This is a genomic window from Sediminicoccus sp. KRV36 (assembly GCF_023243115.1).
In the GTDB taxonomy this organism is placed as follows: Bacteria; Pseudomonadota; Alphaproteobacteria; order Acetobacterales; family Acetobacteraceae; genus Roseococcus.
Genome location: NZ_CP085081.1, coordinates 4,656,191 through 4,712,539, shown reverse-complemented (window position 1 = coordinate 4,712,539; position 56,349 = coordinate 4,656,191). Strand labels below are relative to the sequence as shown.

The window sequence follows — 56,349 nt, the reverse complement described above, 5'->3', positions numbered from 1 at the left end:
TCGCCCGGCGCATGGGGTGCGGCGGCCGGAAGCTCCGATTCCTCATCCTCCATATGGGAAGGGGTGGCGATGCCCGGCGCCAAGATCGTGGCGGCGGGGATGCGGGCCCAGGCCGGCAGCGAGGCGGCGGCCTCGGCCATGGGCCGCGGCTCGGGCCGGCGCGGATCGCTCTGGGCCGAGGCCAGGCACAGCAGCGGCCCGGCGGCGAAGCCGGCGGCATCGCCGCCCCAGTCGCCCGGCGTGAAATCCTGCGCGCTCGCCCCTTCCAGCCGCGCGAAGCCGGCCGCGATCTTCTCATACCAGCAGCCCGCGGCGGGTGCCTTGCTGCCATGCCAGCCGCAAATCAGCAGCCGGTCCTCGGCCCGGGTCAGCGCCACGTAGAGCAGGCGATTGGTTTCCTCGGCCTCACGCTCGGCCTGCTGCGCATCCGCATCGGCATAGGCGGGCGCCAGGAAGCCCGTCTTGCGCGGCGCCCAGAGCGGAAGCTCCTCCTCCGTCCAGCGCAGCCCGGCGGATTGCGCCGGGGTCGCGGTGGTGTCGGGCAGGATGACGATGGGCGATTGCAGGCCCTTGGCGCCATGCACCGTCATCACCCGCACCATGTCGGCGCTGGTCTCGGCCTCGCGCTTCACCGTGGCGCTGGAACGCCGCAGCCAGTGCAGGAAGCCCTGGAGCGAGGCCGCATGCGCACGCTCATGCGCCATGGCGGCCGTCAGCAATTCATCCAGCGGGTCCGCCGCGTCGGGGCCGAGGCGCGCCAGCAGCCGGGCGCGGCCGCCACGTTCGCCGAGGATCTCGGCGATCAGCGCATGGGCGGGCACATGGTCGGCGCGGGCGGTCAGCGCGGCAAAGAGATCGGCGGCGCGGCCGAGGAGTGTTTCCGCCCCACGCTCGGCCATCAGGCGCGCATGCAGCGTACCGGGTCGGTCATGCGCCAGGGCGAAAAGCGCCTCCTCATCCAGCCCGAAGATCGGCGATTTCAGCGCGGCGGCGAGTTGCAGCTCATCCTGCGGCAGCAGGATGGCGTCCAGTGTCGCCAGCACATCCTGCACGGCGATCTGCTCGATCAGCACCATGCGGTCCACGCCGCCCACCGGCACGCCGCGTTCCTTCAAGGCGCGCACCAGCTGGCCGAGGAAGGCGTTGCGCCGGCGCACCAGCACCAGGATATCCCCGGCGCGGATCGGGCGGCCACGCGTGGGGTCTTCCTCGCAGCGCGCATCGAGCCGCCCATGCGCGATCATGTGCTGGATCTTCGCGGCCAGTGCGGCGGCCAGGCGCGCATCGGCGCCGGCTTCGGCCATGGGGGTTTCGGGCACGGCCCAGGCGGGCGGGTCCTCGGGCTTCTCCTGAGATTGCAGCGGCCAGAGCTCGACCAGGCCGGCCGCCCCCGCGCGATCGGGCAGATGGCGCAGGCTTTGCCCCTCGGCCACCACGCCCTGCCGGGCCGGCCCCTCGGCGAAGACCGCATCCACCAGGGCCAGGATGGGTGGCGCCGAGCGGAAGGACACCTCCAGCGGCACGGCGCGGAATTCCTGGCCGGCGGCGGCGATGGCGCGGCGGAACTCCCGCTCGGCGCGGGGCAGGCCGCCGGCATCGGCGCCCTGGAATCCGTAGATGGATTGCTTCACATCACCCACCGCGAAAATGGTACGCGGCGGCGCATTTTCGCGCGTGCCCTGGCCGGCGAAGAACTCCCCGGTCAGGGCGCGGGCAATGCCCCATTGTTCGGGGTTGCTGTCCTGCGCTTCGTCCAGCAGGACGTGATCGAGGCCGCCATCCAGCTTGAACAGCACCCAGGCCGCACCGGGGTTTTCCAGCAGCTTCTTCGCCGCCTGGATCAGGTCGTCATAATCAAGCCGGCCCATGCGCTGCTTGGCGGCGGCGAAGCGGCGCAGCACGGGGATGCCCAGCACCAGCGCGGCCTCGGTGGCGCGCAGCAAAGCGAGCGCCTCGGCCTGGGCGCGGGCGGCGAGGAGGCGCTCGCCCTCCTGGTCGCAAATGGTCTGGATGAAGCCCTGGTTCGCCCCGGTCTGCCGGGTGGCGAAATTCTTGCGGAGGGTGCCTTTCTCGGTGAGGAAGGCGGCCTCCCAATCCTCCAGCCGCGCGTCACGCCCGGCCTCGTCCAGCGCGAGCCAGTCGCGCATCGCCTGGCCGCGCGGGGCGTCGGTTTTCTCGCTGCCCAGCAAAAGCATGGCGGCCGCGCGGGCCAGCTCCTTTGCCGCAGGCGGGTTGGCGGCATCGCGCCGCAGCTCGGCCTCATCCGCCTGCGGGTCCAGCCCGAGGCGCTGCGCGATCTCGGCCAGCAGCATGGGCAGGCCGCCCAGGGCGGCAAGCCCGGCCTGGAGCATCGGCTCAGCCCGGCGCAGCTGGCCCATCAGCGTGCCCAGCCCGGCCGCGTTGCTGAGCGCGGCCAGGCGCTCCAGCGCCGGGCTGACCAACAGCTCCACCTCCCGCGCGGCGGCAAGTTCGGCGGTGGCGTCCAGCTCCTCCAGCACGGCGAAACCGGGCGGCAGGCCGGCTTCGAGCGGGAAGCCGCGCAGCAGGGATTGCGCGAAGCCGTGCAGGGTGGCGATCCGCATGCCGCCGGGCAATTCCAGCACGGCGGCGAAGCCGGCCCGGGCGCGGGCGATTTCCGCGGCCCCGGGCGCATGGCCGAGCAGGGCCCGCAGCTCCGCCTCCAGCGCGGGCTGCGCGGCCACGGCCCAATGCCCCAGCCGGGCATTCAGCCGCGTCGCCATCTCGGCCGCCGCCGCCTTGGTGAAGGTGAGGCAGAGCAGCCGCTCGGGCCGTGCCCCGCCCAGCATCAGGCGCAGCAGGCGGTCCGTCAGCAGCTTGGTCTTGCCCGAACCTGCCGAGGCGGTGACGAAGGCCGAGACCACGGGATCGGACGCGCGGGATTGGCTTGCCTGCGCAATGTCACGCGGCCGCTCCAGCCCCTTCGGATCATCGGCGTTGCTGCGCGGCCGATTCAGACCCTTCGGGTCATCGGCGTTGCTGCGCGACCGATTCAGCCCCTTCGGGTCATCGGCGTTGCTGTGCGGCCGATTCAGCCCCTTCGGGTCATCGGGCGCGGTCATGCCTCGCCCTCCGCCTCGGCCGACCATTCGGCCATGCGCGCGAGATGCTGATAATCCAACCCGGCGCGGCGGCGGGGATGTGGATGCGCGGGAAAGGCGCCATCGCCCAGCAGGAAGCGATCCGCGAGGCGATGCAGCGCGGCTTCCGCCTCGGCGATGGCGGCCGGGATGTCGAGGGCGAGGGCACGCACCTCGCCCGGCTGATCCGCGCCCGTCAGGCGCCAATACTCCAGCGCGGCGACCGGCCCGGGCGGCACGCCCTGGAAGCCGCCCTGCTCGGCCAGCCAGGCTTCCAGCGGCAATTGCGGCGCGGTGCCGGCCTCCACATCCCGCTTCGAGGGGACGGTACCGGTCTTGTAGTCCAGGATGCGCAGCGTGCCGTCCAGACGCCGATCCACGCGATCTGCCCGCGCCTGCAGCGTGATGCTGCCGCCCGGGCGCTTCACCGTGACGCTCGCCTTCAATTCGGGCCAGGTGGCCAGCAGCCCATTCCGCTGCTGCGCCTCCAGCCCGCGGATGAAGCCGCCGATCCGCGCCAGGCGCGGCGCCCAGAGGGCGGCCACCGCCGGGCGCAACGCGGCCTCATCCAGCGCGCGCCGCGCGGCCGCGTCCCAAAGCGGCCGCGCGGCATCCTCGCCCGGCCAGGCCTGCGGGAGGGCGTTGAGAAAGCGATGAATCGCGGCATGGATCAGGTTGCCGTAATCCGGTGCGCCCGGCTCCTGCTCCAGCGGATCGAGGCGGCGGAGCTTCAGGATGCGCTGGGCGTAGAAGGCATAGGGGTCGGCGATCAGGGTCGCGACATCGCTGACCGTGATGCGCTCGGGCCGGGCATCGCGCGGGGGGCGGGGCGCGGGGCGGGCGCAGGGGCGGATTTCGGCCGGCAGGTCCAGCAGCCGCGCCCATTCGGCGCAGGGCTCGGCCGTCAGGGCCAGGCCGTTCTGGCCTCGCAGAAAAACATCCAGCCGCGTCAGCCAGCGCGCCGGCACGGCGGGGCTGCCGCCGCGCCGCGCGGCGCGGGACAGCACCGCCCGGCATGAGGCGGAAGCCGTCAGCAAGAAATCCGCCGCCACCCGGCCAATGCGCAATTCCGGCGAGGGCAGGCCGAATTCCCGCCGCATGGGCCGGCTCATCCAGGGGCCGGGGTCGCTCGCCTGGGGCCAGATGGTTTCATCCAGCGCGCCCAGCACCACCAGGTCGAAATCCAGCAGCCGGGCTTCCAGCAGTCCAAGGATTTCCACCTGGGGATGCGTCGCATCGCTGCGCCCGCGGGAGATGCGCGCGGCCCGCGTGCTGCCCTGGGCGAGGGCTGCGTCAAACAATCCCGGCCAATCCGCCGGCGACAGGGCCGGAAACTCCGCCATGGCCGGGGCGAGGGCGGCCAGGTGCCGCGCCAGGGCCTCGCCCTCCGCCTGGGCATAAAGCCGCAGGCCGCCGGGCAGGGCGGGCGTGCTGGCGAGTGCCTCGGCAGCGGCCAGATGCTCGGCCAGCAGGTCAGCCGCCGGGCGCAGCGGGCTGCGCGGCAGGGCGGTGAAGGGGCCGAGCGCCGCCTCCAGCGCATCGAGCAAGGCGGCCAGGCGCGGTTCGGCATCCCTGAGCCCGGCCAGCGCCGCGCGCAGCCCGGCAAGGCCCGGGCCGGGCGAAGGCCCACGCAGGATGGCGCGTTCCAGCGCCTGGGTGGCGGAGAGCCAATCGCCCCGCTCCATCCCCCCCGCACAAAGCGGGTGCTTGAGCACGGAGAGCAGCGCCACCGGCCCGCATTCCCCCGCCGCGAGCTGCGCGATCAGGCGCAGGAAAGCGCCGGGTGGCGTGTCGGACAGCGGCTGGCCCGCGCTGTCATCGGCCAGGATGCCGTGGCGCGGCAATTCGGCGGCGACGCGGCGCGCGAGGTCCCGATCCGGCGTTACCAGCGCGGCCCGCGCGCCGGGGGTTTCCAGCGCGCCCCGCAAGGTGAGCGCGATGGCGGCTGCCTCATGCTGCGCGTCACCCGCCTCGATGCGGCTGAGCCCGGCCAGTGGCGCGGCCCAGGCGTCGGGGTTTTGCCCAGTCTGGTTTTGCCCAGGTGGGCTTTGCCAAGGCGCCAGATGCCCGGCGGGCAGCAGGGCGGTGCCCAGCAGCGCCGCCAATCGGCCAGGGGGAGCCTCCACCCAGGGCAAGGCATCGGCCATGGTGGCGCCCATGCGGTCCAGCATGGCGCGCTGGCCGGCATAGGGGTGGGTGGGCGCCTCGCGCAGCGCCTCCCAGGGCAGGGCGGCCGTCGCCGCATCCTCGCCGGGCAGCACGACGAAACCCTGTGGCAGCCGTGTCGCGATGACGCGCAGCAGGTCGGCCGCGGCGGGCACGGTGCCGCCCATGCCGATGCCGGCGGCGATCACGCCGCTGTCAGGGGGCGCATCCTCCCAGGCCACACGCTGCGCGCGCAGCGCCAGCACGCGCCGCACGCCGAGATCGAGCAGCCCCTGATCGGTCAGCCAGCCCTGCCATTCGATGACGATGGCGCGCAGGAAGGTGGTGGTGATCTGCCAATGCACCGCGAGCGATTCCGGCGCCAGCGCCTCCAGCCGCTCCAGCCAGCGATGGCCGAGCAGGGCCGGGTCATCCGGCAGGGTTTCGGCCTCCTCCAGGGCGATTTCGTCGAGCAGCCTGCCCAGCTCCTGGCCCAGCGCCCAGGCGTGTTCGGCGCTGGCGGGGCCGCCACGCTCCCGCGGGAGCTTGCTGGCCAGGCCCGCCAGCACGGCCTGGCGGCGCAGCGCATCCACCGCCGGCGGCAGGCGCAGCAGGGCGGGCAGCGCCAGCTCGTCGGCATCCTCGGTCGAGAGGCCGGCCAAAGCGCGCATGCGGGGCAGCAGCAGCGCGGGTGCCGCGGATTCGCGCAGGAAGGCGGTTTGCAGGGCGCGGGCGGCACGGCGGGTGGGCAGCAGGATGGTGGCGGCGGCCAATTCCCCCCCGGTGCCCAGCCGCGCCAGCACACCCCGCGCCAGCGCCGGCAGGAAGGCCTGGTCGGGGCTGATGGCAAACAGCTTCACAGCCAGTGGCCGCGCATCCGGCCGAGCAGGCGCCGCTCGGTTCGTGCCAGATCGCCCGGTGTCGAGAGATGGAACCAGGCGCCATCATGCACGAGGCCGAACAGGCGGCCCTGGCCGATGGCGCGGTCATAGCAGCGATTGAGGCTGAACCGCCCCTCCGCCTCGGGCGCGACCAGGGCTGGCGCCATGATCTGGACGCCGCCGAACACATAGGGCGCGATCTGGCCCGGACCGGGGCGGCGCAAGCGCCCCGTGGCATCGAGGAAGAAATCGCCACGCCCGACTTCGCCCTCGATCTGGGTGGTGCGGATCAGCAGCAGCAAGGCATCCATTTGTGCCGGGTCGAAATGCCGCGCGAGCAGGGTCAGGGCCGGGGTGGGACCATCCAGCCAATAGGCGTCGCCATTCACCACGGCGAAGGGCGCCTCGCCCAGGCGGGGCAGGGCACGGCGGATGCCGCCGCCGGTCTCCAGCAATTCGGGCTCCAGCTGCAGGCGCAGCCGGGGCGGCGTGCCCTCCCGCGCGGCCAGCGCCGCTGCCACCTTTTCGGCGCACCAATGGGCGTTGACGACCACCTCCTCGACGCCGGCCAGCGCCAGCCGGTCCAGCGCGTGGTCCAGCAGCGAGCGGCCAAGCAGCGGCAGCAGCGGCTTCGCCGTCTCTGCCGTCAGGGGCCGCATGCGGCTACCGAGGCCGGCGGCGAGGAGCATGCCCTTTTGCATCACGGGTTCTGCCGCCGCCCGGCGGGCAGATGCGCATCGAGGAAGCGTGCCAGGGGCATGGCGGCCGGATGTTCCAGCGCGCGGCCCAGCAGCGCCCAGCAGCGCGGCCCGTGCCGCAGATAGTGCGGCTTGCCGTCGCGCCGATCCAGCCGCACCCACAGGGCCGCCACGCGCAAATGCCGTTGTGCCGCATGCACCGCCATGGCCGCGCGAAAGCCTTCGGCATCCAGCCCCGGGCGCTGCGCGAGATAGGCGCTGACCACCGCCTCCCGCAGGGCGGGGTCCACGTCACGCCGCGCATCCTCCACCAGGGAGACGAGGTCATAGGCGGGGTGGCCGGTGGCCGCATCCTGGAAATCGATCACCGCCATGCCGCGCGGCGTGGGGATCAGATTGGCCGGAAAATAATCCCGGTGGACAAAGCCTTCCCCCGCGAAAGGGGCGAGCATGGCGGCAAGCGCACTGCCCAGCCCCTGGCGGATTTCGGGGCCGCAGGGCGTGCCGAAGGTGGCGGGCCACCACCAGTCGCAGAATGTCGCCTCGGTGGCGCGGATCATGGCCGCGGCATCCCAGGCGGGCAGCCCTGCGGGCGGTGGCGCCGCGTGCAGTGCCACGAGGCTGCGCGCGGCGTCGAAATAGAGCGGCGCCGCCTCGGCCCCCGCATCCAGCGCGTCGGCCATGCTGGCCCTGCCCAGATCCTGCACCAGGGCGGTGTGAGTAGCGGCCTCCACGCCGATCACCCCCGGCGCCGGCACGCCGAGCGATTCCAGATGCCGCGCCACCCGCAGGAACGCATCGAGATATTCGGCCGAGGGCGTCCGCATGAGAAGCGCCGGGCGTGGCCCCCCGCTGAGCCGGATATAGTGCTTGCTGGCATCAGCCTGGAGGATGTCCTGCCGGGCCGTGGCATAGCCATGGGCATCGAGCAGCGTCACAGGCGCCCCTCCCAGCCGGACAGGCGCGCCTGCCGGGCCTCCTCCGAAGCGCCGGGGAGCAGTTCCACGTGAAGCGCCCCCTGCGGGACGAGCGGCCCGAGCCGCTCCGGCCATTCCACCAGGATGATCCCCGCCCGCGCCTCATCCCAGCCCAGCTCGATCAGCCCGGCCGGCCCGCCCAGCCGGTACAGGTCGAAATGATGCGCTGCGATGCCGCCCGGCAGGTCATAGGATTGCACGAGGGTGAAGGTGGGGCTGGGCACTTCCAGCGCCGGATCGCCGGTCGCGGCGCGCAGGAAGGCGCGGGCCAGGGCGGATTTTCCCGCACCGAGCGGCCCTTGCAGCAGCAGCGCATCACCCGCGCGCGCCAGCCCGGCCAGGCGCGTGGCCAGCGCCTCGGTGGCGGTCAGGGTGTCGAGCGTGATGTTCATGCTCTTCCATCTTGCAGGGCGGCGGCGAGTCCCGCAAAGCGGGCGGAAGGCGGGTGCGGCCCGCGCATCTTTCGCCACCGCCGCCGCTGGAAGAATCCGCGGCCCGCGCGCATCTTCCCCCCATGCCCGACGATACGCCCCCCGACCCTGGTTTCGAAGCGCGCCGCATCATCCGCGCCGCAACGGCCGCGACCCTCGCCACCCAGCAGGAAGGCCAGCCCTTCGCCAGCCTGGTGACGCCCGGCTGCACACCTGGCCTCGCCCCGCTGCTGTGGCTGTCCTCCCTCTCGGAGCATACGCGGCATCTGCAGCGGGAGCCGCGCTGCGCGCTGCTCTTCACCGCCCCCGCCGAGACGCTGAACCCACAAACCGCGCCGCGCGTGACGCTGACCGGGATCGCCGAGCAGATCACCGATGCCGCGCTGAAGGCGCGCTGGCTGGCGCGCCACCCCTATGCCGCGCTCTACGCTGATTTCGGCGATTTCGCGCTGTGGCGGGTGACGCCGATGGGCGCGCTGATGGTGGGTGGCTTCGCCCGCGCCACGCGCCTCAAGATGGCGCAGCTCCTGCCGGAGCCGGAGGCCGTGGCGGCCATCGCCGAAGCCGAGGCCGGCATCATCGAACATGTGAATACGGACCATGCCGATGCCGTGGCGGTCATCGCCACAGCGCTGCTCGGGGGCGCGCCGGGCGCATGGCTGCTGACTGCGGTGGATGTCGATGGGCTGGAGCTGAGCTGTGGCGAAACGGTGCTGCGCCTGGGTTTCGCAGCCCCCGCCCGGGATGCCGATTCCGTGCGTGCCGAATTGATCCGGACAGCCCGTCGGGCCAGGGCGATTATTGCTGCAACGCAGCAATAACGAATTTCCGCAAAGCCACGGAAATTCGCGCTTTACTGGCATTGACCGGCGCCGTCCGATCGCCGTAATTCCGCCGCGACTGTCATCGAAATGCCCCCAGTGACACTGCACGACCGGGACAGGTGAAACGGTCACGGCTTTGAGCTCGTAAACGGGGAACTCCGCATGACCGCATCCGCCCTCGCCGGCACTGGCGTTGCCTCCAGCAACCCGGTTCACGCCAATCTGACGGCGCCGCTGCTGGTGCAGCACGCCCTGGCGCGTGGGGAAGGCCGGCTCTCGGCGGATGGCGCCTTCATCGCCATCACGGGCGTGCATACGGGCCGTTCCGTGCAGGACAAGTTCGTGGTGGATGATCCCGCCGTCACCCAGGACATCTGGTGGGGCAAGATCAACAAGAAGATGGAGGCCGCGAAGTTCCAGGGCCTCGCCACCAAGGTGCGCGGCTGGCTGGCCGAGCGCCCGGTGCTGTTCACGCAGGATCTCTATGCGGGTGCGGACCCCGCGCATCGCATCCGCGTGCGCCTGGTGACGACCAATGCCTGGCACGCGATGTTCGCGCGCAACATGTTCATCCGCCCGCCCGTGGCGGAGCTCGCTGGCTTCACGCCCGACTTCACCATCCTGCACGCCCCGGAATATGAGGCGGACCCAGCCGTGGATGGCTGCCGCACCAGCACCTGCATCGCGCTGAGCTTCGCGCAGAAGACCATCCTGATCGCCGGCACCAGCTATGCCGGCGAAATCAAGAAGAGCATCTTCACCGTGATGAACTGGTTGCTGCCGGCGGCCGGCGTGCTGCCGATGCATTGCAGCGCCAATGTGGGCGCCGCGGGCGATGTGGCGCTGTTCTTCGGCCTCTCCGGCACCGGCAAGACGACGCTGAGCAGCGACCCGGAACGCAGCCTGATCGGCGATGACGAGCATGGCTGGTCGGACCAGGGCGTCTTCAACTTCGAGGGCGGCTGCTACGCCAAGGTCATCAAGCTGAGCCGCGAGGCCGAGCCGCAGATCTGGGATGCGTCGCACCGCTTCGGCGCCGTGCTGGAGAATGTGGTGGCCGATGAGCGTGGCGTGCTCGACCTCGAGGATAACCGCTATACGGAGAATACGCGCTCCTGCTACCCGATCGAATTCATCCCGAATGTGACGATCACGGGCAAGGCGGGCCTGCCGAAGAATGTGGTGATGCTGACGGCCGATGCCTTCGGCGTGCTGCCGCCCATCTCCAAGCTCTCGCCCGCCCAGGCGATGTACCACTTCCTGTCAGGCTATACGGCGCGCGTCGCCGGCACCGAGAAGGGTATGGGCAAGGAGCCGCAGGCGACCTTCAGCACCTGCTTCGGCGCACCCTTCCTGCCGCGCCATCCGGAAGTCTATGGCCGCATGCTGAACGATCTGATCGCGAAGCATGGCGCCGATTGCTGGCTGGTGAACACCGGCTGGACCGGCGGCGCCTATGGCACCGGCAGCCGCATGAGCATCCAGCACACACGCGCCTTGCTGCGCGCCGCGCTGGATGGTTCCCTCGCCAAGGTCGAGTTCGAGCAGGATCCGTTCTTTGGCCTGATGATCCCCAAGAGCGTTCCCGGCATCCCCGCGCATGTGCTGAACCCGCGCGAGAGCTGGGCCGACAAGGCCGCCTATGACGCCACGGCGAAGAACCTGGTCAGCCTGTTCGAGCAGAATTTCGAGACCTTCGCCGGTGCGGTCGATGCCAGCGTGAAGGCCGCCGCGATCAAGGCGGCGGCATAACCCGCGCCAGCTGACGGAAGGGAGGGGCAGGAACCCCAGCTTCCTGCCGGGAGCTCGAAGGGCAGCGCCCTTCGATCCTTCTGCCAGGCCCTGCCCCTGTTACGCCTGGCACGCCTCAAACCCGCGCCGCAGCTGCGGCCGGTTCAGATCCCGCCCGATGAAGACGATCTTGGACTTGCGCGGATCGCCGTCCTTCCAGGGCCCGATGTAATCGCCATCGGCGATCATGTGCACGGCCTGGAAGGCGAAGCGGCGATCCTCGTCCGGATAGGCGAGGATACCCTTGGTGCGCAGCAGGTCCTGCCCCTTGGCGGCCAGCAGATCGGTCATCCAGGTATTGAATTTTTCCGGGTCAATCGGGCGGCTCACCTCGAAGGCGACGGAGTTCACCTCGCTGTCATGCTCGTGGTGATCCTCGCCGGAGAGGAAGTCCGGCTCCCGCACCAGGATGCGCTCCAGGTTGAAGGCGTCACGGCCGATCACGCTGGAAATTGGCGCGTCGGATTTCGTGCTGCGGATCAGCTCCACCATCGGGTTGATGGCGCGGATGCGGCGCTCCACTTCCACCGCCTCCGCTTCGCTCACCAAATCCATCTTGTTGAGCAGGATGAGGTCGGCGAAGGCGATCTGCTCCTCGGCTTCCTTGGTGTCATCCAGGCGGGCGAGCAGGTGCTTGGCGTCCACGACGGTGACAATCGCGTCCAGCTTGGTGGCGCGCTTCACATCCTCATCCACGAAGAAGGTCTGCGCCACCGGGGCGGGGTCCGCGAGGCCGGTGGTTTCGACGATGATGCCGTCGAACTTCTCGCGCCGCTTCATGAGGGAGGAGAGGATGCGGATCAGGTCGCCGCGCACGGTGCAGCAGATGCAGCCGTTGTTCATCTCGAACACCTCCTCATCGGCATCCACGACGAGGTCATTATCCACGCCCAATTCGCCGAATTCGTTGATGATCACAGCGAATTTCTTGCCGTGGTTCTCGGTGAGGATGCGATTGAGCAGCGTAGTCTTGCCGGCGCCGAGATAGCCGGTGAGGACGGTGACAGGGACGGGCGCGATGGTTTCGCTCATCGGGGGGAACTCCAGGAGGATGATTTGGCGGCAATATGGTGCAGGGGCGCGAAAGGGCAAAGTGCCGCTTGCCCGGGATTGCGTCGGACGCATACCATCCGCAATGACCCTGACGGATCTGTTGTGGCTTTCGACCGCCGCCTATGCGCTGCATGTCATCGAGGAATTCGTGCTGAATTGGCGCGACTGGGCGCGGAATGTGCTGGGGCTGCCGGTGGAATGGCCGAGCTTCTACGTGGTGAACGCGGCCGTGGGCGTGCTGGGGGTCACGGCGGCCATGATCGCGCAGGAGCTGCCGGCGGTGGCCTTGAGCCTGCCGGCCCTCATGTTCATCAACGCCACCTTTTTTCACGTGCTGCCGGTGATCCGCTTCGGAGGGCGTTTCTCACCCGGGCTGATCTCGGCGTTGCTGCTGTTCTACCCGCTGGCGATCGCCTGCTACGCGGTGGCAGAGGTGTCCTGGGCCGGGGTGGCGCTTTCCGTGCTGATCGGCGCCGGGTTGATGGCGTGGCCCGTCGCGCTGCTGAAAATCAGGGACAAGCCATATTTCCGGCAGGACCGCTGATGTCTGCGAGATGCGGGGGCGCCGGAGTTTGACGGGCTCGGCCGCGCCCTGACCTGAGCCGCGCCCCATCCCGGCGCCGATCAGCACGGGCCCATCAGGCTGAACAAATCACGTCGGACGCAGGGCAGCCGCTCGAAAACCCCAGTCGAAGCCGGCCCGAGGGAGGCGGGATGGCGCCGGCAAGACCGCCGGCGCCATCAAGGATCACGCGGCTTCCTTGTGGATCGCATCACCGAGCGTCGTGAAGATGCGGTCCACATGATGCTTCTCGATGATGAGCGGCGGGCTGAGCGCCACGATATCGCCCGTCACGCGCACCAGCAGGCCGTCATCGAAGCAGCGGCGGAACACCCGCATGGCGCGCTCACCCGGCTTGCCGGCCAGCGATGAAAGCTCGATCCCGGCGATGAGGCCATGGTTGCGGATATCAATCACATTGGGCGCGCTGCGCATGGAATGCGCCGCCTCCTCCCAATAGCCTTCGATCGCGCGGACCCGGCCAGGCAGATCCTCGCGCACATGGATGTCAATCGCGGCCAGGGCGGCGGCGGCGGCCAGCGGATGGCCGGAATAGGTGTAGCCGTGGAAGAATTCGATCCCCGCGGCCGTGCCCTGGATGATGGTCTCGTAGATCTCGTTCTTCACCGCGACGGCGCCCATGGGCACGGCGGCATTGGTCAGCCCCTTGGCCATGGTCATGATGTCGGGCGTGACACCCAGGCGTTCGGAGCCGAAATGCGTGCCGATGCGGCCGAAGCCGGTGATGACCTCGTCATAGATCAGCAGGATGCCGTGCTTGTCGCACAGGTCCCGCAGGCGCTGCAGGTAGCCCACGGGCGGCACCAGCACGCCGGTGGAGCCGGCCAGTGGCTCGACCATCACCGCCGCGATGGTATCGCCATGCAGGGCGACCAGGCGTTCCAGATCATCGGCCAGATGCGCGCCATGCTGCGGCAATCCGCGCGAGAAGGCGTTCTGCTCCGGCAGGTGGGTGTGCGGCAAATGGTCCACATAGGGCAGCATGGCGCCGAACTGCTTGCGGTTGGTGCCGATGCCGCCCACCGACATGCCGCCAAAGCCCACGCCGTGATAGCCGCGCTCACGCCCCACCAGGCGCACCCGCTGGGCCTGGCCGCGGGCGCGCTGATAGGCGAGGGCGATCTTCAGCGCCGTATCGGCGCTCTCGCTGCCGGAATTGGTGAAGAAGACGCGGTCCAGCCCCTCGGGCGTCAGCTCTGCCACGCGCGCCGCCGCCTCGAAGGCGATGGGGTGGCCGAGCTGGAAGGTGGGGGCGAAGTCGAGGATGGCAGCCTGCTTCTGGATGGCTTCCACGATCTCGCGGCGGCCATGCCCGGCATTGCAGCACCAGAGGCCGGCGGTGCCGTCCAGCACCTCCCGGCCCTCGGGGGTGAAATAGAGCATGCCCTCGGCGCGCGCGAGCAGGCGCGGCTTGTCCTTGAAATACTTGTTGTCCGAGTACGGCATCCAGAAGGCGTCGAGGTTGTTCGGACGGGGAATCGAGAGTTCGTTCATGGCATCGGGCTCCAGGCTCGCGCGCAAGCTTAGACCTGTGCGGCGGGCTGCGCTATGCTCCAGCACCGATCACGCAAGGACGCCGGATTCGTGCTCTCGACCTCGCCACAATTCAAGGAAAACGCCAGCAAGGCCATGGCGGATGCCGGGCTGCAAAAGGCGCTGGGGACCGCGAAGGGCGCTTTCCTGCAACGCCGGGCGGCGGCCGTCGCGAACCTCCCGGAATTCGAGGCGCTGCGGAACACCGCGCGGGACATCAAGAACCACACCCTGGCTAATCTTGATTTCTACCTGGAAAAATTCGCCGAGAATGTGGAGCGCGCCGGCGGCGTGGTGCATTGGTGCAGCACCCCCGATGAAGCGCGCGCCGCCGTGCTGGAAATCTGCCGCAAGGCCAATGCCAAGACCGTCACCAAGGGCAAGTCCATCATCTCCGAGGAACTCGGGATCAACCATCACCTGGAAGAACACGGCATCACGCCGGTCGAGACCGATCTGGGCGAATACATCATCCAGCTGCGCGGTGAGATCCCCTCCCACATCATCGCCCCCGCCTTCCACCTGAACCGCGAGGATTGGGAGGCGGATTTCCGGCGCGCGCATACCGACCTCGACCCCAACCGCGTCTTCCACGAGCGGCGCGACATCCTGAGCGAGGCGCGCACCCGGCTGCGCCAGAAATTCCTGGCGGCCGATGTCGGCATCACCGGCGCCAATTTCCTGATCGCCGAGACGGGTTCCAGCGTCATCGTCACCAATGAGGGCAATGGCGACCTGACGCAGACCCTGCCGCGCGTGCATATCGCGCTCGCCTCCATCGAGAAGGTGGTCCCCACGCTGGAGGATGCGACGAGCCTGCTCCGGGTGCTGGCGCGCTCCGCCACCGGGCAGGATTTCTCGGTCTACACCACCTTCAGCACGGGGGTGCGCCGCAAGGGCGATCTGGACGGGCCGGAGGAGTATCACGTCGTTCTGATTGACGGCGGCCGGTCCAACATGATCGGCACGGAATTCCAGGACATGCTGCGCTGCATCCGCTGCGCTGCCTGCATGAATCACTGCCCGGTCTATGGCGCCACGGGCGGGCATGCCTATGGCTGGGTCTATCCGGGGCCGATGGGCTCGGTGCTGACGCCCAGCCTGATCGGGGTGAAGGAGGCGGGGCACCTGCCGAATGCCAGCACCTTCTGCGGCCGCTGCGAGTCCGTCTGCCCGGTGAAGATCCCGCTGCCCAACCTCATGCGCCATTGGCGGGAGCGCGAGTTCGAGCGGCATTTGCAGCCGGGTGGCGTGCGCAGCGGCCTCGACATCTGGGCCTGGTTCGCCAAGCGGCCGGGGATGTATCGCCTGGCTGCGCGGTGGGGGATTGGCGCGCTGGGTTGGCTGGGCCGCAAAAAGGGCGCCTTCAAGTCCCTGCCGCTCGCCGCTGGCTGGACGGCGGGGCGCGATCTGCCGGTGCCGCAGGGCCGCACCTTCATGGATGAATATGCCCGCCGGCAGCGTGCCGGGGTAGGCCGATGAGCAAGGAAGCCATCCTCGGCGCCATCCGGCGCGGGTTGAAGCGCGGCCCTTTGCCGGCGGATCAGCGTGCGATGCTGGAAGGGCGCCTCGCCTCCCATCCGCGCCACATGATCCCGGCCCGCTCCCGCGTTTCGCGCCCCGAGCAGGTGGCGCTGTTCATCCGCAATGTGGAGAAGGAGTTCGGCAGCGTCGTCCGCCTGCCGAATTTCGCCGCGATTCCGCAGGCCGTGGCGGATTATCTGGCCGCGCAAAATCTGCCGGCGCGCTTCGCCATGGCGCCGCATCCCGAGCTCAAGCGCATCAAATGGGCCGATCATCCGATGCTGGAGATCGAGACGCGCCAGGGCCAGGCGAGTGACCTGGTCAGCCTGCAGCAGGGCTTCGCCGCCGTGGCCGAGACCGGCACGCTCATGCTCCCCTCCGACCCGACGCGCCCGACCACGCTGAACCTGCTGCCGGACACCGAAATGGTGGTTCTGCGCGCCAGCCGCATCGTCGGCGCCTATGAGGAGGCCTGGGATTTGCTGCGGGCCGAACGCAACGACAAGCTGACCGGCGGCTTCATGCCCCGCAACATCATGTGGGTGACCGGGCCCTCGCGCAGCGCCGATATCGAGCAGACGCTGGAGTTGGGCGCGCATGGGCCGCGCGCCTTGCATATCCTCCTCGTGGATGATGACCCCGCGGCAAAAGCGTGAAGCGCAAGCGTGGCCTCACGGCCGAGGACAAGGCGGTCTGGGCCGCCGTGGCCCGCACCATCCGGCCGCTGCCGGGGCGCGAGATGCCGGAGGCACCGCCCGCCATCACCATCACGCCGCCGCCCCGCGCCGTGGAACCCCCGCCGCCCCCGCCCAAGCCGCGGCTGCCGCCGCCCGAAATCAATGTGGGCGCCCAGCCCTCCGGCCTGGATGCGAAGCGATGGCGCGATCTGCGGCGCGGCACGACGCGGCCGGAGCGCAAGCTCGATCTGCACGGAATGACGGCGGCGCGGGCGCACCAGGCCGTAGAGAATTTTCTCCGCATGTGCCACGCCGATGGCACGCGGGTGGTGTGCATCGTGACCGGCAAGGGCAGCAGCACGGAGGGCGGCGTGCTGAAGCGGGAATTGCCGCATTGGTTGAACGCACCGCATCTGCGGCCGCTGATCCTGGGGGCGGCGCATCCGCACAAGGCGAATGCCGGGGCGGTCCATTTGCTGTTGCGGAGGGTGAAGTGAGCGAGGGGCTTTGCCCCCCGCGCTCCCCAGCAGGGAACCAGTTCCCTGCACCCATATCCGTTCGGAGATGCAAGAATCTGAGGTTCTTGCTGGGGAGTTTGAGGGGCAAAGCCCCTCAATGACCCCCTTCGGCCAACGCCTGCGCGAACTCCGCGAGCAGCAGGGCATCTCCCTCACCGAGCTTGCCACCGCGCTCCATGTCTCTCCCGCCTATCTCTCCGCCCTGGAGCACGGCAAGCGCGGCCGCCCCTCGGATGGGCTGATCCACCAGGTCAACGAGCATTTCGGCCTGATCTGGGATGACGCGGAGGAGTTGGTCCGCCTCGCGCGCCTCTCCCATCCGCGCGTGGTGGTGGATACGGCGGGGCTCTCGCCCCAGGCGACCGAATTGGCCAACCGCCTGGCCCGGACCATCCGGGACCTGCCCGAGGCGCGGGTCGCCGCCCTTCTTGCGCTCCTGGAAAGCCCCCCAGATTAACGCTTGCTCCCTTGCCGTGCCCCCCGGCCCTGGCTAGGGTCTCGCGTCATTCGGCAGTGCAGCAAAAGCCAATCAGAGAAGAAGGCGAAACGGGCCATGAAGCTCCTCGTCCCGGTCAAGCGGGTGGTTGATTACAACGTCAAGGTCCGCGTCAAGGCGGACAACACCGGCGTTGAGACCGCGAACGTCAAGATGTCCATGAACCCTTTCGACGAAATCGCCGTCGAGGAAGCGGTGCGCCTGAAGGAAAAGGGCATCGCCACCGAGATCATCGCCGTCTCCGCCGGCCCTGCCGCGGCGGCTGAGCAGATCCGCACGGCACTCGCCATGGGTGCTGATCGCGGCATCCTGGTCGAGCATGACGGCACGCTGGAACCCATCGCGGTCGCGAAGATCCTGAAGGCGATCATCGCCAAGGAAGCGCCCGACCTCGTCATCCTCGGCAAGCAGGCCATTGATGACGACATGAACGCGACGGGCCAGATGCTGGCCGCCCTGATGGGCTGGCCGCAGGGCACCTTCGCCAGCAAGATCGAGATCGCGGATGGCCACGCCACCGTGACGCGCGAGGTGGATGGTGGCCTTGAGACGGTGAAGATCACCCTGCCCGCCATCGTCACCGCCGATCTGCGCCTGAACGAGCCGCGCTACGCCTCGCTGCCCAACATCATGAAGGCGCGCAAGAAGACGATCGATAACGTGAAGCCAGCCGATCTCGGCGTGGATGTGACACCGCGCCTCACGGTGCTGCGCGTGGAGGAGCCGGGCAAGCGCCAGGCCGGCGCCAAGGTGGGCTCGATCCAGGAGCTTGTCGCCAAGCTCCGCAACGAAGCGAAGGTGATCTGAGATGGCCGTTCTTCTCCTCGCCGATCACGACGGCAAGAATGTCTCCCAGCCCACCCGCAGCGCCGTCGCCGCCTGCGCCAAGCTGGGCGAGGTCCATGTGCTGGTGGTGGGTGAAGGTGCTGCCACTGCCGCGCCGGCCGCCGCCGCCCTGCCAGGTGTGGCCAAGGTGCTGCTGGCGGAAGACGCGTCCCTCGCGCATCGCCTGGCCGAACCTCTGGCCGCCCTCCTGGTGCATCTGGCGCCTGGCTATGATCATCTGATCGCGCCCGCTTCGGCCGCCGGCAAGAACGTCATGCCGCGCGTCGCCGCTTTCCTGGATGTGCAGCCGATCAGCGATGTCTCGGGTGTGGTGGATGCCGATACCTTCGTGCGCCCCATCTATGCCGGCAATGCGCTGGCCACTGTGAAGTCCAGTGACGCGAAGAAGGTGATGACCATCCGCGCCGCCAGCTTCGACCCCGTGCCCGCCACCGGCGGGAGTGCCGCGATCGAGGCCATCGCCGCCGCGACCGACCCGGGCCAGTCCAGCTTCCTCGGCGCCGAAGTCAGCAAGAGCGAGCGGCCGGAACTCACGGCGGCGAAGGTCGTCGTCTCCGGCGGCCGCGCCATGGGTTCGGCCGAGAATTTCCACCTGATCGAGAAGGTGGCGGATTTGCTGGGTGCGGCCGTCGGTGCCTCCCGCGCCGCGGTGGATGCGGGCTATGCACCCAATGACCACCAGGTGGGGCAGACCGGCAAGATCGTGGCGCCGGATCTCTACATCGCCGTCGGCATTTCGGGTGCGATCCAGCATCTGGCCGGCATGAAGGACAGCAAGATCATCGTTGCCATCAACAAGGATGAGGAAGCGCCGATCTTCCAGGTCGCGGATTACGGGCTGGTGGCCGATCTCTTCAAGGCACTGCCGGAATTCGAGGCCGAACTCGGCAAGCCCGTCTGATGTCAGTCCGCATCGCCAGCAGTGCCGACATGCCGGATGCGCTGCTCGATATTCCGGAAATCCGCTCGGTCGGCATCATCGGGGCGGGGCAGATGGGCAATGGCATCGCCCATGTCTGCTCGCTGGCCGGCATTCCGGTGGCGATGGTGGATATCAGCGCCGATGCGCTGGACAAGGCGCTGGGCACCATCTCGCGCAACATGGAGCGGCAGATCGGCCGCAAGCTCATCACGCCCGAACAACGCGATGCAGCGATGGGCCTGATCACCACCAGCACGGATTATGCGAGCTTCGGCACCACCGATTTCGTCATCGAGGCGGCGACGGAAAAGGAGGCCATCAAGCGCGAGGTCTTCAAGGCGCTGGTGCCGCATCTCCAGCCCTCGGCCATGGTGGCCTCGAACACCAGTTCGATTTCCATCACGCGGCTGGGCGCGGGCACCGACCGGCCCGAGAAGTTCATCGGCATGCACTTCATGAATCCGGTGCCGATCATGAAGCTGGTCGAGATCATTCGCGGCATCGCGACGGACGAGCCGACCTTCCGCGCCGTGGACGCGCTCGCCAAGCGCCTGGGCAAGCAGACCGCGACATCCGAGGATTTCCCCGCCTTCATCGTCAACCGCATCCTGGTGCCGATGATCAATGAAGCGGTCTATGCGCTGTATGAGGGCGTGGGCGACATTCGCTCGATTGATACGGCCATGAAGCTCGGCGCCAACCACCCGATGGGGCCGCTGGAACTGGCGGATTTCATTGGCCTGGATACCTGCCTTTCTATCATGCAGGTGCTGTATGACGGGCTGTCGGACAGCAAGTACCGGCCCTGCCCGCTGCTGGTGAAGTATGTCGAGGCCGGCTGGTATGGCCGTAAGACCGGGCGCGGCTTCTACGACTACACCCAGGACCCGCCGGTTCCGACGCGATAGCATCCCAGGCGGCAATGCCTCTTCTTTTTGCCGGAATTCCCGGCCTAGACTAAGGGATGGGACGCTCGGTCAGCTTTGTTGGCGCACGCCGCCTGGCACTTTGGGTGGCTTTCGCGCTGCTGCTGGCCATCGGCCCAGGCTGGGCCAAGGGCCCGGAGCCCGGGCCGACCAGTTGCGATGCGAAGCAGAACATCCTGGTGCAGAACGCCTTTGTCCTGGCGGAGCAGCGCGCACGGGCCGCCTTGGCCTTTCTCGACGCCGACCCCTATCACGCGCATATCCGCACCTGGTTCGGCTCGGCCCCGGTTCCCAAGGTGCGGGCGCGGCTGGCGCAGACACTGGAATTGCTCCGCCCGGAGAGGCGGCCCACCTATCTTTGCGGCACCGCCGCCTCCTGCGGCAATCGCCCGATCTACGCGATCGCCAATCTGGTGCGCCGCACCGTGAATCTCTGCCCCATGTTTTTCAATGCGCGGAATGAGGGGGCGGATTCGCGCCCGGGCATCCTGGTGCATGAGATGAGCCATCTGGCCGCCGGTACGGCCGACATGGCCTATGGTCCCACCGCCGCCATGGCGCTGGCCCGCAAGGAGCCAGATCGGGCCGCCTTGAACGCCGATAACTACGAGTATTTCGTGGAATTCCTGCCCGGCCTCAGCGCGTCGCGGCCCGCCACGCGATAAAGCGTGTCGTCCGGCGGATTTGGTGGTTAGGCTCCCTGCAAGAAACCAGGGAGAGAACCGCATGCAACGCCGCGACCTGCTGGCGCTCGCCGCCGCCCCTTTGGCCATGCCGGCCTTGGCGCAACCCAGCTGGCAGCCGGACCGGCCGATCCGCGTCATCGTTCCCTTTCCGGCTGGTGGCGCCACCGATGTCTGGGCCCGGCTTTGCGCCGAGCCGATGACCGAAATGCTGCGCGTGCCCGTGCTGATCGAAAATCGCTCCGGGGCGGCGGGCATGATCGGCGCCGATGCGGTGGCCAAGGCGGCGCCCGATGGGCATACGCTGCTCTTTACGATCACGCCGCTGGTGCAATCGCCCATCGTGCTGGGCAATGCGCCCTATGATGCAATCCGCGACTTCATGCCGATCGGCCAGATGGGCACCACCACGCTCATCTTCATGATCCGCAGCGAATTTCCGCCGCGCAACCTACCGGAATTCATCGCCTTCGCCCGCAGCCAGGCCCAGGCCGGGCGCGGCCTGAACCTTGGCTCCTGGGCGGCGGGGTCGAGTGCGCATGTCTTTGCCCTGGCCATGAACAACCAGCTCAACCTGGGCATGACCCATGTGGCCTATCGGGGTGAAGCCCCGATGGTGACCGCCTATCTCTCGCGCGAGGTGGATGCAGGCATCAACAGCCTGACCAGCACGCGCGAGCATATCATGAGCGGCCGGCTGCGCCCGCTGGCGGCACTCGGCGATGCGCGAGCGGGCGGCATGCCCGAGGTGCCGACCTTCATCGAGCAGGGGGTGGATGTCGGGCGTGGCTGGTCGGGCTTTGCCGGATTGCTGGGCCCGGCGCGCATGCCAGCGGCCATCCATGCGCGGCTGGTGGAGGTGTTTCGCGACACGATGCGGCGCGAAACCATTCGCCAGCGCCTGCTGGCCATGGATACCGACCCTGTCTGGCTCGGCCCCGAGGATTTCGGCGCCGCGATCCTGCGCATCCGCGACATCTGGACCGAGCTAACGCGGGGAATGGACCTGCAGCTGGGCTGAGGCCTTGCCGCTACCGCACCTTCTCGAAGGTGAAGGTGTTGGAAAGTGCCGCCGCCGGCCGGCCCGCGATGAAGCTGTCCTCGCGCAGGTCGCGCAGCACCAGGCCCTGCCAATCGGCCAGTTCCAGGATGGCGCGCTGCGGGATGGCGTGCATCTCCATCTCGGCCCCCGGCGTGCCGGCCAGGTAGGCCTGGAGGTTGAAGCTGTAGTCCCGGCTCCAGACCGGGATCTGAAACATCGCGACGCCGCCTGTGGACAGGGCGCGGAAGCTTTGCCGCAGGATGTTCATCGCAACCGGGGGCGGGCAATGCTGCAGGACGATGCGTGAGTACCAGAAGTCGCATGTCTCGACCGGCATCAGGTGATCCGGCATCACCTGTGTCAGGGTCACATGCTCGAAGCCGGCGCGGCGGAAGGTCTCGGTCGCCAGGTGCAGATGCGGCGCCGAGATATCGAGGCCGGTCACTTCCGGAAAGCGCCGCGCCAGCTGCAGCGTGACGCGCCCCACACCGCAGCCATAATCCACGCAATGCCGGAACTCGGCCGCGCGGCGGCCGATCCGCGCGAGGGTGGCGTCCAGCACCTGCGCATCCCAGGCGCCGGCGGCATAGAAGGCTTCCAGATTGGCCGCGATATTCTGCGGCAGGAAGCGCTCCTCGGTCAGCACGGACCAATGCGGGGCGGCTTCACCCGCCCGCGTCCAATAGCCGCCGACCTGCTCCGCCATGCGCTGGAGCGTCGCGGGGTCGGCCTCGGTCTCGACCGGGTTGGTGGGGGCATCGAGCGGCGGCAGCGCATGGGGATTGGGGCCGTGGCGCAGGCCGAATTCCGCACTGGCAGCCATGGCGCGGCCCATCGAGAAAAGGTCCGGCCAGGTGGCCTGCCCGGCACGAATCACGGCCTCATCCTCCGGCGCGCGGCCGAAGAACATCCGATAGGCGAGGATGACCTGCTCCCGCGTGACCCCCGGGGGGGCGTCACTCGGCAAGGGCGGCCTCCACGGCGGCGCCGAAGCGCTCCAGGATCATGCCGACTTCCTCTGCCGTCACGTTGTAGGGCGGTGCCAGGATCACGTGGTCGCCGCGCAGCCCGTCAATCGTGCCCCCCATGGGATAGCAGCCCAGGCCGCGGGCATAGGCTTCACGCTTCACGCGCTCATTGATCTTGAGCGCGGGGTCGAAGACAGCCTTGCTGGCGCGGTCCTCGACCAGCTCGATCGCCCAGAACAACCCGCGGCCGCGGATATCGCCGACGTGGCGGTGATTGCCCAGGCGCTCGGTCAGCCCCTGCTCCAGCAGCGCGCCCATGGCGTTGACGTTGGCCAGCAGATTTTCCTCCGCGATCACCTCCTGCACGGCGAGGGCTGCCGCGCAGGCCATGGGATGCGCCTGGTAAGTGTGGCCATGCATGAAGCCGCCCGAGCCGTCGCGGATCGCGGCGATGACATGCCCCTGCACCAGGATGCCGCCGATGGGCTGGTAGCCCCCGCCCAAGCCCTTGGCGATGACCTGGATATCAGGGACCACACCCTCCTGCTCCCAGGCATGCATGGTGCCCACACGGCCCATGCCGCTCATCACCTCATCCAGGATGAGCAGCGCGCCGTGGCGGTCGCAGATCTCGCGCATCTTGGGGAAGTAGCCGGGCAAAGCCGCGACGCAGCCGAGTGTGGCACCCACCACCGTCTCCGCGCAGAAGGCGATGACGTTCTGCGGGCCGAGGCGCTGGAATTCCGTCTCCAGCTCATCGGCCAGGCGCTGGACATAATCGGCATCGCTCTCGTGATCCGCGCGGTCACGATAGCTGTAGCAGGGGGCGACATGGCTGAAGGCCTGGCTCAGGATGGGCGCATAGGGGGCGCGGCGCATGGCGTTGCCGCCGGCCGCGAGCGCGCCCAGGGTGTTGCCATGATAGCTCTGCCGGCGGGCGATGAAGCGGGTGCGCTGCGGCTCGCCCTTTTCCACGAAGTATTGCCGCGCCATCTTGAGCGCGGCTTCCATCCCCTCGCTGCCGGAAGAGACGAAATAGGCGTGTGTCAGCCCACCTGGCGCATGGCCCACCAGCATATCCGCGAGGCGCTCGGCGCTCTCGCAGGAGAACAAGGCGGTGTGGGCATAGGTGAGTTTGCCAAGCTGCGCCTGCATGGCACCCAGCACATGCGGGTGGCCGTGGCCAAGGCAGGCGACGGCCGCGCCACCGCTGCCATCCATCACCGCATGGCCGGTGGATTCCCGCAGCCATATGCCCTGGCCGGAGACCGCCACAGGTGGGGCGACCTTGAGGTTGCGGTGAACAAGATGCGACATGCGGGGCTCTCCGGGCGTCTTGGCAGGTTATCGTGGCATCACGGCGGTGTCAGCACACCCACCGCCGCACCCATCATGCAGCAGGCAATGGTGGCGGCTGCCAGGGAGGGCAGGCCCAGCGAGACGATCTCCGCCCGGCGCTCCGGGCACATGGCGCACATGCCGCCCAGCATGATCCCGACAGAGCCGAAATTGGTGAAGCCACACAGCGCATAGGTGAGGATGAGGCGCGAACGCTCCGACAACGCCGCCGCCCCGCCGCGCGCCATGTCGAGATAGGCCACGAACTCATTCACCACGATCTTCACGCCGAGGAATTGCGCGACGGTCGCGGCCTCGCTCGCGGGGATGCCCATGGCCCAGGCGAGCGGCCAAAAGAGGATGCCGGCCACCTGCTGCAAGCTGATGCCGAACAGCGGTTGCAGGATTTCATTACCCAGCGCCACCAGCGCCACGAAGACAACCAGCGCCGCCATGATGCCGAGCAGGAGCTGCAGCCCGTCGCTGGTGCCCTGGACCAGCGCCTCCATGGTGCTGGAGTAGAGCGGCGGCGCCTCGGCCTCGCCTTCCGTCACCGCGTTGCCCGGCATGATCAGAAGCGCGACCAGGACGGCCGCCGGCGCGCCAATCAGCGAGGCCGTGAGCAATTGCCCTGCCGCATCCGGCACGACGGGCGAGATGATCAGCGCATAGACCACCAGCGTATTGCCCGAGATGGTGGCGAGGCCGGCCACCATGACCACGAACAACTCCGAACGCGTCAACTTGGCGAGCCAGGGGCGGATCAGCAGCGGCGCTTCCACCATGCCGACAAAGACATTGGCCGCGACGGAAAATCCCGCAGCTCCGCCCAGCCCGAATAGCCGCCGCAAGCCGCCCGCCAGGCCGCGCACCACGAAGGGCAGGATGCGCCAGTGGTAGAGCACCGCCGAAAGTGCCCCCACCAGAAGCACCAGCGGCAAGGCCTGGAAGAACAGGATGAAGGAAGAACCCGGCGTGACCTCGGCAAACGGCAGCGGCCCGCCACCGAGATAGCCAAAGACCAGCGCCGTGCCGGCCTGGGTGGCCCGCGCCAGCGCATCCACGGCGGCGCCGATCAGCGCGAAGCCGGCGCGCAGGGGCGGCACGTAGAGCAGCAAGGCGGCCAGGCCGATCAGGCCGAGAAGGCCACCCGCAACCACACGCCAGGAGGCATCGCGGCGGAAGCCGCCCAGGGCCCAGGCGAAGACGCAAAGTAGGGCAAGACCCAAGGCGGATTGGAGTTGGAGGGAAGTCAAAAATGGGCCTCTGGCGGCCGGGGCCCCATTCTTTGAGAGTGGCGGCCCCGGACCCCTTTACGGATGGGGTCCGGGGTCCGTGACCCCGGCCGCCGGAGGCCCTGTTTCCTATCCCTCATCTTCATCCGCCACCCCATCCTCAATCCCCAGCACAGCGCCCGATTGTTCCCCTGGCAGGGCCTCGATTGTCTTCAGCTTGCGTTCGATCTGCCGCGTGCGGGTCTTGGCTTCCTCGATGGTCTTGGTAACCGTGCCGACCTGGGTGCCGAGCTTGGTCAGAACTGTGGCCATCTTGCCCATCTCGCCCTTGGTCGCCGAGAGCAATTCGCGCACCGATTCCGCGTTCTTCGAGAGCGCCAGCGTCACGTGGCCCAACTGGATGGTCCGCAGCAGCGCCGGCAGCAGCGATGGCCCCAGGATCAGCACGCGGTGGTTCCGGCCAACATCGTCAATCAGCCCTGGAATGCGCGCGACCTCGGCGTAGAGTCCCTCGGTCGGCAGATACATCACGCCGAATTCCACGGTGCGCGGGGGCAGGATGTATTTCTCCGCGATCTTCTTCGCCTCGCCACGGATGCGAATTTCCAGCGCCTTGCGGGCGGCGGCTTCAGCGACAGGGTCGGCCGCTTCCCAGGCGTTCAGCAGGCGCTCGTAATCCTCGATGGGGAATTTTGCATCCACCGGCAGCAGCACGCGCGCCTCACCCGTGGTGGGCATCACCACGGCGAATTCCACGGAATCGGCGCTGTTCTCGCGCAGGCGGACATTCACCTCATAGCTGCCCTCGGGGAGGATATCGTCCAGCAGCGCCTTCACCTGGGTTTCGCCCCAGCCGCCGCGCGTCTTCACATTGCCAAACAGGCGCTTGATGTCGCCGATCTGGCCGGTCACGGCCTGGATTTCGCCCATCGCCTTCTGCACTGCGGTGAACTGGTCGATCACGCGGGCGAAGCTTTCGTTCATCTGCTTCTCGACCGCGCCGGCGAGTTGCTCGTTCACGCTCTTCTGGATCTCGGCGAGGCGCTTCTCGCTGGTCTCGCGCATCTCCGTCAGCTTCTTGTCGAGCACCTCGCGCGAGCGCGCTGTTTCGGCGCTCATCGCTTCCTGCGTGGCCTTGGCATCGGCAGTGAGACGTTCCAGCAGCGATTTCTCGGTGTTTGCCAACGACTCCGCTTGCTTCAGCATGCCGGCGGAGAGTCCCTCCTGCGTCGCCTTGGCTTCGGCGGCGAAGCGTTCCAGCAGGGCCTTTTCCATCGCAGCCAGCGCTTCGGTCTGCTTGAGGAGGGAGGCGTTCAGCAGCTTGGCCTGCTCCACCGCGAAGCCCTGCACCACGGCGCCAAGAGCGGCTTCGCTGGCGGTCAGCGCCGCCTTCACCTCGCCCGTCAGCGCGCCAAGCCGCTCGCCCTGGCGTTCCTGGGCGGCTTGCAGCAGGGGTAGGGTCGGATCGCTGGCGGGTTTGCGGGTCAACAGGACGGCCAGGATGGCGAGGAGCAGCAGCAGCGCCAGCCCCAGCAAAAGAGTCTCGACCGTCACGCTGCATCCCTCGCTGTGTCATGAGGAAGCATGCACCACCCTCCCGCTCGGCACCACCTGAAGTCCTGGGGTCTGGGGCCTTTCGGCCCCAGCCGCCGGAGGCAGTGTTGGTTCGCCGGAGGCACTGTGGGTTCGCCTGAGGCCTCGCTTCAGTGCCGGAAGTGCCGCATTCCGGTGAAGACCATGGCAAGGCCGGCCGCATCCGCCGCCGCGATCACTTCGGCATCGCGGATGCTGCCGCCAGGCTGGATCACGGCGGTAACGCCCGCCGCCGCCGCGGTCTCCAGCCCATCGGCGAAGGGGAAGAAGGCGTCCGACGCCACCACGCTGCCCACCGCCAGTGGCTGATCCAGGCCCGCCGCCTTGGCCGCCGCTTCGGATTTCCAGGCGGCGATGCGGCTGCTCTCCACGCGGTTCATCTGCCCGGCACCGATGCCCACCGTGGCCAGGTTCTTGGCATAGATGATGGCATTGGACTTCACATGCTTGCAGACACGGAAGGCAAAGAGGAGGTCCGCCATCTCGGTGGCACTCGGCGCACGCTTGGTGACGACGCGCAGGTCACTCTCCATTACGCGCCCCGCATCGCGCGACTGCGCGAGGAAGCCGCCTGCCACGCTGCGGAAGGTCATGCCCGGCGCTGCGGGGTCCGGCATGCCGCCAGTCAGCAGCAGGCGGAGATTCTTCTTGCGCGCGAAGACCGCGCGGGCACCCTCATCGGCGTCGGGCGCGATCACCACTTCGGTGAAGATGGCCGCGATCTTCTCCGCCGCCGCCGCATCCAGCCGGCGGTTGGCGGCAACGATGCCGCCGAAGGCCGAGACCGGATCACAGAGCAGCGCGCGGTCCCACGCGGTGGCCAGATCATCCGCGATGGCGATGCCGCAGGGGTTGGCATGCTTCACGATGACGATGGCGGGTTCGTCGAATTCCGCGCAGACCTCATAGGCGGCGTCGGTATCGTTCAGATTGTTGTAGGAGAGCTCCTTGCCCTGCACCTGGGTCGCTGTCGCGATCCCGAAGCGATGGCTGCCATCGAGGTAGAAGCCGGCCTTCTGATGCGGGTTCTCGCCATAGCGCAGCGTCTGCGCGAGCTGCCCGGCGAAGGCCAGGCGCGGCGGGAAATCCTGGCCAAGCTGCCCGGCGAACCAGCCAGAAATCGCGGCGTCATAGGCGGCGGTGCGGGCATAGGCGGCGGCGGCCAGTTCGCGGCGGAGTTCGGCTGATGTGCCGCCGCTCGCTTCGATCTCGGCGGTGACGCGCGCCAGATGCGCGGGCTCGGTCACCACCACAACATGGGCATGGTTCTTGGCTGCGCTGCGGATCATCGCGGGGCCACCGATATCGATATTCTCGATGCAATCCTCGAAGGCGGCACCCTTCGCCACCGTCGCCTCGAAGGGGTAGAGGTTGACCGCCACCAGATCTATCGGCGCGATCGCATGCTCGGCCATCTGCGCCAGGTGCGCCGCATCATCACGCCGGCCGAGGATGCCACCATGCACCTGCGGCACCAGCGTCTTCACCCGGCCATCCAGGATTTCCGGGAAGCCCGTATGCTCGCTGACATCCTTCACGGGGATGCCCGCCGCGCGGATCGCCTGCGCCGTGCCGCCGGTGGAGAGGATTTCGGCCCCTCGCTCAGCCAGGAAGCGCGCGAATTCCACGATGCCGGTCTTGTCGGAGACGGAGAGCAGGGCGCGGCGAATGGCCAAGGGGTTGGTAACAGTCATGATCATAATCCCAGCAGATCGAGCGTGCGGCCAACCACCGCTGCTTCGGTGAATTTTTCGCGGGCGCGGGCCAGGCCGGCCGCCCCCATCCTCTGCCGCAAGGGCGCATCCGCCACCAGCCGCGCCAGCGCACGCCCGAGCCCCGCCACCTGCATGGGCGGCACCAGAAGCCCGGTCTGCTCCGGCACCACCTGCTCCCGGCAGCCGCTGATATCGGTGGCCACCACGGGCAGCCCGGTCAGCATCGCCTCGATCACGGACATGGGCAGGCCTTCGAAATGGCTGGGCAGGCAGAAGATATCGGCCGCCTGCAGCCAGCGCGCCACATCATGCCGGTAGCCCAGCAGGCGCAGACGGGGGCCGAGCCTGGCCGCCGCACGCTCAAAATGCGGTGTCAGATCCTCGCCATGATCGGATACAAGACGCTCCCCCACCACCCAGAGATGCGCTTCGGGCACGCTCTCCATGGCCTGGAGCAGCTCGGGCCAGCCCTTGTGGCGCACCAGGCGTGAGATGCCGATGATGACGCACGCCTCCGGCGGCACGCCTTGTTCCGCGCGCAGGGTGGCGCGGGCGGCTGCGTCGGGGTGGAACATCGCCGGGTCCCGCCCGTTCCCTGTCGCTGTGGCGCCGCGATGAATCCATAGCCGCCGCGCATCGGCGGCCTCCTCGTCGCTCACGGTCAGGAAGGTATCGGTCATGCGCCCGCCCAGCCATTCCACGCCAAGCGAAAGGCCACGCCGCCACAGCGGGCCAGGCTGATTGAAAAGAAACCCGTGGCAGGTATAGGCGATGCGCGGCACGCCCTCGGCCTTGGCGGCCGCGCGCGCCAGGATGCCGGAGATGGGCATATGCGCATGCACCATGTCGAACCGCTCCTCCCGCATGATCCGGCGCAGTGCGCGGAAGGCCGGGAGATGCGCGCCCGGATTCAGGCTGCGCGCCAGGGGCACGGGGATGATGCGGAACCCCTCATCGCGCGGGATGTCGAGCAATGGGCCGTCCGCGGAAATTCCCACCACCTCATGCCCGCGCGCGCGGGCGCCGCGCATCAGCGGCAGCAGGAAATGCCGGAGCGAGAAATCCACATTGGTGAGCTGGAGGATCTTGATGGCTCGTCCGCCTCTGCCGGTGCCTGGCGGAACAAGGCCAGGGGCGCCGCCCCTGAACCCCGCAAGGGGGCACTGCCCCCTTGACCCGCGATCAATCTGTCAACGCCTTTGGCCTGGATGGATGGTTTCTGAGGCCCGTCTCGGTCAAGGGGCCTGTGCCGCCCGCTAGCCTTCGCCCCCGGCCACCACACGGCTGATGGCCCATTGCACCGTCTCCGCCTCACCATCCGAGGTGAGGACGATCTGGCTGGTGCGACGCGGTTCGGCGGCGAGATAGACGCTTTCCTCCAGCTCCACCCGCGCGCCGCGCGCGCGAAAGCGCCAGCCCTGGCCACCGGGCAGGCGCATCAGCACGCCGCCCTCCTCCTCCTGCAGGACGGCGGTGACGGCCGGGTGCAGGTGGAAGCGGATGGCCCAGGCGGTGGCGGGGCCGGGGAAGGGCTCCAGCGCATCCTCGCCGCGCAGGTCATCGCCCGTCTCGGAGAGATACAGGCGGCGGCGATGCACCACGCCATGGGTGCGGCGATAGCCATCATGGCCAGCCTCCAGCCACTGCGCCCCATTGGCCTCCTGCCGCTCGATCTCGACGCGCTCCGGTCGGCGGCCGAGGCCCTCCTCGCGTAGCTCGCTGCTGTTGGTATCGGCCAAAGTGAGGGTGGAATGCGCCGCCGTGCCGCGCAGCGCGTCCCGCCATGCGCCATCCCCGGCCGGGGCCGCGCCGCAATTCACGATCAGGCGGTCCCGCCCGACCGACATTTCAAACGAGAGCGTGCCCGCATGTGCCGAACGATCGGCGCCGCGCGGCAGGCCGGAAGCGGCATCGGCCGGGCGGCCGGGCGGCGGCGCGCCGCAATCGGCGATGATCAGCGTGCGGCCCGCGGCCATGCGCTGAAAGCCTGTTTCCTCCAGCAGCATGGGCGCCCGCCCCTTGGCCAGGCCCTGGGCGAGAACGACATCCACGATGGCTGGAGATTCTTCACGCGTGCCATTGAACAAGGCCAGCGACATGTCCCCATGCCGGAACAGCCGGAGCGCCTGGCCGGCACGTTCCAGCGCGGTGGAAAGCTGCGGCGGGGAGGTGACGCCCACGCCGTTCAGCAGGTTGCGGATCTCGATCAGGTCCTGCAGGGCCAGCAATTGCGTGGCCGGGCTGCGCTCGACATGGCCGCCATCCGGGTGGAACTGGCGCTCCAGCTCGGGCCCCAGGAAGCGCAGCGCGCGGGTCAGCCAGGCTTCTTCCTCCATCGCCACGGCGGCGGCGATGCTGCCCTTGAGCACCACCAGGGCGCCGCGATGCGCGGCCTCGGCCGGCAGGCTGGCCGAGAGGGCCCGGCCATCCTGCGCGAGGCGCTGGAGCAATTGGCGGCGGAACCCATCCTCGGCCGTGGCGGCCAGGAAATCCCAATGGCCGAGCCAGGCGGAAATCCGTGCCGCCGCCACTTCGGGCGCGTTGGCCATCGGTTCGGTCGCACCGCGGGCGAGCCAATCTTCGGCCAGATCGCGCGCCTTCACCCGTGCGGCGTCGGTGCCGAGCATGCGCAGATCGCGCAGCCAGGCGAAGCCATGCGCCCCCTGGCGCCAGAGCGTGGTGCCGGCGGCGGGGCCCCAATCATTGAGCAGCCGGGCGCTGCCCAGTACCTCGAACTCGCCACGCAGCAGCCGCGCACCGCGGGCGGCATCACCCGGCCAGAGATCCCGGAAGGAACGCGCCGGCGCGTCAGGGACGCGGACGGGCTTGAGCCGGGAAAACAAGCCGCGAACGCCACGGAAAACATCAGCCATCAGGCGCCCTCCCTCAGCCCGGCAATGGCGGCGGCGTAGTCCGCGGCGCCAAACACGGCTGTGCCAGCCACAAGAACATCGGCGCCGGCGGCAATGCAATCAGGGGCGGTCTTCAAGGTGACGCCGCCATCCACCTGAAGCGCAATCTCTCGGCCGGATTCGGTGATCATGCGACGCAAAGCGGCAATCTTGGCCAATTGGCTGGTCAGGAAGGATTGCCCGCCAAAGCCCGGATTGACCGACATGACGAGGATGAGGTCGGTCAGGTCCAGCACATGGGCCAAAGCCTCGATCGGCGTCGCCGGATTGAGCACCACGCCGGCCTTCTTCCCCAGGCTGCGGATGGTTTGCAGGCTGCGGTGCAGATGCGGCCCGGCTTCCGGATGCAGGCTGATGATATCGGCCCCCGCTTCGGCGAAGGCGGCGAGGTAGATATCGGCCGGGGCGATCATCAGATGCACGTCGAAGGGCATCTTGCTGTGCGGCCTGAGGGCGCGGATCAGTCCCGGCCCGAAGCTGATATTGGGCACGAAATGCCCATCCATGATGTCCAGGTGCAGCCAATCGGCGCCCGCGGTTTCAATGGCGCGCACTTCCTCGCCCAGCCGGGCAAAATCGGCGGCAAGCAGCGACGGGGCAATGCGAATGGCTGACATCGGACCTGCATGAAAACAAGCCTTGGGGTTAGCCTATTCGCAACCGCCTGGAAACCGTCGCGCCCGGCGCAATCTGCGCCTGATCAGCCTTCGAGAATGCCGCGCGATCCGCTGATGATCGAGAGGAACTCGCGCCGCGTCGCGTCATTGGTGCGAAACTCGCCCAACATGCGGGAGGTGACCATGGAAACGCCCGGCTTGTGGATGCCGCGCGTGGTCATGCACTGGTGCGCGGCCTCGATCACGACAGCGACACCCTTGGGCTTGAGCACGCTTTCAATCGTATTGGCGATTTGCGCCGTCAGCTTTTCCTGAATTTGCAGGCGCTTGGCGTAGGTCTCGATCACGCGGGCCAGTTTGGAAATCCCGACCACGCGGCCATTGGGCAAATAGGCGATATGCGCCTTGCCAATGATGGGAACCATATGGTGCTCGCAATGGCTCTCCAGCCGAATATCCCGCAGCACGACCATCTCGTCATAGCCGTCCGTCTCCTCGAAGGAACGGGCCAGCATCTCGACCGGGTCATTGCCGTAGCCGGCGAAGAATTCCTCATAGGCGCGGGCGACGCGGGCGGGTGTATCCACCAGGCCCTCGCGGTCCGGGTCATCGCCGGCCCAGAGCAGCAGCGTGCGAACGGCGGCCTCGGCCTCGGCGCGGCTTGGGCGGAGCAGGCCGCTCAACTTGTCGTCGGCCTTGGCATTGGCGGGCAACTGGATGTTCATGGCTTTCGAAATTCCCTGGAGGCCCGCATCCGCGCCCGTGTGGTGCGGCATCAGGCTTCTCGAAAAGCCAGATGGGGCGGCTGCGGGACTCCGCAAGCGTCAGCGGCGGGACTGGCCTATTTTGCTGAACGCGCAACGATCAGTGGATGCCGCCATCCTGATGCGGACTGTCCAGCGAGAAGGCCGGTACGGCCGCGTCGAACGCCTCGCCGGTTTCAACGACGACCATATGGTAGGTACCGCGCATGAAGCCGGAGGGCGTGGGCAGCGGCGTGCCGGAGGTGTAGTCGAAGCTCTCGCCCGGTTCGAGGATGGGCTGTTCGCCCACCACGCCCTCGCCATGCACGCGGGTCTCGCGGCCCATCCCGTCGGTGATGATCCAGCTGCGCTTAAGAAGCTGGACCGTCGCCTGGCCCAGATTCTCGATCTGCACCTTGTAGGCCCAGACATAGCGCCCGTCCGAGGGCTCCGACTGATCGGTCAGGTAGAAGGGGCGGATGGTGACGCGTACGCCGCGCGTGACCGTGGTGTAGGGCTTCATGCGCGGCGCATCGCGGCGGTGGCGAGGCCGGCGCCCATCAGCATGGCACCCCCCAGGCGGTTGAAGGCGCGCCGGATGGCGGGCCGCGCGACCGCCCCCGCAAGCCGCCCCGCGAGCAGCGCATAGGCCAGGGCATTCAGCGCGGCCAGGGTCACGAAGCTCGCGACCAGGATCGCGGCCTGCGGCAGGAAGGGCTGCGCGGGGGTGATGAATTGTGGAACGAAGGCGATGAAGAAGGCGATGCTCTTGGGGTTGAGCGCCGTCACCACATAGGCGTCGCGCATGGCGCGGCGGGCGGTGAGCGGCGGCGCGGCAGTGGCACTGACCGGCGCGCGGAACAGCTTGATGCCGAGCCACACGAGATAGGCCGCGCCCATCCATTTCAGCAGGGTGAAGGCCAGGCTGGAGGCGGCCAGCAAGGCGCCGAGTCCGGCGAGGGAAAGCGTCATCGCCGTCAGGTCACCCAGCGCCACGCCGGCCACCAGCGGCAGCGCCCGGCCACGCCCGGCGCCGAGCGATTGGCCGATGACGAGCATGATCGTCGGCCCCGGAATCGGCAGCATGATGGCGGAAGCGAGCAGGAAGGCGAGCCAGGTTTCCAGGGTCATGCGTCATCCTGCCATGGCTCGCCCCCACGGCGCTACTCGGCCGCGCGCAGGCTGGCGCTGCTGCCCACCGCATCCAGCGCCTCGGCCAGATCCTCGATCAGGTCGGCCACGTCTTCGAGACCCACCGAGAGCCGCACCGTGCCATCGGTGATGCCGAGCTTCGTGCGCTCCACCTCGCCGATGCGCATATGCGTGGTGGTGGCCGGATGCGTCGCCAGCGACTTGGAATCGCCGAGGTTGTTGGAGATGTCCACGATCTGCAGCGCGTTCATGAAGCGGAAGCAGGCGGCCTTCGCGTCCTGCCCATTCGCGGTAGAGCCCCCCCTGATGTCGAAGGTCACCAGCGTGCCGCCGCCCGACATCTGCCGCACCGCCAGCGCATGCTGCGGATGGTCGGCGCGGAAGGGATAGAGCACGCGGGAAATCTCCGAACGTTCGCTCAGGAAATCGGCCACGGCGGCCGCGTTGCGGCACATCTGGTCCACGCGCAGCTTCAGCGTCTCAAGCCCCTTCAGGATGACCCAGGCGTTGAAGGGGGACATGGCGGGGCCGGTGTTGCGGATGAAGGGCATCAGCACCTCCTCCACCCACTTCTTCTTGCCGAGCACGGCGCCGCCGAGCACACGGCCCTGGCCGTCCATGTGCTTGGTGCAGGAATAGACGACGACATCGGCCCCCTGCTCGAAGGGCTTTTGCAGCAGCGGTGTCGCGAACACATTATCCACCACCACCAGCGCGCCGGCGGCATGGGCCAGCTTGCAGACGGCGACCACATCCACCAGCTCGAGCATGGGGTTGGAGGGGCTTTCCAGCAGCACCATCGTGGCAGGCGTGCTCAGCGCCGCTTCCCACTGCGCCATATCCGTGCCGTCCACGAATTCGGCGTGGATGCCGTAGCGCGGCAGCAGCGTGCTGACGATCCAGTGGCAGGACCCGAACAAAGCGCGGGAGGCGACGAGCCGATCCCCGGTCTTGAGATGCGACAGCAGCGCGGAATGCACCGCCGCCATGCCGGTCGCCATCAGGCGGCAGGCCTCGGCACCCTCGATGGCGCAGAGGCGCTCTTCCAGCATGGTCGTCGTCGGGTTGGCGAAGCGGCTGTACTGGTAGTGCTCGATTTCGTTCTTGAAGGTCGCTTCGGCCTGCTCTGCACTGTCATAGACAAAGCCGGAGGTCAGGAACATCGCCTCGGCGGTTTCGCCGTGGTTGGAGCGGTTGAGGCCGCCGCGAACGAGTTGCGTGGCGGGGCGGAGCTTACGGGACATGTTGGCACCCTCATGCGAAGACCGGTTATGCGAGACACGGGCGTCCGGCACCCTGGGCGGGGTGGGGGTATGGCTCTCCGTGGAGAGCAACCCCTGGGCCGTTTAGCGCGCTTGTTTTCCGTCTTCCAAGGAAGACGACCCGGTTGGGACCTCGCCGCAAGCTGGCCGGACAAATCGCGAGGACCCAATAGGGTTAAACCCTGTACCGACCCGGCGTCAATCATGCAGGTCATTGACGGCGAGGCTATGGAAATGCGATTAGTCTCAGGAATGAGCGCACTCGATCCCGAAGTGGCCAATCAATTGGCCGAAGACCTCCCGCCCGACGTGTTCCGCACGATCATCTCGACCTTCGAGGATGATCTGGGGCGCCTCGCGCAGGAGCTCGCCGCCGCTGCCCAGCGCGGCGATCAGGAGGGGTACGAGCGCGCGGCGCATAGCCTCGCTGGCGCTGCTGCTGCCGTGGGTGCCATCGGGCTGGAGCGCGAGGCGCGGATCGCCATGGATCATCGCCAGCCCGAGCCGCCGGCGATTGTCCTGCCCCGCCTGCTGACCGAAGCCAAGGCCGCCCTCCAGGCATTGCACGCCCTGATCCACTGATGCCCGCGCGCATCCTGCTGGTCGAGGATACGCCGACCCAGGCCGAGATCGCCAAGGCGATGCTGCGCGAGTTCGGGCATGAGATGCGCCACGCCGAAACCGGCGCGCAAGGCCTGGCCATGGCCCTGGAATGGCGCCCCGATGCCATCCTCGTGGATCTGGTTCTGCCGGATTTCTCCGGCATCGAGCTGATGCGCCGCCTGAAATCCTCGGGGCTGGATACGGCCTGCATCGTGCTGACCGCACATGGCTCGGTGAATACCGCCGTGGAAGCCATGCGCGAGGGCGCGACGGATTTCCTTCTCAAGCCCTATGCCGCGGCGCGCCTGCGCGTGACGCTGGACAATGCCCTTGAGAAGCGTGCCCTGCGCCAGGCGCTGGACACGGCGCGCACCGTCCTGGGGCGTGAGAGCTTTGGTGGCTTCATCGGCGCCTCGCCCGCTATGCAGGCGGTCTATCGCACGCTGGAAAGTGTGGCTGCCTCTCGCGCCACGGTCTTCATCACGGGCGAGAGCGGCACCGGCAAGGAGGTGGCGGCCGAGACGCTGCACCAGGCCTCGCCGCGCAGAAGCCGGGCCTTCATCGCGCTGAATTGCGGCGCCATCCCGCGTGACCTGCTGGAGAGCGAAATCTTCGGCCATGTGAAGGGCGCCTTCACCGGGGCCACCGAGAACCGTGCCGGTGCGGCCCGCTCGGCCGATGGCGGGACGCTGTTTCTGGATGAGATCGGCGAGATGCCGATGGAAATGCAGGTGAAGCTGCTGCGCTTCGTCCAGAGCGGCACGGTCACCCCCGTGGGCGGCACCCGGGCCGAGCCTGTGGATGTGCGCCTGGTTTGCGCGACCAATCGCGATATCCTCGCCGAGGTGCAGGCGGGACGTTTCCGCGAGGATCTCTACTACCGCCTTTACGTCGTGCCCGTGGCCCTGCCGCCGCTGCGCGCGCGCGGCGAGGATGTTCTGCTCATCGCCCGCCATCTGCTGCAGCTTTTCGCGCGGGAGGAGGGCAAGCGCTTTGCGCGCTTCGATGCGGAGGCAGCGGCCGCCATCCGCGCCTATCCCTGGCCCGGCAATGTGCGGCAGTTGCAGAATGTGCTTCGCAACGCCGTGGTTCTGCATGATGGCGAGGTGATCACCCGCGCCATGCTGCCCAGCCTTCTGTTGCACGGCCTGCTGCCGCACGGCGCGCAGCCTCCCGCAGCCGCCGCCAGCGCGGAGCGCCCCACGCCGGCCAGCCCGATCGAACCGCTCGCCGTCTCCGAGAAGCGGCTGATCCTGGCCGCGCTGGAGCATACCGGCCAGGACGTGCCGCGTGCGGCAGCACTGCTCGAGGTGAATCCCAGCACGATCTACCGCAAGCTGACGGCCTGGAAGAAGGAGGGCTAGCCACACCCGCCGGCAACGGGCGCGCTGATCTGGTCTGCGCCCGGCGCGGTTTTCCGGCAGGTTTGGCCGCGCTACACAAGTTCCAATTCAACCTGGAGATTTCTGTCATGCGGGTCGGCGTGATCGGTGCCACGGGCGCGGTCGGCAAGGAATTGGTGGAGGTGCTCGCCAAGCGCCGCTTCCCTGTGAAGGAGCTTCGTCTCTTCGCCTCTACGCGCTCCGCCGGCACGAAGCAGGCCACGCCCTGGGGGGACGTGACGATCGAGGCCTATAGCCCGGACGGTGCGCGCAACCTCGATCTGGCACTGCTCGCCGTCTCCGGTGATTTCGCCAAGGCGCATGCGCGGGCGCTGGCGGCCGAGGGGGTCGCGGTCGTGGACAACTCCTCCGCGTTGCGGCTTGAAGCCGATGTGCCGCTGGTGGTGCCCGAGGTGAATGCCAGCGCGATCGGCCAGCATCGCCTCATCGCCAATCCGAACTGCACCACGGCCATCCTCGTTGTCGCGCTTGAGCCGCTGCGCCAGGCCTTTGGCCTGAAGCGCGTCATCGTCTCGACCTACCAGGCGGCCAGCGGCGCCGGCGCCGAGGGCATGGCCGAGCTGGAACGCGAGACCCGCCGTGTGCTGGTCGAAGGCCAGCCGGCGCAGCATGACGTCTTCGCCCATCCGCTCGCCTTCAACGTCATCCCGCAGATCGATACCTTCCAGCCCAATGGCTACACGCGTGAGGAGATGAAGGTTGCCTGGGAGAGCCGGAAGATCATGGGCATGCCTGATCTGCTGATCTCCTGCACCGCCGTCCGTATCCCGACCTACCGCGTCCATGCCGAGGCCGTGACCATCGAGACCGAACGCCCCGTCACGGCGGAAGCCGCGCGCGAGGTGCTCTCCCGCGCGGCGGGGGTGCGCGTGGTGGATGACCCCGCGGCCCAGCTCTATCCGATGCCGATTACGGCGACCGGGCAGGATGATGTGGAAGCAGGGCGCATCCGGGCCAATCCGGTGTTTGGCGACCGCGGGTTGGATTTCTTCCTGTGCGGCGACCAGCTGCTCAAGGGGGCGGCGCTGAATGCGGTGCAGATCGCCGAGAAGATGAGGATGTGAGGGCAGGGCGCGGCCCAGGCCCCGGCGCGGTGGACCCGCCGGGGCCTAGGGCCCCGGACCCCGTCAGTTGGTGCCGCCTGCCAGTTCCGCGACGAGGAAATCGCGGAACACGGAAACCCGCTTCGAGGCGCGCATTTCTTCCGGATAGACGAAATAGGCGTTGATCCGCGGCGCCTTCAGCTCAGGCAGGACGGTCAACAGCCCCTCAAGCTCGGGGCCCATATAGTCGGGCATCGCGGCAAGGCCCATGCCCGATTGCACGGCGCGCAACATGCCGGTCAGGCTGTTCACCTCCAGCGTACCGCGGCGGCCCTGGCCGGGCTTGCGGCCGATCTCGGCCAGCCAGTTGATCTCCTCCACGGGCGGTCGGTAGTCGCCCCAGACGATCAACCGATGCGCGTCCAGCTCTTCCGGGCGCTGCGGAATGCCATGGCGCTTCAGGTAGTCCGGGCTGCCCACGATGCGCCAGCCGAAGCTCGCCACATGGCGCTGGATCAGATCGGGCTGGCGCGGCGGATGCATGCGGATGGCGACATCCGCCTCGCGCATGGCGAGGTCCAGGTCGGCATCATCCAGGATCACGGAGACATTGATCTCCGGATACATCTCCAGGAAGCGGTGCAGCCGGGGCGCCAGCCAGGAGCCGCCAAATCCCGTCGTCGTGGTGATTTTCAGCCGGCCGGCCGGGCGCTCCCGGCCCTCGGTCAGCAGCGCTTCGGTCATCGCAAGCTTGGCAAAGACCTCACGTACGGTGCGGTTCAGCGTCTCGCCCGATTCGGTGAGGATCAGGCCGCGCGCATGCCGATGGAACAGCGGCACTGACAGCGCATCCTCCAGCGCCTGAATCTGGCGCGAAACGGCGGATTGGCTGAGGGCGAGCGTCTCGCCCGCATGGGTGAAGGAGCCGGCTTCGGCGACCGCGTGGAAAACGCGCAGCTTGTCCCAATCGAGCGGCATTACGCGGCGACCTTGTCATGGGCATGTTCCTGGGCCGCCAGGAATTTCTCAGCATCCAGGGCCGCCATGCAGCCGGTCCCGGCGGCGGTCACCGCCTGGCGGTAGATCTTGTCCGCGACATCGCCGGCCGCGAAGACGCCCGCGATGCTGGTGCGCGTGCCGCCTGGTGTGACCATCAGATAGCCCCCTTCATCCATGTCCAACTGGCCGCGAAACAGGCTGGTGGCCGGGTCATGCCCGATGGCGACAAAAATGCCATCCACGGCCAGTTCCCGCCGGTCACCGGTCTGGGCATGGCGCAGCGCGAGGCCGCGGGCCACTGGGCGGGCCGCCTCCGTGCCCAGCATTTCCTCGGTCACCATGTTCCAGAGCACTGTCACATTCTCCTTGGCGAAAAGCCGTTCCTGCAGGATGCGCTCGGCGCGCAGGCTGTCCCGCCGATGCACGAGTGTGACATGGCGAGCAAGGTTGGCCAGATAGAGCGCCTCCTCCACCGCCGAATTTCCGCCGCCGATCACCGCCACATCCTTGCCCCGGAAGAAGAATCCGTCACAGGTGGCGCAGGCCGAGACACCAAAGCCGGAGAGTGCCTGCTCACCCGGAATGCCGAGCCAGCGTGCCTGGGCGCCCGTCGCGATGATCACCGCATCGGCCAGGTAGACATCGCCGCTGTCGCATTCGGCGCGGAAGGGACGATGGGCAAAATCCACCCGGGTGACGAGGTCGTATTTCAGTTCCGTGCCGACATGCTCCGCCTGGGCGCGCATCTGCTCCATGAGCCACGGGCCCTGCACCGCTTCGGCGAAGCCCGGGTAATTCTCGACATCGGTGGTGATGGTCAGTTGCCCGCCCGGCTGCATGCCAGCGACCAGCACGGGCTTGAGGCCGGCGCGGGCCGCATAGATCGCGGCCGTATAGCCGGCCGGGCCGGCACCGATGATCAGAAGACGCGTGGGGATTGTGGCGGGCACGGGCGATTCCAGGGCTCTGACTTGTTGGGAGCGCATATCTGCCCATCTTCGCATGCGGAACAAGACTGCGGCTTGCATATCGCAGCATCCGCAAGGATATTGCGCCGCATGGCACCTCCTGGCAACGAAACAACGCGCGCGAACATGGCCGAACTCGATGCGATAGATCTGCGGATCCTGGCCGAGCTGCAGGCCGATGGGCGGATCACCAATGTCGAGTTGGCAAGCCGCGTCGGCCTCTCGGCGCCGCCATGCCTGCGCCGGGTGCGCCGGTTGGAGGAAGCCGGCGTGCTGCGCGGCTACCACGCCGATGTGGAGCCCTCGGCGCTTGGTTTCGAAGTCACCTTCTTCGCCATTGTCGGGCTGGAAAGCCAAAAGCAGGTCATCCTCGACGCCTTCGAGGCCGAGGTGATCGGCTGGGCCGAGGTGCGCGAATGCCACATGATCCGAGGCGGTGGGGATTTCCTGCTGCGCCTGGTCGCGCGGGATACCGCCCATGAGAACGCGCTGACCGCACGGCTGACCAGCGCGCAGAATGTGTTGCGCGTGCAGACCCTGCAAACCATCCGCACCGCGAAGAACGCGGCCGGGGTGCCGTTCTAGCGCGCCAATCCGCGCGATGACGGCTTCCTGAAGATCATGGCGTCAGCCATGGCCTGGCCGTCCTTGCGCCAGCCCTTCCCTTCGCCCCTTGCTTGGGCATAGGCTTCGGTCACGAGCGGGCAAACCGCCGTGAAACGGAACCACAGGGAGGATCCGAAGATGCAACGCAGAACCCTTTTGGGCGGCGTCGCCGCTGGCCTGCTCGCCACCCCCCATGTGCTGCGCGCCCAGGCGCCCATCACCCTGAACGGGGCGGTGCAATTCAATGATGACCACGTCTTCAACCGCGCGCTCCTCCGCTTCGAGGAACTGGTGAAGCAATACGCGAACCGCCCGATCAATTTCGTGCTGCACCGCAACAGCAGCCTTGGCCTCGAGAAGCAGTATTTCGAGTATATGTCGGCCGGGCGGGCGGTGGATTATGGCATCGTCTCGCCCGCGCACATGTCCACCTTCAGCCGCGCGGCACCCTTCATTGACGCGCCCTTCCTGTTCCGCAACCTCGCGCATTGGAACCAGGTGCTCGACCAGGATCTGCTGGCGCCGGTGGCGCAGGAAGTGGAGCGCCGGGCGCGGGTGATGCTGATCGGCTATGCGGGGGGCGGTGTGCGCAACATCTTCGCCAACAAGCCCGTCTCGAACATGGCCGAGATGCGGGGTTTGCGTGTGCGCGTGCAGGGCGCCCCGATCTGGAACCGCACCTTCCAGGCGGCTGGCATGGCACCGCAGGTCATCGCCTATAACGAGGTGTACAACGCCATCCAGAACAACGTGCTGGAGGCCGGCGAGAACGAGGCCGCCGGCGTGCTGGCCATGCGCTTCTTCGAGGTGGCGCCGCAACTGGCCATCACCGAGCATGCCATCACCGTGCGGCCGATCTGCTTCTCGGCGCAGACCTTCGCGCGGCTGCCACGTGAGGTGCAGGAGGCGGTGCGCCGTGCCGGCCGCGAGGCGGGCGTCTTTGGCCGGCAGGCGGAAAGCACCGAGGACGGGCAGACGCTGGCCCGGCTGGAGAGCGAGGGGCGGTTGCGCCGTATTCCCTTCACGGATCGTGCGGCCATGCTGGCGGCCGTCGCACCCGTCATGGCCACCTATGCCCGGGAGATCGAGGCGGAGAATATCTTCAGCCGGATCAACGCCCTGAGCAGCTGAGCCGCCCCTGGAGCCGGCGCATCCAGGCGCCGGCTCCCCCTCCCTGCCCGATCGGATCGCCATGCCCCCGTATCAGCCGCGGAATGCCTTTCGCCGCGCGACCTTCCTCTACAGCCGGTTTCTGGATGTGCTGGTGGTCCTCACCGTCGCCATCCTGATCATCCCTGTTTCGCTGCAGATTTTCGCCCGCTTCACCGAGCTTTTGCCGCGCTACATCTGGACGGAGGAGGCCGCGCGCTTCCTGCTGGTCTGGATGGTCATGATCGGCGCCATGATCGGCGTGCGGGAGGGGAGCCATTTCGTGGTGGACCTCTTCCCTTCGCTGACCGGGCGCAAGAAGGCCGCACTGGACCTGATCTCGGGCCTCTTCATGCTGATCTTTGGTTTCATTTTTCTGTGGTACGGCATCGAGTTCACCGAATTCGCCCTGTATCGCATCAGCGAGCTTGCCGAGTGGCCGCTGTGGCTGATCCATATGGCCTGGCCCATCGCCGGCTTTTCCTGGCTGCTCTTCACCGGGGAGCACATGTGGGACAGCCTCCAGGTGCTGCGGGGGCGCGGCTGATGGGGGCCAGCACGCTCTCGGCCAGCCAGGCCGCCTGGATCCTGTTCGGCGGCTTTTTCGGCATGCTGGTGCTGCGTGTGCCGGTTGCGGTCGCCATCGGCCTCGCCTGCCTGCCCATCCTGCTGATTGAGGATCGCCTCTGGCCGATGATCCTCGTGCAGGAGACGTTCAACGCCTATAACAGCTTCATCCTGCTGGCCGTCCCGTTCTTTCTGCTGACGGCCAACCTGATGAATGTCGGCGGCATCACGGACCGGCTGGTGCGCTTTTCCCGCGCGCTGGTGGGCCATTTCCCGGGCGGTCTCGCCCAGGTGAATGTGGTGCTCTCCATCTTCTTCGCCGGCATCTCCGGCAGTTCCACCGCGGATGCCGCGAGCCAGGCGAAGCTCTTCATCGAGGCGCAGCGCAAGGAGGGCTATGATGACAGCTTCTCCGTCGCCATCACCGCGGTCTCGGCCGTGCTGGCCGTCATCATCCCGCCCTCCATCCTGATGATCGTCTGGGGCGGCGTGCTGACGGTCTCGATCGGTGCGCTGTTTCTCGCGGGCATCCTGCCCGGGCTGCTGATCGGCCTGGCGCAGATGGGCACGGTGCATGTCTACGCGAAGATGCGGGGATACCCGACCTATCCGCGCTCCACCCTGAGGGAAATCTTTGCCTCCTTCCTGGTTTCCATCCCAGCGCTGCTGACGCCCTTCATCATCATAGGTGGCAAGATCTTCGGTTGGTTCACCGCGACGGAAAGTGCCTGCATCGCCGTGCTCTACGCCGGGTTTCTCTCTGTCATCGTCTATCGCGAGATGGATTGGCGCGGGGTCTGGAGCGCATTCAGCGATACGGGCAAGCTATCCGCCATTGCGCTGTTCTGCGTAGGCACGGCGAGTGCCTTCGGCTGGCTGCTCGCCTTCTACAAGATCCCCGAGGCATTGATGGCGGGGGTGAGCGCCTGGCAGATGGGACCGGCCATGACCGGCTTCTTCATCGCCGGCGTATTCCTGGTGGTGGGCTGCTTCCTCGATGCAATTCCCGCCATCATCATCGTGGGCGCCATTCTGCAACCCATTGCCGAGGCGGCCGGGCTGCATCCGGTGCATTTCGCGATGATCGGGATCGTCTCGCTTGCCTTCGGACTGGTGACGCCGCCTTACGGGCTATGCCTGCTCATCACCTGCGCGGTGGCGGAAATGCGGGTGGTGGATGCGCTCAAGGATGTCGGGATCATGCTGCTGCCCATGCTGGCCGTGCTTGCCGCGCTGATCCTGTGGCCCGACATGGCGCTGCTGCTCCCGCGCCTGATTGAGCCTGATTTCCTGAAATGAAGCGCAAGGGGCATGGCCCCTTCATGCCACCACAGGCCATCCATGCTCGTCGTTGAGGCTTTGGGAATCTATCCGCGTCGTACCACGTAGTCGCCCGCTTCCAGCGCAGCCACGATGGCGTCCGCCTGCGCGCGGTCCCGCACCTCGATCATCAGTTCCAGCTCCGCTGTCTGCACAGAGGGCGCCGCGAAGAGCCGCTGGTGGCTGACCTCGATCACATTGCCGCCGGCTTCCGCCACGCGGGTCGCGATATCGGCCAGCACGCCCGGCCGGTCGGGGATATCCAGGTGCAGGCGCAGCAGGCGTCCATCGCGCAGCAGGTTGCGCAGCAGCACGTTGGACAGGATGCGCGGATCAATATTCCCGCCGCAGATCACTGTGCCGACATGCTTGCCGGCAAAGCGCTCGGGATAGGTGAGGATGGCGGCCACGCCCGCCGCGCCCGCGCCCTCGGAGACCACCTTGGCGCCCTCTGCCAGCAGCGCGATGCCCTGCTCGACCGCGCGCTCCGGCACCACCAGGATTTCCACGCCCAGTCGGCGCAGCATCTCCAGCGGCAACTCGCCGACATCGCGCACGGCGATGCCCTCGGCGATGGTCGGCCCTCCCACTTGCACGGGCTGCCCCGCCAGGCGCTGGCGCATGGCCTGATAGCCTTCAACCTCCACGCCGAATACCGGCAGACCAGGGCGCAGGGCATGGGCGGCGATGGCGCAGCCGGTGACCAGGCCACCACCACCCGTCGGGAAGATCAGCGCTTCCACATCCGGCGCATCCTCGAGCATTTCGAGTGCCAGGGTGCCTTGGCCGGCGATCACGGCCGGATCGTCATAGGGGTGGATGAAGGTCAGCCCCTGCTCCCGGGCCAGGTGATGCGCGTGGGAGGCAGCTTCGGCCAGGGTTTCCCCGTGCAGCACCACGCGGGCGCCGAAACCCTCCGTGCGCAGCACCTTGTTGGAGGGGGTGAAGCGCGGCATCACGATCGTGGAGGCGATGCCAAGCAGGGTGGAATGCCGCGCCACCGCCTGGGCATGGTTGCCGGCCGACATCGCGATCACGCCGCCCGCCCGTTCCCGCTCCGAGAGCAGCGCCAGGCGATTGGCCGCCCCACGCTCCTTGAAGGCGCCTGTGGCCTGGAGATTGTCGAGCTTGAGTGAAACCCGCGCACCACAGGCCGAGGAGACGGCGGGGTTCTCGATGCTCGGCGTACGCAGGATGCGGCCGTGGATCCGGGCAGCGGCGGCACGGATATCAGCGAGGGAGAGGGGCATCGCGGTTCCAATTCTCGACAGGCGGTTCGAGCGGGCGCTGCCCTCTCAAACCCTCCTGGCAGGGTGAACGCGGGTGTTCACAAAATCCTGCATTTTCGTCCGGAGGGAGGCGAAGGACCCGCGTGGAAACCACGCCGGCAATTCCCCTGCTGGGATGCTCGAGGGGCAAAGCCCTCCGATCTAGTTGAAAGCCACCCCGGTGATTTCCACGGCCCGCGCACCGCCGGGTGCCGGCACTTCAACACTGTCACCCACCGTCTTGCCCATGAGGGCCTTGGCGAGCGGCGAGGACAGCGAAATCGAGCCCGTCTTCATATCGGCCTCATACTGGCCGACAATGCGATATGTGGTCTCCTTCTCCGACTCCTCGTCAATGATCGTCACGCGGGCGCCGAAACGCACCTGCGTGCCGCTCATCTTGCTGACGTCAATCACCTCGACCGAGGGAATGATGGATTCGAGTTCCGCGAGGCGCCCCTCGATGAAGGATTGCCGCTCTCGTGCTGCATGGTACTCGGCGTTTTCCGAGAGATCCCCATGCGCACGCGCTTCCGCGATCGCCACGATGATCGCGGGGCGCTCGACGGATTTCAATTGCTTCAGTTCCTCTTCCAGCTTGGCCAGCCCCTCGGCGGTCATGGGGAACTTCTGCACGGCAGTTTCTTCCTTCGCAGCAACGCCTCTCCCTCCGGCAACCTCGTTGCGCAAAACGCCGGAGGCAGCCAAAGGGGAGGGGTAAGGAGGGAGGGGGCCTGATCGCCCCCAACCCAGTTCAGAACGACGTTGTAGAGTAGGATTGGAGGGGCGCCACATCAAGTGTTCCTGCACGGAGCGCCGCAATTGCCCCCGCCGCGGCCCGGGCCCCGGCGATGGTGGTGTAGTGCGGCACCCCCTGCGTCAACGCTGAGCGGCGGATGTCGAAGCTGTCGGAGACACTCCGTCCGCCACCGGATGTATTGATCACCAGCTGGATTTCCCCGGACTTGATCGCATCCACGCAATGCGGCCGGCCTTCCAGCACCTTGTTCACGAGCGTCACCTCGATCCCGGCTTCCCGCAAACGCGCCGCCGTGCCGCGGGTTGCCATGATGCGGAAGCCCATCTCGGCCAAGCGGCGGGTGATGCTGACGGCGGCCGCCTTGTCACTCTCCCGGACCGAAATGAAGGCGGTGCCGCTTTCCGGCAGCTTCACGCCCGCACCCATCTGCGATTTCAGGAAGGCGCGCTCGAAGCTGGTATCCAGGCCCATCACCTCGCCGGTGGATTTCATCTCGGGGCCCAGCAGCACATCCACGCCGGGGAAGCGGTTGAACGGAAATACCGCCTCCTTCACCGCCACATGCTTGGCCACCGCGTCATCATCCAGGTTGAACTCGGCGAGCTTGGCGCCGGCCATCACCCGGGCGCCGATCTTGGCGACGGCCACGCCCGTCGCCTTGGCGACGAAGGGGACGGTGCGGCTGGCACGGGGATTCACTTCGAGCACGAAGATCTCGCCGTCCTTCACCGCATATTGCACATTCATCAGGCCGCGTACCTTCAGCGCGCGGGCCATCGCCTCCGTCTCGGCCTTGAGCTCGGTAATGATGGAGGGCGGCAGCGAATACGGCGGCAGGGAGCAGGCGCTGTCGCCCGAATGGATGCCTGCCTCCTCGATATGCTCCATGACGCCGGCCACATAGACGGCGCCATCCGCATCGGCGATGCAATCCACATCCACTTCGATGGCGTCCGCCAGGTACTGGTCGATCAGGATGGGGTTCTCGCCCGAGACGCGCACTGCCTCGGCGCCGAAGCGGCGCAATTGCTCGGCGTTGTAGGCGATTTCCATCGCACGGCCGCCCAGCACGTAGCTCGGTCGCACCACCACCGGGTAGCCGATGCGTGCGGCCTCGACCTCCGCCTCGTCCAGGTTGCGGGCGATGCCGTTCTGCGGCTGCTGCAAGCCCAGCCCCTTGAGCAGTTGCTGGAAGCGCTCACGATCCTCGGCGATATCAATCGCCTCGGCACTGGTGCCCAGGATCGGGATGCCCGCCTTGTCCAGCGCCTGGCTGAGCTTGAGCGGCGTCTGCCCGCCATATTGCACGATGCAGCCGAGAAGCGTGCCCTTCTCCTGCTCGCGCCGGATCAACGCGATCACGTCTTCCGCCATCAGCGGTTCGAAATAGAGGCGGTCCGCGGTTTCTGGGTCGGTGCTGACCGTCTCGGGGTTGCAGTTGACCATGATGGTCTCGATGCCCGCTTCCTTCAGCGCGTAGCAGGCATGGACGCAGCAATAGTCGAATTCGATGCCCTGGCCGATGCGGTTCGGACCACCACCCAGGATCACAACCTTGTTGCGATCCGTGGGGCGCGATTCACAGACGGGCGTGCCGAAGCCACCCTCATAGGTCGAGTACATGTAGGGCGTATCGGCGGCAAATTCCGCGGCACAGGTGTCAATGCGCTTATAGACTGGATGCACGCCGAGCTTCTCGCGCGCGGCCAGCACCGTGGTCTCCGGCAGGCCGGTCAGCTTGCCCAACTGCTTGTCGGAAAAGCCCAGCGCCTTGAGGCTGCGCATGCCCTGCGGCGTGGTAGGCAGGCCCTTCGCCTGCACGCCGCGCTCAGCGATGACGATGCGTTCGATCTCGCGGATGAACCAGGGGTCGAACTTGCAGGCGGCGTGGATCTCCTCGACAGAAACGCCGGCGCGCAGGGCCTGCGCCACGGTCAGCACGCGATCCGGCCGTGGAATGGCGAGTGAGGCATGGAAGGCCTCCTTGCTGCCATCGCCGGGCGGTGCCTGTTCATCCAGGCCCGAAAGCCCCGTCTCCAGGCTGCGCAATCCCTTCTGCAAGGCTTCGGCGAAGGAGCGGCCGATGGCCATCGCCTCGCCCACGGATTTCATGCTGGTTGTGAGGGTGGCGGGCGTGCCGGGGAATTTCTCGAAGGTGAAGCGCGGAATCTTCACCACGACATAGTCGATCGTCGGCTCGAAGCTGGCCGGCGTGACCATGGTGATGTCGTTCTTCAACTCGTCCAGCGTGTAGCCGACCGCCAGCTTGGCCGCGATCTTGGCAATCGGAAAACCCGTGGCCTTCGACGCCAGCGCGGAAGAGCGTGACACGCGCGGATTCATTTCGATGACAACCATGCGGCCATCCTTCGGATTGATGCCGAACTGCACGTTGGAGCCGCCGGTATCCACGCCGATCTCACGCAGGCAGGCGATGCTGGCATCGCGCATGCGCTGATATTCCTTGTCGGTCAGCGTGAGTGCGGGGGCTATGGTGACGCTGTCGCCCGTGTGCACGCCCATCGCATCCAGATTTTCGATGGAGCAGACGATGATGCAGTTGTCGTTGCGGTCCCGCACGACCTCCATCTCATATTCTTTCCAGCCCAGCACGCTCTCCTCGACCAGCACTTCGCTGGTCATGGAGGCGGCCAGGCCCGAGCCCACGATCTGCTCGAATTCCTCGCGGTTATAGGCGATACCGCCGCCCGTCCCGCCCAGCGTGAAGCTCGGCCGGATCACGCAAGGCAGGCCGACGATGGCAAGGCCGGCCCAGGCCTCCTCCATCGTATGCGCGATCTCGCTCTTGGGGCTTTCGATGCCGATCTTGGTCATCGCGTTGCGGAACTTCTGGCGATCCTCGGCCTTGTCGATCACCTCGGCATTGGCGCCGATCAACTCGCAGCCGTATTTCTTCAGCACGCCGGCCGCATCCAGCTTCAGGGCGGTGTTCAGCGCCGTCTGCCCGCCCATGGTGGGCAGCAGCGCATCGGGCCGCTCCTTCGCGATGATCTTCTCCACGATCTCGGGCGTGATGGGCTCGATATAGGTGGCATCCGCCAGGCCCGGATCGGTCATGATCGTGGCCGGGTTGGAATTGACCAGGATGACGCGATAACCCTCGGCCCGCAGCGCCTTGCAGGCCTGTGCGCCGGAATAGTCGAACTCACAGGCCTGGCCGATCACGATGGGGCCGGCGCCGATGATGAGGATGGAAGAGATGTCGGTGCGCTTGGGCATGGTGGACCTCAAAAAATGAAGGGAAAAATGGGGGGCTCTGCCCCTCAAGCTCCCCGGCAAGAACCTCAGGTTCTTGCATCTCCGTTCATGGATGGCGGGCAGGTGCTGCTGTGTTCGTCATTCCTTGGGTCGTCGCATCCAGAGCAATACGATCGCGGTCAGGATGTGGCCGGGCAGCCAGAAGACCAGCCAGGTCACCAGCCATTCAGGCGGGACCAGAAAGCTCAGGACGCCGTGCAGCAAAATCAGCGCGGCTGTTGCCGCCAACACAGGCATGGCGCCATTCCGCCCGCGAGAGAGGCGGTTGCTCAGCAGCGTGACCACCAGGGCGGAGTAGAGCAGCCCCTGCAGGATGATCAGAATTTGGGCCATCAGCCTCGTACCCCCTTGGATTCACGCCATGCCGAATAGAGCAGGGCCGGCAGCAGCAGCAGATGCGGGACAGCCCAGAAGGCCATGGCCGTCAGCCGATGCTCCGGCTCCAGGAACAACATCGTCACGCCATGCACCGTCGCTGACATGGCGAAGGCGGTGAGCGCGGCGCGCATCGGCGCAAACATCTTCTTGAGCGCATGCGCCAGCCAGAACAGCACCAGCCCCGAATAGCCCAGCGCAAACAAGGCAAAGACGAAGCCGTTCATCGCCCAAAGATCTTCTTGCGATACCAGATGAGCCCGCCCGCAATGGCGTGCGAAGCCACCACCAGCCCGACCACGGCCAGCGAACCCGTACCGGGAAAGGCCAGGTAGAGCAGCATGCCCATCAGCAGCATCGAAAGGCCCAGGGCCTGCTCCAGCCGCGGCAGCATGCGCCCGAAGGCTGTGGTCGCGATGATGGCGACGAGGGTGCAGCCCGCCACCAGGATCAGCCCGATCAAGATCGTGACGATGGTTTCCGCCATCAGCTTCGTGCCCCCGAAACACCTTCGCCAAAGGCCAGCTTGGCCGCGATCAAGGCCAGCGTGGCGCCCAGCAGATAACGCTGCACGGCGAGCCAGACTGGCCGTGTCCCGAGGAAGCGCGCCGTACTGGCCGCACCCATCACGAGGATGCCGTCGAAGACAATCGCCACAGTGATCTGCACGGCGCCCAGGGCGACGCCCTGGAGGAACAAATGCCCGGCCGCGGGGTCGAGGAAGGGCGGCAGCACCGCCACATAAAACAAGGCGACCTTGGGGTTCAGCGCTGCCGTGGCGAAGCCGACGGCGAAGAGCTTGGCATCCGGCTCCGGTGGCAGGCTGCGCGGCGCGAAGAGAGGCTCCGCCCCCGGCTTCACGCATTGCCAGGCGAGCCAGGCCAGATAGATCGCGCCGCCAATCCGCAACGCATCCCAGGCATAGGGCACGGCAAACAGCGCCGCCGTGATCCCCGCCGCCGCGCAGAGCATGATGGCGAGCGAGCCCGTCTGGCAGCCAGCCAGCGACACCATGCCCGCCCGCGTGCCTTGGGCCAACGAGCGCGATACAAGATACAGCATGTTCGGCCCCGGCGTGAGCACCAGGCCGAGCGAGAGGGCTGCGAAGATCAGCAGGGTTTCAATGGAGGGCATCAATCCTCCAGCAACTTGCGCAGCATGGCTTCGGCCGTCTTCTTCGTCTCGGCGATGGCGCGCTCCAGCTCCTCGATGGCGCGGGTGGTCGGCACGATGCCGCGCCGACGCACCTCGATCAGTTCCGCCGTGCTCAGCCGTTCCAGCGCCATTTCCAGGACGTTCATGCCGAACTGCTTGTTCTGGTCGCGCACGGGATGCGGCGACAGGGCGCCGCGCAGCTTGTCCAGCGCCTCGCCATCGATCGGCCAGACATCATCGCGCCACAGGTGATAGGAAGCGAGCAGCAGGAATTGCTCCGTCTCCAGCAGAGAGAGGGTGCGACGCGGCGCGAAGACGGGCGCCTCGATCTGCATGAATTCCGGCAGCGGCATTCCTTCATCCCTGGATGGAATAGCCGCCATCCACCGCGATGGAGGTGCCGGTGATGAAGCTGGCCGCATCCGATGCATAGAACGCCGCGATGCCCTCGAAATCCTCGGGCGTGCCCCAGCGGCCGGCCGGCGCGCGGGTGCGCACATTCAGGTCGAGTGCGGGCATGTCCAGCCGCGCACCGCGCGTCAGCGCCGTATCAATCCAGCCCGGCAGCACGCAATTCACCGTGATGCCATCCTTCGCCCACGCGGTCGCCAGCGTCTTAGTCAGTTGCACGACGGCGCCCTTGGACGATGAATACGCCGCATGCAGCGGCATGCCGAAGATCGAGAGCATCGAGCCATTGTTGATGATGCGCCCCACGCCGCCGGCCTTCAGGTGCGGATAGGCCGCCTGCGCCGTGAACATGCTGCTGGTCAGGTTGGTGTTCAGCACCGTGTGCCAGTCGGCCAGCGTCGTCTCCTCCGGCCGCGAGCGGATGTTGGTGCCGGCATTATTCACCAGGATATCCAGCCGTCCGAAGGCGGAAACCGTCGCCGCCACCATCGCCTTGATGGAATTGGGGTCCGTCACATCCGCGCTGACCGCCTCGGCCCGCGCGCCCAGCGCGCGGAGTTCGGCCAGCGCCGCCTTGCTCTTGGCTGCGTCGCGGCCGGCTAGCATCACACTCGCGCCAGCCTTGGCCAGGCCACGGGCAAAGCCGAGCCCGATGCCGCCATTGCCACCGGTGACGAGCGCCACGCGCCCTGAAAGATCGAACATTCCCTGCTTCCTTCCTGCTTCAGGCTTTCGCCTGGGCCATCATCGCGACAAAGCGGTGGAACAGGTAGTGGCTGTCCGAAGGACCGGGCGACGCTTCGGGATGGTACTGGACGGAGAAGCAGCCAGGGGCCGCGATGCCTTCATTCGTGCCGTCGAACAGGCTGACATGGGTGGCGCGCACGCCCTCCGGCAGGCTGTCAGGATCCACCGCGAAGCCATGATTCTGGCTGGTGATCTCCACCCGCCCGGTGGCGAGGTCCTGCACGGGCTGGTTGGCGCCGCGATGCCCGCGCTCCAGCTTGTAGGTGCTGGCACCCAGCGCCAGCGCCAGCAATTGATGGCCCAGGCAGATGCCAAACACCGGCACCTTGGCCGCGAGCACGCCCTGGATGGCAGGCACGGCGTAAACACCCGTCGCTGCCGGATCGCCGGGACCGTTGGAGAGAAAAACGCCATCCGGCTTTTCGCGCAGAATCTCCTCTGCCGTCGCCGTCGCCGGCAGAACCGTCACATGGCAGCCGGCATCGGCCAGGCAGCGCAGAATATTGCGCTTGGCGCCGTAATCCACCGCCACCACGCGATGAACAGGCGCTTTCTGCGTGCCAAATCCTTTGCCCCAGGACCAGCACGTCTCGTCCCAGGTGTAGGATTGCCGGGCGGTGACCTCCTTCGCGAGATCCATCCCTTTCAGGCCCGGCCAGGCCTTGGCCTGCGCCAGCAGTGCCGGGATGTCGAACCGGCCATCGGCCGGAAAGCTGATCACGCCATTCGGCGCGCCGCCGTCGCGGATCCGTGCCGTGAGCGCCCGCGTATCCAGGCCGCAAATGCCCGTCACGCCATGGCGTTTCAGCCATTCCTGCAAATTCAGCGTTGCCCGGTAATTGGCGGGTTCCGTCACATCCTGCTTGACGATCAACCCGCGCGCGACGGGTGTAGCCGCCTCCATATCCTCGATATTCGTGCCGACGATCCCGATATGAGGGAAGGTAAAATTGATGATCTGACCGGCGTAGGAGGGGTCGGTCAACGTCTCCTGATAGCCCGTGAGCGCGGTATTGAAGCAGATTTCCGCCACTTGGGTGCCGTGGGCGCCGAAGCCCCAACCCCAATGCACGCTGCCATCATCGAGTACGAGGACGCCGGTGGCACCTTCGGGGACTTGGTTGGGCATGGGCGTTTCCTGCGTGTTCGTTGCCGAAGGTTTATGGGCCGAAGAGTGGTGGGCCGCAGCATGGGAGCCCGAAGAACCGGTGGCCGCACCGGTGAGGTCGGAAAGGCCGAGGCCCGTGGCGGCCAGAACGGCCGGCCAGTGCTTGGCCGGGATGGATTTGGCCTGGCGCCATTTGCGAATGGCCTCGGTGCCCACCTGGCATTGGGCGGCCGCGGCCTCGGCGCCCCCCATGAGGGCCAGGATGTCTTCTACGGAGCGCATGGGCTATCATATGTGGGAAATGACTTCCCAGAGCAAGGTGCTGGCCCTGTTCTGGGAAAAACACTCCCGTAAGGACTCTCGGACCATGGATCTTCGCACCCGCTTCACCGCCGAACTCAAGACGGCCATGCTCGCCAAGGATGCCGCCACTGTCGGCACGTTGCGCATGGTCACGGCCAAGCTGAAGGACATGGACATCGCCGCCCGCCCCGGCCCGCCGCTGGAGGACCCGGCCATCATCGCCATGCTGCGCGGCATGGCCAAGTCCCGCCGGGAATCCGTCGAGATGTACCGCACCGGCAACCGCGAGGAACTCGCCGCCAAGGAAGAGGCCGAGATCGCCGTGATCGAGAGCTTCCTGCCCACCCAGATGGATGACGCGGCTCTTGCCGCCGCCGTCGCCGCCGCTGTGGCGGAAACCGGCGCCACGACGATCAAGGAGATGGGCAAGGTCATGGCGGTGCTGAAGGCAAAGCACGCCGCCAGCCTGGACATGGCCAAGGCCGGGCCCGCCGTAAAAGCGGCTTTGGGAGGATAAGGACCCAGGGCTCCGCCCTGGACCCGCCGGGGCCGAGGCCCCGGGCCCCATCAGATGAGCCGGGGCCGGGACAGTTCCGGCTCGACCAGTTTGCGGACGGCGGTTTCGCCGGCCGCGGCCACACGCTCGGCGCCGATGGCGGCCAGCGGATCCTCGGCATTGCGCCAGGCCTTGTATTCATCTTCGTAGGGCAGCCCCATGCCCTCGGCGAGGAGATGCACCCAGTTCACCACGCGGATGCCATGGCCCCGCTCCAGCCCGATCATCTCGCGGTGGCAGGAGTGAAAAATCGTCACCAGCGTGTCGGCCCCGGTCTCCCGCATGGCGGCGAGCGTGGTTCGCTGCACATCGGCCAGAGCGCCTGGCACGGAGGCGAGGCCGAAGCACATGTAGCTCGGCGCGCGATAGGGGTGGTCCACCACGCTTACGCCTGGGATGATGCCCAGCAGGTCGGGGATGATGTCATTCACCGGCACGCGCCCCTGGAAGCCCACATGCCGGTCCACGAAAACCCGCGCCGCTACGCGCTGCGTCAGAAGAGGGGCCAGCCGGTCCCGCTGCTCATGGATCGCCTCGCAAAGATGCTGGCTGTCGAAATTCTGCTCCTTGGTCTGCCCCATGAAGTCGTCGAGATTCGCATGGCACGAAGGGCACCAGGTAATCACGCGCGGCGTACCGCTGGCGGCGAATTTCTCCATCGTCCGGTCGGCCATGCCCTCGGCGATCCGGGGCGCACTTTCCTTCGGGCTGCCGCAGCAGGCACCGGGGCCGCCGACGGGCGCCGCCTCCACGCCGACGGCTTCCAGGATGTGCTGGCTGAGGCGGATGATCTCGCCATGGCGCGTCATGTTGCAGCCATACCAGAAGGTGTTCACAGCCATTCGCCCTGTTCCTTCTCCGTGAAAGACAGCCGCGCGAAGACCTTCACGCGGGACATGGTCTCGGCCGCATTGCGTCGGGGGATCACGCCGCCCTCCTGCGCCTGCCACTTGGCCAGCCGCAGCATGAGCATCGGATTCACCGCCTCCGGACAGGCCTCGTTGCAGGAACCGCTGCGGGTGCAGACGCTGATCCAGTTGCGCGCGGCCGCATCGCCCGCGCCGCCGGCGAGCACATCCAGCACGCCGATGACCGCCGCCTTCGCATCCGTGCCCCGCGCATCCGGCGCGTAGGGGATCATCGGACAGGCCTCGAAGCAGGCGCCGCAGCGCGTGCACGCGGCCAGCATGCGCGCGGTCTCGGCGGCCCGCAGTGCGGACCAGTCCTCATGCGCTACCACCCGTTGATCCGGTCCCATGTGGCGATCACCTCGCGCGATCCATCCACCACATGATAGCGGTCAAAGGCCGCCGCTGTCAGGCATGTATGATTGGGGGCCACGCGCAGCTTCGTGCCGATGGGCAGCATAGGTGCCGGCGTCGCCTCGCCATGCTCCTGATGCACCCGCGCCAGGATGGGTTCGCCCAGCGTGTTGCCGCCATCCATGTCGAGCACCAGGCCGAAGCCGTAGTCGCGCGGCGCCTTTTCCGTGCTGCGGTCCTTGCTCATCGCCAGCGCGCCGGAATCCAGCAGCAGCGCGCCGCGCGCCGGCTTGCGGCCGATGACGCTGGCCAGCACCGTGACTGCGATGTCGCCCTCGGGATGCGTGCCCAGCTGCGCCTGGAACAGATCCCCGAACATATAGACGCCCGCACGGATGTCGGTGATGCCGTCCAGCCGCTCTGCATGCAGCGCGGTGGGGGAGGAACCCAGGCTCACAATTTCCAGCCGGTAGCCTGCCTCGCGCAGCGCCTGCGCCGCCCGCACCACGCCCGCGCGTTCCAGTTCGGCGATGGCGGCCATCTCGGGGATGCTGCGCCCGCCATAGGAATGGCCCGCATGGGTAAAGACGCCGGCCAGCTTGCCGCCCAGCGCTGCCGCAATGGCGTGCGCCTCGTCCGGCGGCACGCCGCCGCGCCCCTCACCCACATCCACCTCGACCAGCGCGCGGATGCGGCCCGGATGCGCGGCGATGGCCTGGGCAGCTTCCACGTCATCTGTGATGACCTTTATATCGGCGCCCGCCGCGTTGATTGCGGCCACTGCATCCAGCTTCTGCGGCGTGATGCCCACGGCGTAGATCTGGTCCCGCCAGCCGCCCTCCGCGAAGTAGCGCGCCTCGGCCAGGGTGCTGACGGTGATCGGCCCGAAATTCGGCGCGGCCAGCATCGCCACATCGCGCGACTTCGCGGTCTTGAGATGCGGCCGCAGCACCACGCCGGGATGCCGTGCGATGGCGCGCTGCATCATCGCCAGGTTGCGCTTCAAGACGCCGAGATCCAGCACCAGGGCCGGCGTGGTCAGATCATCGAGATTCATCGTGTGGCGTCCTGATCCAGCGGCAGCACGGGCCGCGGTAATTTCGTCCAGTCGAAACGGCTGAGGATGGGCGAGGTGAGGCCCGGCGCATCCACCTCGACAATCTGCTCATGCGCGAAGAATTCATCGAAGCCCCCGCGGAAATGCCCGCGCGACTTCACCACGACGCAGCGCGCCGCAGCCACATCAATGCCCAGATGCTCCAGGAAGGCTGGGTCCGCGCATTG

Annotated in this window: 55 protein-coding genes (2 of these 55 only partly in view); 20 read left to right on the top strand and 35 right to left on the bottom strand. The window is 67.6% G+C overall.

The genetic code is table 11. The features are described 5' to 3' along the window. The 5 genes in view from addA to tsaE are tightly spaced (at most 11 nt apart) and all read right to left on the bottom strand, a layout consistent with a single transcriptional unit that may run on beyond the window. Positions 1-3,080, bottom strand: partial view of a double-strand break repair helicase AddA gene (gene addA / locus LHU95_RS22435; protein WP_248709176.1) — the 5' portion only. The gene continues 550 nt to the left of window position 1, outside the view; the window shows 3,080 of its 3,630 coding nt (coding positions 1-3,080); the start codon lies at positions 3,078-3,080; its stop codon lies beyond the left edge, outside the window. Further along, positions 3,077-6,103 (bottom strand): double-strand break repair protein AddB, encoded by a 3,027-nt coding sequence (gene addB, locus LHU95_RS22430; protein WP_248709175.1) that lies wholly within the window; start codon positions 6,101-6,103, stop codon positions 3,077-3,079. The genes addA and addB overlap by 4 nt, the downstream gene beginning before the upstream one ends. Continuing rightward, positions 6,100-6,813 (bottom strand): nucleotidyltransferase family protein, encoded by a 714-nt coding sequence (locus LHU95_RS22425; RefSeq protein WP_248709174.1) that lies wholly within the window; start codon positions 6,811-6,813, stop codon positions 6,100-6,102. Before LHU95_RS22425 ends, addB begins: the two co-directional genes overlap by 4 nt. Positions 6,814-6,824: 11 nt before the next feature. Next, entirely contained in the window at positions 6,825-7,760 is a 936-nt protein-coding gene (locus LHU95_RS22420) for a phosphotransferase (protein WP_248709173.1), read from the bottom strand. Continuing rightward, entirely contained in the window at positions 7,757-8,191 is a 435-nt protein-coding gene (gene tsaE / locus LHU95_RS22415; RefSeq protein WP_248709172.1) for a tRNA (adenosine(37)-N6)-threonylcarbamoyltransferase complex ATPase subunit type 1 TsaE, read from the bottom strand. Before tsaE ends, LHU95_RS22420 begins: the two co-directional genes overlap by 4 nt. A 122-nt stretch (positions 8,192-8,313) precedes the next feature. Here tsaE and LHU95_RS22410 point away from each other — a divergent pair, with 122 nt between their 5' ends. Further along, positions 8,314-9,051, top strand: a complete 738-nt coding sequence (locus LHU95_RS22410; RefSeq protein ID WP_248709171.1) for a DUF2470 domain-containing protein — start codon at positions 8,314-8,316, stop codon at positions 9,049-9,051. A 165-nt stretch (positions 9,052-9,216) separates the two neighbouring features. Further along, the gene (locus tag LHU95_RS22405) at positions 9,217-10,806 is read left to right on the top strand and encodes a phosphoenolpyruvate carboxykinase (protein WP_248709170.1); all 1,590 of its coding nucleotides are present in this window, start codon (positions 9,217-9,219) and stop codon (positions 10,804-10,806) included. Positions 10,807-10,905: 99 nt separating this feature from the next. Here LHU95_RS22405 and LHU95_RS22400 read toward each other — a convergent pair whose 3' ends face one another. After that, positions 10,906-11,877, bottom strand: a complete 972-nt coding sequence (locus tag LHU95_RS22400) for a GTP-binding protein (protein WP_248709169.1) — start codon at positions 11,875-11,877, stop codon at positions 10,906-10,908. Between the two features lie 103 nt (positions 11,878-11,980). Between LHU95_RS22400 and LHU95_RS22395 the strand changes: the two genes are divergently transcribed. Beyond that, positions 11,981-12,442: an HXXEE domain-containing protein gene (locus tag LHU95_RS22395; protein WP_248709168.1), complete on the top strand. Its 462-nt coding sequence runs from the start codon at positions 11,981-11,983 to the stop codon at positions 12,440-12,442. Between the two features lie 204 nt (positions 12,443-12,646). Here LHU95_RS22395 and LHU95_RS22390 read toward each other — a convergent pair whose 3' ends face one another. Continuing rightward, positions 12,647-13,975, bottom strand: coding sequence for an aspartate aminotransferase family protein (locus LHU95_RS22390; RefSeq protein WP_248709167.1), 1,329 nt, complete (start codon positions 13,973-13,975; stop codon positions 12,647-12,649). Between the two features lie 90 nt (positions 13,976-14,065). Here LHU95_RS22390 and LHU95_RS22385 point away from each other — a divergent pair, with 90 nt between their 5' ends. The 9 genes from LHU95_RS22385 to LHU95_RS22345 all read left to right on the top strand — a co-directional run bounded on the left by LHU95_RS22385 (position 14,066) and on the right by LHU95_RS22345 (position 21,627). Next, positions 14,066-15,496, top strand: a complete 1,431-nt coding sequence (locus LHU95_RS22385; RefSeq protein ID WP_248711605.1) for a LutB/LldF family L-lactate oxidation iron-sulfur protein — start codon at positions 14,066-14,068, stop codon at positions 15,494-15,496. Next, positions 15,493-16,194 (top strand): lactate utilization protein, encoded by a 702-nt coding sequence (locus tag LHU95_RS22380; protein ID WP_248709166.1) that lies wholly within the window; start codon positions 15,493-15,495, stop codon positions 16,192-16,194. Before LHU95_RS22385 ends, LHU95_RS22380 begins: the two co-directional genes overlap by 4 nt. Then, the gene (locus tag LHU95_RS22375) at positions 16,191-16,712 is read left to right on the top strand and encodes a Smr/MutS family protein (protein ID WP_248709165.1); all 522 of its coding nucleotides are present in this window, start codon (positions 16,191-16,193) and stop codon (positions 16,710-16,712) included. Before LHU95_RS22380 ends, LHU95_RS22375 begins: the two co-directional genes overlap by 4 nt. 118 nt (positions 16,713-16,830) lie before the next feature. Next, entirely contained in the window at positions 16,831-17,190 is a 360-nt protein-coding gene (locus LHU95_RS22370) for a helix-turn-helix transcriptional regulator (protein WP_248709164.1), read from the top strand. 96 nt (positions 17,191-17,286) lie between these two features. Further along, complete coding sequence (locus LHU95_RS22365) at positions 17,287-18,036, top strand: electron transfer flavoprotein subunit beta/FixA family protein (protein WP_248709163.1); 750 nt, start codon at positions 17,287-17,289, stop codon at positions 18,034-18,036. 1 nt (position 18,037) lies between these two features. Next, positions 18,038-18,976, top strand: coding sequence for an FAD-binding protein (locus tag LHU95_RS22360; protein WP_248709162.1), 939 nt, complete (start codon positions 18,038-18,040; stop codon positions 18,974-18,976). Between the two features lie 50 nt (positions 18,977-19,026). Then, positions 19,027-19,905 (top strand): 3-hydroxybutyryl-CoA dehydrogenase, encoded by an 879-nt coding sequence (locus LHU95_RS22355; RefSeq protein ID WP_248711604.1) that lies wholly within the window; start codon positions 19,027-19,029, stop codon positions 19,903-19,905. Positions 19,906-20,009: 104 nt separating this feature from the next. Then, complete coding sequence (locus tag LHU95_RS22350) at positions 20,010-20,588, top strand: M35 family metallo-endopeptidase (protein ID WP_248709161.1); 579 nt, start codon at positions 20,010-20,012, stop codon at positions 20,586-20,588. Between the two features lie 61 nt (positions 20,589-20,649). After that, positions 20,650-21,627 carry a tripartite tricarboxylate transporter substrate binding protein gene (locus tag LHU95_RS22345; RefSeq protein WP_248709160.1) on the top strand — a complete coding sequence of 326 codons (978 nt, stop codon included), beginning with the start codon at positions 20,650-20,652 and terminating at the stop codon, positions 21,625-21,627. A gap of 10 nt (positions 21,628-21,637) precedes the next feature. Here LHU95_RS22345 and LHU95_RS22340 read toward each other — a convergent pair whose 3' ends face one another. The 12 genes from LHU95_RS22340 to metZ all read right to left on the bottom strand — a co-directional run bounded on the left by LHU95_RS22340 (position 21,638) and on the right by metZ (position 35,165). Beyond that, positions 21,638-22,615, bottom strand: coding sequence for a class I SAM-dependent methyltransferase (locus LHU95_RS22340; RefSeq protein WP_248709159.1), 978 nt, complete (start codon positions 22,613-22,615; stop codon positions 21,638-21,640). Further along, complete coding sequence (locus LHU95_RS22335) at positions 22,605-23,933, bottom strand: aspartate aminotransferase family protein (RefSeq protein ID WP_248709158.1); 1,329 nt, start codon at positions 23,931-23,933, stop codon at positions 22,605-22,607. Before LHU95_RS22335 ends, LHU95_RS22340 begins: the two co-directional genes overlap by 11 nt. Before the next feature lie 38 nt (positions 23,934-23,971). Continuing rightward, positions 23,972-25,210: a nucleoside transporter C-terminal domain-containing protein gene (locus LHU95_RS22330; RefSeq protein WP_248709157.1), complete on the bottom strand. Its 1,239-nt coding sequence runs from the start codon at positions 25,208-25,210 to the stop codon at positions 23,972-23,974. 108 nt (positions 25,211-25,318) lie between these two features. Continuing rightward, a complete protein-coding gene (gene rmuC / locus LHU95_RS22325; protein ID WP_248709156.1) occupies positions 25,319-26,743 on the bottom strand; it encodes a DNA recombination protein RmuC in 1,425 nt (474 codons plus the stop codon). Between the two features lie 149 nt (positions 26,744-26,892). Continuing rightward, complete coding sequence (gene purH / locus LHU95_RS22320) at positions 26,893-28,476, bottom strand: bifunctional phosphoribosylaminoimidazolecarboxamide formyltransferase/IMP cyclohydrolase (protein WP_248709155.1); 1,584 nt, start codon at positions 28,474-28,476, stop codon at positions 26,893-26,895. Positions 28,477-28,478: 2 nt separating this feature from the next. Then, positions 28,479-29,588, bottom strand: a complete 1,110-nt coding sequence (locus LHU95_RS22315; RefSeq protein ID WP_248711603.1) for a glycosyltransferase family 4 protein — start codon at positions 29,586-29,588, stop codon at positions 28,479-28,481. A 165-nt stretch (positions 29,589-29,753) separates the two neighbouring features. Then, entirely contained in the window at positions 29,754-31,370 is a 1,617-nt protein-coding gene (locus LHU95_RS22310; RefSeq protein WP_248709154.1) for a heparinase II/III family protein, read from the bottom strand. Next, entirely contained in the window at positions 31,370-32,026 is a 657-nt protein-coding gene (gene rpe / locus LHU95_RS22305; RefSeq protein ID WP_248709153.1) for a ribulose-phosphate 3-epimerase, read from the bottom strand. The genes LHU95_RS22310 and rpe overlap by 1 nt, the downstream gene beginning before the upstream one ends. 83 nt (positions 32,027-32,109) lie before the next feature. Continuing rightward, a complete protein-coding gene (folE, locus tag LHU95_RS22300) occupies positions 32,110-32,751 on the bottom strand; it encodes a GTP cyclohydrolase I FolE (RefSeq protein WP_248709152.1) in 642 nt (213 codons plus the stop codon). Positions 32,752-32,890: 139 nt separating this feature from the next. After that, positions 32,891-33,292 (bottom strand): Co2+/Mg2+ efflux protein ApaG, encoded by a 402-nt coding sequence (gene apaG, locus LHU95_RS22295; protein ID WP_248709151.1) that lies wholly within the window; start codon positions 33,290-33,292, stop codon positions 32,891-32,893. After that, positions 33,289-33,900: a LysE family translocator gene (locus LHU95_RS22290; protein ID WP_248709150.1), complete on the bottom strand. Its 612-nt coding sequence runs from the start codon at positions 33,898-33,900 to the stop codon at positions 33,289-33,291. The genes apaG and LHU95_RS22290 overlap by 4 nt, the downstream gene beginning before the upstream one ends. Positions 33,901-33,932: 32 nt before the next feature. Continuing rightward, positions 33,933-35,165 (bottom strand): O-succinylhomoserine sulfhydrylase, encoded by a 1,233-nt coding sequence (metZ, locus tag LHU95_RS22285; RefSeq protein ID WP_248709149.1) that lies wholly within the window; start codon positions 35,163-35,165, stop codon positions 33,933-33,935. A 270-nt stretch (positions 35,166-35,435) separates the two neighbouring features. Here metZ and LHU95_RS22280 point away from each other — a divergent pair, with 270 nt between their 5' ends. The 3 genes from LHU95_RS22280 (at position 35,436) to LHU95_RS22270 (ending at position 38,253) form a co-directional block, all read left to right on the top strand. Beyond that, complete coding sequence (locus LHU95_RS22280) at positions 35,436-35,765, top strand: Hpt domain-containing protein (protein ID WP_248709148.1); 330 nt, start codon at positions 35,436-35,438, stop codon at positions 35,763-35,765. Beyond that, a complete protein-coding gene (locus tag LHU95_RS22275) occupies positions 35,765-37,150 on the top strand; it encodes a sigma-54 dependent transcriptional regulator (protein ID WP_248709147.1) in 1,386 nt (461 codons plus the stop codon). The genes LHU95_RS22280 and LHU95_RS22275 overlap by 1 nt, the downstream gene beginning before the upstream one ends. A gap of 107 nt (positions 37,151-37,257) precedes the next feature. Next, entirely contained in the window at positions 37,258-38,253 is a 996-nt protein-coding gene (locus LHU95_RS22270) for an aspartate-semialdehyde dehydrogenase (protein ID WP_248709146.1), read from the top strand. Between the two features lie 63 nt (positions 38,254-38,316). Here the strand turns inward: LHU95_RS22270 and LHU95_RS22265 are convergent, their stop codons facing one another. Further along, positions 38,317-39,210, bottom strand: coding sequence for a LysR family transcriptional regulator (locus LHU95_RS22265; RefSeq protein ID WP_248709145.1), 894 nt, complete (start codon positions 39,208-39,210; stop codon positions 38,317-38,319). After that, complete coding sequence (trxB, locus tag LHU95_RS22260) at positions 39,210-40,181, bottom strand: thioredoxin-disulfide reductase (protein ID WP_248709144.1); 972 nt, start codon at positions 40,179-40,181, stop codon at positions 39,210-39,212. The genes LHU95_RS22265 and trxB overlap by 1 nt, the downstream gene beginning before the upstream one ends. 108 nt (positions 40,182-40,289) lie before the next feature. Between trxB and LHU95_RS22255 the strand changes: the two genes are divergently transcribed. The 4 genes from LHU95_RS22255 to LHU95_RS22240 all read left to right on the top strand — a co-directional run bounded on the left by LHU95_RS22255 (position 40,290) and on the right by LHU95_RS22240 (position 43,820). Next, positions 40,290-40,784 carry an Lrp/AsnC family transcriptional regulator gene (locus tag LHU95_RS22255; protein WP_248709143.1) on the top strand — a complete coding sequence of 165 codons (495 nt, stop codon included), beginning with the start codon at positions 40,290-40,292 and terminating at the stop codon, positions 40,782-40,784. A 159-nt stretch (positions 40,785-40,943) separates the two neighbouring features. Further along, a complete protein-coding gene (locus tag LHU95_RS22250) occupies positions 40,944-41,936 on the top strand; it encodes a TRAP transporter substrate-binding protein (RefSeq protein WP_248709142.1) in 993 nt (330 codons plus the stop codon). A gap of 61 nt (positions 41,937-41,997) precedes the next feature. Then, complete coding sequence (locus tag LHU95_RS22245; RefSeq protein ID WP_248709141.1) at positions 41,998-42,501, top strand: TRAP transporter small permease; 504 nt, start codon at positions 41,998-42,000, stop codon at positions 42,499-42,501. Further along, positions 42,501-43,820 (top strand): TRAP transporter large permease, encoded by a 1,320-nt coding sequence (locus tag LHU95_RS22240; protein ID WP_248709140.1) that lies wholly within the window; start codon positions 42,501-42,503, stop codon positions 43,818-43,820. Before LHU95_RS22245 ends, LHU95_RS22240 begins: the two co-directional genes overlap by 1 nt. Before the next feature lie 68 nt (positions 43,821-43,888). On the opposite strand, the gene LHU95_RS22235 is transcribed toward LHU95_RS22240, so the two are convergent. From LHU95_RS22235 to carA, 10 genes are all read right to left on the bottom strand, one after another. Continuing rightward, positions 43,889-45,091 (bottom strand): threonine ammonia-lyase, encoded by a 1,203-nt coding sequence (locus tag LHU95_RS22235; protein WP_248709139.1) that lies wholly within the window; start codon positions 45,089-45,091, stop codon positions 43,889-43,891. Between the two features lie 180 nt (positions 45,092-45,271). After that, the gene (greA, locus tag LHU95_RS22230) at positions 45,272-45,745 is read right to left on the bottom strand and encodes a transcription elongation factor GreA (RefSeq protein WP_248709138.1); all 474 of its coding nucleotides are present in this window, start codon (positions 45,743-45,745) and stop codon (positions 45,272-45,274) included. A gap of 118 nt (positions 45,746-45,863) precedes the next feature. Further along, positions 45,864-49,109: a carbamoyl-phosphate synthase large subunit gene (gene carB, locus LHU95_RS22225; protein WP_248709137.1), complete on the bottom strand. Its 3,246-nt coding sequence runs from the start codon at positions 49,107-49,109 to the stop codon at positions 45,864-45,866. Between the two features lie 117 nt (positions 49,110-49,226). Further along, complete coding sequence (locus tag LHU95_RS22220) at positions 49,227-49,481, bottom strand: hypothetical protein (RefSeq protein WP_248709136.1); 255 nt, start codon at positions 49,479-49,481, stop codon at positions 49,227-49,229. Beyond that, positions 49,481-49,750 (bottom strand): hypothetical protein, encoded by a 270-nt coding sequence (locus LHU95_RS22215; RefSeq protein ID WP_248709135.1) that lies wholly within the window; start codon positions 49,748-49,750, stop codon positions 49,481-49,483. The genes LHU95_RS22220 and LHU95_RS22215 overlap by 1 nt, the downstream gene beginning before the upstream one ends. Then, positions 49,747-50,010, bottom strand: a complete 264-nt coding sequence (locus tag LHU95_RS22210) for a hypothetical protein (RefSeq protein ID WP_248709134.1) — start codon at positions 50,008-50,010, stop codon at positions 49,747-49,749. The genes LHU95_RS22215 and LHU95_RS22210 overlap by 4 nt, the downstream gene beginning before the upstream one ends. Next, a complete protein-coding gene (locus tag LHU95_RS22205) occupies positions 50,010-50,657 on the bottom strand; it encodes a LysE family translocator (protein WP_248709133.1) in 648 nt (215 codons plus the stop codon). The genes LHU95_RS22210 and LHU95_RS22205 overlap by 1 nt, the downstream gene beginning before the upstream one ends. After that, positions 50,657-51,031: a hypothetical protein gene (locus LHU95_RS22200; RefSeq protein WP_248709132.1), complete on the bottom strand. Its 375-nt coding sequence runs from the start codon at positions 51,029-51,031 to the stop codon at positions 50,657-50,659. The genes LHU95_RS22205 and LHU95_RS22200 overlap by 1 nt, the downstream gene beginning before the upstream one ends. Positions 51,032-51,035: 4 nt before the next feature. Beyond that, positions 51,036-51,794 (bottom strand): glucose 1-dehydrogenase, encoded by a 759-nt coding sequence (locus tag LHU95_RS22195; protein ID WP_248709131.1) that lies wholly within the window; start codon positions 51,792-51,794, stop codon positions 51,036-51,038. A 19-nt stretch (positions 51,795-51,813) separates the two neighbouring features. Further along, positions 51,814-53,226 carry a glutamine-hydrolyzing carbamoyl-phosphate synthase small subunit gene (gene carA, locus LHU95_RS22190; RefSeq protein ID WP_248709130.1) on the bottom strand — a complete coding sequence of 471 codons (1,413 nt, stop codon included), beginning with the start codon at positions 53,224-53,226 and terminating at the stop codon, positions 51,814-51,816. Between the two features lie 85 nt (positions 53,227-53,311). Between carA and LHU95_RS22185 the strand changes: the two genes are divergently transcribed. Then, a complete protein-coding gene (locus LHU95_RS22185) occupies positions 53,312-53,764 on the top strand; it encodes a GatB/YqeY domain-containing protein (protein ID WP_248709129.1) in 453 nt (150 codons plus the stop codon). A gap of 50 nt (positions 53,765-53,814) precedes the next feature. Here the strand turns inward: LHU95_RS22185 and LHU95_RS22180 are convergent, their stop codons facing one another. The 4 genes in view from LHU95_RS22180 to LHU95_RS22165 are tightly spaced (each overlapping or abutting the next) and all read right to left on the bottom strand, a layout consistent with a single transcriptional unit that may run on beyond the window. Beyond that, positions 53,815-54,645, bottom strand: coding sequence for a heterodisulfide reductase-related iron-sulfur binding cluster (locus LHU95_RS22180; protein WP_248709128.1), 831 nt, complete (start codon positions 54,643-54,645; stop codon positions 53,815-53,817). Further along, the gene (locus LHU95_RS22175) at positions 54,636-55,043 is read right to left on the bottom strand and encodes a (Fe-S)-binding protein (RefSeq protein ID WP_248709127.1); all 408 of its coding nucleotides are present in this window, start codon (positions 55,041-55,043) and stop codon (positions 54,636-54,638) included. The genes LHU95_RS22180 and LHU95_RS22175 overlap by 10 nt, the downstream gene beginning before the upstream one ends. Then, positions 55,037-56,122, bottom strand: coding sequence for an alanine racemase (locus LHU95_RS22170; RefSeq protein ID WP_248709126.1), 1,086 nt, complete (start codon positions 56,120-56,122; stop codon positions 55,037-55,039). The genes LHU95_RS22175 and LHU95_RS22170 overlap by 7 nt, the downstream gene beginning before the upstream one ends. Next, positions 56,119-56,349, bottom strand: the final stretch of a protein-coding gene (locus LHU95_RS22165) for a M81 family metallopeptidase (protein WP_248709125.1). The gene runs 1,281 nt beyond the window's last position; only the last 231 of its 1,512 coding nucleotides appear in the window; its start codon lies off the right edge, out of view; its stop codon occupies positions 56,119-56,121. Before LHU95_RS22165 ends, LHU95_RS22170 begins: the two co-directional genes overlap by 4 nt.

Bases quoted from the DNA above. Each gene is read 5' to 3' on its own strand.
- LHU95_RS22425 (WP_248709174.1), bottom strand. From the start codon at position 6,813: ATGCTCCTCGCCGCCGGCCTCGGTAGCCGCATGCGGCCCCTGACGGCA.
- tsaE (WP_248709172.1), bottom strand. From the start codon at position 8,191: ATGAACATCACGCTCGACACCCTGACCGCCACCGAGGCGCTGGCCACG.
- LHU95_RS22410 (WP_248709171.1), top strand. From the start codon at position 8,314: ATGCCCGACGATACGCCCCCCGACCCTGGTTTCGAAGCGCGCCGCATC.
- LHU95_RS22405 (WP_248709170.1), top strand. From the start codon at position 9,217: ATGACCGCATCCGCCCTCGCCGGCACTGGCGTTGCCTCCAGCAACCCG.
- LHU95_RS22400 (WP_248709169.1), bottom strand. From the start codon at position 11,877: ATGAGCGAAACCATCGCGCCCGTCCCTGTCACCGTCCTCACCGGCTAT.
- LHU95_RS22395 (WP_248709168.1), top strand. From the start codon at position 11,981: ATGACCCTGACGGATCTGTTGTGGCTTTCGACCGCCGCCTATGCGCTG.
- LHU95_RS22390 (WP_248709167.1), bottom strand. From the start codon at position 13,975: ATGAACGAACTCTCGATTCCCCGTCCGAACAACCTCGACGCCTTCTGG.
- LHU95_RS22380 (WP_248709166.1), top strand. From the start codon at position 15,493: ATGAGCAAGGAAGCCATCCTCGGCGCCATCCGGCGCGGGTTGAAGCGC.
- LHU95_RS22370 (WP_248709164.1), top strand. From the start codon at position 16,831: ATGACCCCCTTCGGCCAACGCCTGCGCGAACTCCGCGAGCAGCAGGGC.
- LHU95_RS22365 (WP_248709163.1), top strand. From the start codon at position 17,287: ATGAAGCTCCTCGTCCCGGTCAAGCGGGTGGTTGATTACAACGTCAAG.
- LHU95_RS22360 (WP_248709162.1), top strand. From the start codon at position 18,038: ATGGCCGTTCTTCTCCTCGCCGATCACGACGGCAAGAATGTCTCCCAG.
- LHU95_RS22345 (WP_248709160.1), top strand. From the start codon at position 20,650: ATGCAACGCCGCGACCTGCTGGCGCTCGCCGCCGCCCCTTTGGCCATG.
- LHU95_RS22335 (WP_248709158.1), bottom strand. From the start codon at position 23,933: ATGTCGCATCTTGTTCACCGCAACCTCAAGGTCGCCCCACCTGTGGCG.
- purH (WP_248709155.1), bottom strand. From the start codon at position 28,476: ATGACTGTTACCAACCCCTTGGCCATTCGCCGCGCCCTGCTCTCCGTC.
- LHU95_RS22310 (WP_248709154.1), bottom strand. From the start codon at position 31,370: ATGGCTGATGTTTTCCGTGGCGTTCGCGGCTTGTTTTCCCGGCTCAAG.
- rpe (WP_248709153.1), bottom strand. From the start codon at position 32,026: ATGTCAGCCATTCGCATTGCCCCGTCGCTGCTTGCCGCCGATTTTGCC.
- folE (WP_248709152.1), bottom strand. From the start codon at position 32,751: ATGAACATCCAGTTGCCCGCCAATGCCAAGGCCGACGACAAGTTGAGC.
- apaG (WP_248709151.1), bottom strand. From the start codon at position 33,292: ATGAAGCCCTACACCACGGTCACGCGCGGCGTACGCGTCACCATCCGC.
- LHU95_RS22290 (WP_248709150.1), bottom strand. From the start codon at position 33,900: ATGACCCTGGAAACCTGGCTCGCCTTCCTGCTCGCTTCCGCCATCATG.
- metZ (WP_248709149.1), bottom strand. From the start codon at position 35,165: ATGTCCCGTAAGCTCCGCCCCGCCACGCAACTCGTTCGCGGCGGCCTC.
- LHU95_RS22280 (WP_248709148.1), top strand. From the start codon at position 35,436: ATGAGCGCACTCGATCCCGAAGTGGCCAATCAATTGGCCGAAGACCTC.
- LHU95_RS22275 (WP_248709147.1), top strand. From the start codon at position 35,765: ATGCCCGCGCGCATCCTGCTGGTCGAGGATACGCCGACCCAGGCCGAG.
- LHU95_RS22270 (WP_248709146.1), top strand. From the start codon at position 37,258: ATGCGGGTCGGCGTGATCGGTGCCACGGGCGCGGTCGGCAAGGAATTG.
- LHU95_RS22265 (WP_248709145.1), bottom strand. From the start codon at position 39,210: ATGCCGCTCGATTGGGACAAGCTGCGCGTTTTCCACGCGGTCGCCGAA.
- LHU95_RS22255 (WP_248709143.1), top strand. From the start codon at position 40,290: ATGGCACCTCCTGGCAACGAAACAACGCGCGCGAACATGGCCGAACTC.
- LHU95_RS22250 (WP_248709142.1), top strand. From the start codon at position 40,944: ATGCAACGCAGAACCCTTTTGGGCGGCGTCGCCGCTGGCCTGCTCGCC.
- LHU95_RS22245 (WP_248709141.1), top strand. From the start codon at position 41,998: ATGCCCCCGTATCAGCCGCGGAATGCCTTTCGCCGCGCGACCTTCCTC.
- LHU95_RS22240 (WP_248709140.1), top strand. From the start codon at position 42,501: ATGGGGGCCAGCACGCTCTCGGCCAGCCAGGCCGCCTGGATCCTGTTC.
- LHU95_RS22235 (WP_248709139.1), bottom strand. From the start codon at position 45,091: ATGCCCCTCTCCCTCGCTGATATCCGTGCCGCCGCTGCCCGGATCCAC.
- carB (WP_248709137.1), bottom strand. From the start codon at position 49,109: ATGCCCAAGCGCACCGACATCTCTTCCATCCTCATCATCGGCGCCGGC.
- LHU95_RS22220 (WP_248709136.1), bottom strand. From the start codon at position 49,481: ATGGCCCAAATTCTGATCATCCTGCAGGGGCTGCTCTACTCCGCCCTG.
- LHU95_RS22215 (WP_248709135.1), bottom strand. From the start codon at position 49,750: ATGAACGGCTTCGTCTTTGCCTTGTTTGCGCTGGGCTATTCGGGGCTG.
- LHU95_RS22210 (WP_248709134.1), bottom strand. From the start codon at position 50,010: ATGGCGGAAACCATCGTCACGATCTTGATCGGGCTGATCCTGGTGGCG.
- LHU95_RS22205 (WP_248709133.1), bottom strand. From the start codon at position 50,657: ATGCCCTCCATTGAAACCCTGCTGATCTTCGCAGCCCTCTCGCTCGGC.
- LHU95_RS22200 (WP_248709132.1), bottom strand. From the start codon at position 51,031: ATGCCGCTGCCGGAATTCATGCAGATCGAGGCGCCCGTCTTCGCGCCG.
- LHU95_RS22195 (WP_248709131.1), bottom strand. From the start codon at position 51,794: ATGTTCGATCTTTCAGGGCGCGTGGCGCTCGTCACCGGTGGCAATGGC.
- carA (WP_248709130.1), bottom strand. From the start codon at position 53,226: ATGCGCTCCGTAGAAGACATCCTGGCCCTCATGGGGGGCGCCGAGGCC.
- LHU95_RS22185 (WP_248709129.1), top strand. From the start codon at position 53,312: ATGGATCTTCGCACCCGCTTCACCGCCGAACTCAAGACGGCCATGCTC.
- LHU95_RS22180 (WP_248709128.1), bottom strand. From the start codon at position 54,645: ATGGCTGTGAACACCTTCTGGTATGGCTGCAACATGACGCGCCATGGC.
- LHU95_RS22170 (WP_248709126.1), bottom strand. From the start codon at position 56,122: ATGAATCTCGATGATCTGACCACGCCGGCCCTGGTGCTGGATCTCGGC.